Origin of the sequence: Rahnella sp. BCC 1045 (assembly GCF_019049615.1) — a bacterium.
Classification (GTDB): Bacteria; Pseudomonadota; Gammaproteobacteria; order Enterobacterales; family Enterobacteriaceae; genus Rahnella; species Rahnella contaminans.
The window spans coordinates 1-45,927 of sequence record NZ_JAFMOZ010000106.1 but is presented as its reverse complement, the minus strand read 5'-3'; the positions used below and the strand labels follow the sequence as shown (position 1 = coordinate 45,927).

At 54.4% G+C, this 45,927-nt stretch carries 48 protein-coding genes and 2 tRNA genes; 40 read left to right on the top strand and 10 right to left on the bottom strand.

All coding sequences use genetic code 11. The annotated features are described in order from the left end of the window. Positions 1-50 precede the first annotated feature (50 nt). The 19 genes from J1782_RS05725 (at position 51) to dkgB (ending at position 15,773) form a co-directional block, all read left to right on the top strand. Positions 51-127, top strand: a tRNA-Asp gene (locus tag J1782_RS05725). A 445-nt stretch (positions 128-572) separates the two neighbouring features. After that, positions 573-1,298, top strand: a complete 726-nt coding sequence (locus tag J1782_RS05720; protein ID WP_208950434.1) for a beta-ketoacyl synthase chain length factor — start codon at positions 573-575, stop codon at positions 1,296-1,298. 17 nt (positions 1,299-1,315) lie between these two features. Next, complete coding sequence (locus J1782_RS05715) at positions 1,316-2,110, top strand: 1-acyl-sn-glycerol-3-phosphate acyltransferase (RefSeq protein ID WP_235937328.1); 795 nt, start codon at positions 1,316-1,318, stop codon at positions 2,108-2,110. A gap of 3 nt (positions 2,111-2,113) precedes the next feature. Beyond that, a complete protein-coding gene (locus J1782_RS05710; RefSeq protein WP_152324700.1) occupies positions 2,114-2,371 on the top strand; it encodes a phosphopantetheine-binding protein in 258 nt (85 codons plus the stop codon). A gap of 10 nt (positions 2,372-2,381) precedes the next feature. Further along, positions 2,382-2,636 (top strand): acyl carrier protein, encoded by a 255-nt coding sequence (locus J1782_RS05705; RefSeq protein ID WP_152324699.1) that lies wholly within the window; start codon positions 2,382-2,384, stop codon positions 2,634-2,636. A gap of 62 nt (positions 2,637-2,698) precedes the next feature. Then, positions 2,699-3,232, top strand: a complete 534-nt coding sequence (locus tag J1782_RS05700) for a hypothetical protein (protein WP_244370375.1) — start codon at positions 2,699-2,701, stop codon at positions 3,230-3,232. Continuing rightward, on the top strand, positions 3,199-4,578 hold the full coding sequence (locus J1782_RS05695) for an AMP-binding protein (RefSeq protein WP_254302936.1): 1,380 nt from the start codon (positions 3,199-3,201) through the stop codon (positions 4,576-4,578). Before J1782_RS05700 ends, J1782_RS05695 begins: the two co-directional genes overlap by 34 nt. Then, positions 4,575-4,919, top strand: a complete 345-nt coding sequence (locus tag J1782_RS05690) for a 3-hydroxyacyl-ACP dehydratase FabZ family protein (RefSeq protein WP_152324697.1) — start codon at positions 4,575-4,577, stop codon at positions 4,917-4,919. The genes J1782_RS05695 and J1782_RS05690 overlap by 4 nt, the downstream gene beginning before the upstream one ends. After that, positions 4,910-6,637, top strand: a complete 1,728-nt coding sequence (locus tag J1782_RS05685) for a glycosyltransferase (protein ID WP_152324696.1) — start codon at positions 4,910-4,912, stop codon at positions 6,635-6,637. Before J1782_RS05690 ends, J1782_RS05685 begins: the two co-directional genes overlap by 10 nt. Before the next feature lies 1 nt (position 6,638). Then, positions 6,639-7,082 (top strand): thioesterase family protein, encoded by a 444-nt coding sequence (locus tag J1782_RS05680; protein WP_152324695.1) that lies wholly within the window; start codon positions 6,639-6,641, stop codon positions 7,080-7,082. Then, entirely contained in the window at positions 7,079-7,684 is a 606-nt protein-coding gene (locus J1782_RS05675; protein WP_152324694.1) for an outer membrane lipoprotein carrier protein LolA, read from the top strand. The genes J1782_RS05680 and J1782_RS05675 overlap by 4 nt, the downstream gene beginning before the upstream one ends. After that, the gene (locus tag J1782_RS05670; RefSeq protein ID WP_217152623.1) at positions 7,674-9,980 is read left to right on the top strand and encodes an MMPL family transporter; all 2,307 of its coding nucleotides are present in this window, start codon (positions 7,674-7,676) and stop codon (positions 9,978-9,980) included. The genes J1782_RS05675 and J1782_RS05670 overlap by 11 nt, the downstream gene beginning before the upstream one ends. After that, complete coding sequence (locus J1782_RS05665; protein WP_217152622.1) at positions 9,977-10,552, top strand: DUF3261 domain-containing protein; 576 nt, start codon at positions 9,977-9,979, stop codon at positions 10,550-10,552. Before J1782_RS05670 ends, J1782_RS05665 begins: the two co-directional genes overlap by 4 nt. 1 nt (position 10,553) lies before the next feature. Next, positions 10,554-11,726, top strand: a complete 1,173-nt coding sequence (locus J1782_RS05660) for a beta-ketoacyl-[acyl-carrier-protein] synthase family protein (RefSeq protein WP_217152621.1) — start codon at positions 10,554-10,556, stop codon at positions 11,724-11,726. After that, positions 11,723-12,202, top strand: a complete 480-nt coding sequence (locus J1782_RS05655) for a hotdog family protein (RefSeq protein WP_165058634.1) — start codon at positions 11,723-11,725, stop codon at positions 12,200-12,202. The genes J1782_RS05660 and J1782_RS05655 overlap by 4 nt, the downstream gene beginning before the upstream one ends. Then, positions 12,199-12,930, top strand: coding sequence for a 3-ketoacyl-ACP reductase FabG2 (locus J1782_RS05650; RefSeq protein WP_217152620.1), 732 nt, complete (start codon positions 12,199-12,201; stop codon positions 12,928-12,930). The genes J1782_RS05655 and J1782_RS05650 overlap by 4 nt, the downstream gene beginning before the upstream one ends. Next, on the top strand, positions 12,927-14,156 hold the full coding sequence (locus J1782_RS05645) for a beta-ketoacyl-ACP synthase (RefSeq protein ID WP_217152619.1): 1,230 nt from the start codon (positions 12,927-12,929) through the stop codon (positions 14,154-14,156). The genes J1782_RS05650 and J1782_RS05645 overlap by 4 nt, the downstream gene beginning before the upstream one ends. Then, complete coding sequence (locus J1782_RS05640; RefSeq protein ID WP_208950426.1) at positions 14,157-14,858, top strand: 4'-phosphopantetheinyl transferase superfamily protein; 702 nt, start codon at positions 14,157-14,159, stop codon at positions 14,856-14,858. 111 nt (positions 14,859-14,969) lie between these two features. Next, positions 14,970-15,773, top strand: a complete 804-nt coding sequence (dkgB, locus tag J1782_RS05635) for a 2,5-didehydrogluconate reductase DkgB (RefSeq protein WP_152324740.1) — start codon at positions 14,970-14,972, stop codon at positions 15,771-15,773. Between the two features lie 431 nt (positions 15,774-16,204). Here dkgB and yafC read toward each other — a convergent pair whose 3' ends face one another. Next, the gene (yafC, locus tag J1782_RS05630; protein WP_152324686.1) at positions 16,205-17,101 is read right to left on the bottom strand and encodes a DNA-binding transcriptional regulator YafC; all 897 of its coding nucleotides are present in this window, start codon (positions 17,099-17,101) and stop codon (positions 16,205-16,207) included. Between the two features lie 107 nt (positions 17,102-17,208). Here yafC and J1782_RS05625 point away from each other — a divergent pair, with 107 nt between their 5' ends. Further along, complete coding sequence (locus J1782_RS05625; RefSeq protein ID WP_208950424.1) at positions 17,209-18,384, top strand: MFS transporter; 1,176 nt, start codon at positions 17,209-17,211, stop codon at positions 18,382-18,384. 193 nt (positions 18,385-18,577) lie between these two features. Continuing rightward, on the top strand, positions 18,578-19,378 hold the full coding sequence (locus J1782_RS05620) for an endonuclease/exonuclease/phosphatase family protein (RefSeq protein WP_152324684.1): 801 nt from the start codon (positions 18,578-18,580) through the stop codon (positions 19,376-19,378). A gap of 102 nt (positions 19,379-19,480) precedes the next feature. Here the strand turns inward: J1782_RS05620 and mltD are convergent, their stop codons facing one another. Both mltD and gloB read right to left on the bottom strand, forming a co-directional pair. Next, a complete protein-coding gene (gene mltD, locus J1782_RS05615; RefSeq protein ID WP_152324683.1) occupies positions 19,481-20,866 on the bottom strand; it encodes a murein transglycosylase D in 1,386 nt (461 codons plus the stop codon). Between the two features lie 69 nt (positions 20,867-20,935). Beyond that, on the bottom strand, positions 20,936-21,691 hold the full coding sequence (gene gloB, locus J1782_RS05610; protein ID WP_152324682.1) for a hydroxyacylglutathione hydrolase: 756 nt from the start codon (positions 21,689-21,691) through the stop codon (positions 20,936-20,938). A gap of 43 nt (positions 21,692-21,734) precedes the next feature. Between gloB and J1782_RS05605 the strand changes: the two genes are divergently transcribed. Further along, positions 21,735-22,460 (top strand): methyltransferase domain-containing protein, encoded by a 726-nt coding sequence (locus J1782_RS05605; protein WP_152324681.1) that lies wholly within the window; start codon positions 21,735-21,737, stop codon positions 22,458-22,460. Positions 22,461-22,481: 21 nt separating this feature from the next. On the opposite strand, the gene rnhA is transcribed toward J1782_RS05605, so the two are convergent. Next, positions 22,482-22,949 (bottom strand): ribonuclease HI, encoded by a 468-nt coding sequence (gene rnhA / locus J1782_RS05600; RefSeq protein ID WP_101079833.1) that lies wholly within the window; start codon positions 22,947-22,949, stop codon positions 22,482-22,484. Between the two features lie 271 nt (positions 22,950-23,220). Here rnhA and aguB point away from each other — a divergent pair, with 271 nt between their 5' ends. The 4 genes from aguB to J1782_RS05580 all read left to right on the top strand — a co-directional run bounded on the left by aguB (position 23,221) and on the right by J1782_RS05580 (position 26,300). Beyond that, positions 23,221-24,105 (top strand): N-carbamoylputrescine amidase, encoded by an 885-nt coding sequence (gene aguB, locus J1782_RS05595; protein WP_152324680.1) that lies wholly within the window; start codon positions 23,221-23,223, stop codon positions 24,103-24,105. Between the two features lie 3 nt (positions 24,106-24,108). Then, positions 24,109-25,194 carry an agmatine deiminase gene (gene aguA, locus J1782_RS05590; RefSeq protein WP_217152618.1) on the top strand — a complete coding sequence of 362 codons (1,086 nt, stop codon included), beginning with the start codon at positions 24,109-24,111 and terminating at the stop codon, positions 25,192-25,194. 152 nt (positions 25,195-25,346) lie between these two features. Next, on the top strand, positions 25,347-26,084 hold the full coding sequence (gene dnaQ / locus J1782_RS05585) for a DNA polymerase III subunit epsilon (RefSeq protein ID WP_152324678.1): 738 nt from the start codon (positions 25,347-25,349) through the stop codon (positions 26,082-26,084). Between the two features lie 139 nt (positions 26,085-26,223). Further along, a tRNA-Asp gene (locus tag J1782_RS05580) sits at positions 26,224-26,300 on the top strand. An 80-nt stretch (positions 26,301-26,380) separates the two neighbouring features. On the opposite strand, the gene J1782_RS05575 is transcribed toward J1782_RS05580, so the two are convergent. Continuing rightward, the gene (locus J1782_RS05575) at positions 26,381-27,883 is read right to left on the bottom strand and encodes an NCS1 family nucleobase:cation symporter-1 (RefSeq protein ID WP_152324677.1); all 1,503 of its coding nucleotides are present in this window, start codon (positions 27,881-27,883) and stop codon (positions 26,381-26,383) included. Positions 27,884-28,059: 176 nt separating this feature from the next. Between J1782_RS05575 and J1782_RS05570 the strand changes: the two genes are divergently transcribed. The 3 genes from J1782_RS05570 to puuE are packed head-to-tail and all read left to right on the top strand — an operon-like array spanning position 28,060 to position 30,483. Further along, complete coding sequence (locus tag J1782_RS05570; protein ID WP_165058620.1) at positions 28,060-28,794, top strand: GntR family transcriptional regulator; 735 nt, start codon at positions 28,060-28,062, stop codon at positions 28,792-28,794. Continuing rightward, on the top strand, positions 28,794-29,552 hold the full coding sequence (locus J1782_RS05565; RefSeq protein WP_152324675.1) for an aspartate/glutamate racemase family protein: 759 nt from the start codon (positions 28,794-28,796) through the stop codon (positions 29,550-29,552). Before J1782_RS05570 ends, J1782_RS05565 begins: the two co-directional genes overlap by 1 nt. Next, the gene (puuE, locus tag J1782_RS05560) at positions 29,545-30,483 is read left to right on the top strand and encodes an allantoinase PuuE (RefSeq protein WP_152324674.1); all 939 of its coding nucleotides are present in this window, start codon (positions 29,545-29,547) and stop codon (positions 30,481-30,483) included. Before J1782_RS05565 ends, puuE begins: the two co-directional genes overlap by 8 nt. 661 nt (positions 30,484-31,144) lie before the next feature. Here puuE and hpxZ read toward each other — a convergent pair. The 4 genes from hpxZ to J1782_RS05540 are packed head-to-tail and all read right to left on the bottom strand — an operon-like array spanning position 31,145 to position 34,776. Further along, entirely contained in the window at positions 31,145-31,528 is a 384-nt protein-coding gene (hpxZ, locus tag J1782_RS05555; protein WP_152324673.1) for an oxalurate catabolism protein HpxZ, read from the bottom strand. Positions 31,529-31,579: 51 nt separating this feature from the next. Continuing rightward, positions 31,580-32,983, bottom strand: coding sequence for an AtzE family amidohydrolase (locus J1782_RS05550; RefSeq protein WP_217152617.1), 1,404 nt, complete (start codon positions 32,981-32,983; stop codon positions 31,580-31,582). Continuing rightward, on the bottom strand, positions 32,980-33,174 hold the full coding sequence (gene hpxX, locus J1782_RS05545) for an oxalurate catabolism protein HpxX (protein ID WP_165058612.1): 195 nt from the start codon (positions 33,172-33,174) through the stop codon (positions 32,980-32,982). Before hpxX ends, J1782_RS05550 begins: the two co-directional genes overlap by 4 nt. Positions 33,175-33,189: 15 nt before the next feature. Next, entirely contained in the window at positions 33,190-34,776 is a 1,587-nt protein-coding gene (locus J1782_RS05540; RefSeq protein ID WP_217152616.1) for a gamma-glutamyltransferase family protein, read from the bottom strand. Positions 34,777-34,967: 191 nt separating this feature from the next. Between J1782_RS05540 and J1782_RS05535 the strand changes: the two genes are divergently transcribed. The 9 genes from J1782_RS05535 to uraH all read left to right on the top strand — a co-directional run bounded on the left by J1782_RS05535 (position 34,968) and on the right by uraH (position 42,309). Further along, a complete protein-coding gene (locus J1782_RS05535) occupies positions 34,968-35,807 on the top strand; it encodes a MurR/RpiR family transcriptional regulator (protein ID WP_217152615.1) in 840 nt (279 codons plus the stop codon). 258 nt (positions 35,808-36,065) lie between these two features. Beyond that, entirely contained in the window at positions 36,066-36,857 is a 792-nt protein-coding gene (locus J1782_RS05530) for a transporter substrate-binding domain-containing protein (RefSeq protein ID WP_152324668.1), read from the top strand. Positions 36,858-36,881: 24 nt separating this feature from the next. Further along, positions 36,882-37,547 carry an amino acid ABC transporter permease gene (locus tag J1782_RS05525; RefSeq protein ID WP_165058604.1) on the top strand — a complete coding sequence of 222 codons (666 nt, stop codon included), beginning with the start codon at positions 36,882-36,884 and terminating at the stop codon, positions 37,545-37,547. Between the two features lie 2 nt (positions 37,548-37,549). Further along, positions 37,550-38,200, top strand: a complete 651-nt coding sequence (locus tag J1782_RS05520) for an amino acid ABC transporter permease (RefSeq protein WP_191996181.1) — start codon at positions 37,550-37,552, stop codon at positions 38,198-38,200. Further along, the gene (locus J1782_RS05515; protein ID WP_095923152.1) at positions 38,200-38,952 is read left to right on the top strand and encodes an amino acid ABC transporter ATP-binding protein; all 753 of its coding nucleotides are present in this window, start codon (positions 38,200-38,202) and stop codon (positions 38,950-38,952) included. The genes J1782_RS05520 and J1782_RS05515 overlap by 1 nt, the downstream gene beginning before the upstream one ends. 18 nt (positions 38,953-38,970) lie before the next feature. Beyond that, positions 38,971-40,209 carry an alanine--glyoxylate aminotransferase family protein gene (locus J1782_RS05510; protein ID WP_217152614.1) on the top strand — a complete coding sequence of 413 codons (1,239 nt, stop codon included), beginning with the start codon at positions 38,971-38,973 and terminating at the stop codon, positions 40,207-40,209. Then, positions 40,209-41,483, top strand: coding sequence for an allantoate amidohydrolase (hpxK, locus tag J1782_RS05505; protein ID WP_217152613.1), 1,275 nt, complete (start codon positions 40,209-40,211; stop codon positions 41,481-41,483). The genes J1782_RS05510 and hpxK overlap by 1 nt, the downstream gene beginning before the upstream one ends. Then, entirely contained in the window at positions 41,480-41,977 is a 498-nt protein-coding gene (gene uraD / locus J1782_RS05500) for a 2-oxo-4-hydroxy-4-carboxy-5-ureidoimidazoline decarboxylase (RefSeq protein WP_152324664.1), read from the top strand. The genes hpxK and uraD overlap by 4 nt, the downstream gene beginning before the upstream one ends. Next, positions 41,974-42,309, top strand: a complete 336-nt coding sequence (gene uraH, locus J1782_RS05495) for a hydroxyisourate hydrolase (RefSeq protein ID WP_165058596.1) — start codon at positions 41,974-41,976, stop codon at positions 42,307-42,309. The genes uraD and uraH overlap by 4 nt, the downstream gene beginning before the upstream one ends. A gap of 13 nt (positions 42,310-42,322) precedes the next feature. On the opposite strand, the gene J1782_RS05490 is transcribed toward uraH, so the two are convergent. Beyond that, a complete protein-coding gene (locus J1782_RS05490; protein WP_217152612.1) occupies positions 42,323-43,591 on the bottom strand; it encodes a gamma-glutamyl-gamma-aminobutyrate hydrolase family protein in 1,269 nt (422 codons plus the stop codon). A 212-nt stretch (positions 43,592-43,803) separates the two neighbouring features. On the opposite strand from J1782_RS05490, the gene J1782_RS05485 reads away from it, so the two are divergent. Both J1782_RS05485 and J1782_RS05480 read left to right on the top strand, forming a co-directional pair. Continuing rightward, positions 43,804-44,310, top strand: coding sequence for a DUF1993 family protein (locus J1782_RS05485; RefSeq protein WP_165058592.1), 507 nt, complete (start codon positions 43,804-43,806; stop codon positions 44,308-44,310). A 297-nt stretch (positions 44,311-44,607) separates the two neighbouring features. Then, the gene (locus tag J1782_RS05480; protein WP_165058590.1) at positions 44,608-45,882 is read left to right on the top strand and encodes a nucleoside deaminase; all 1,275 of its coding nucleotides are present in this window, start codon (positions 44,608-44,610) and stop codon (positions 45,880-45,882) included. Positions 45,883-45,927 lie beyond the last annotated feature (45 nt).

Below are 45,927 nucleotides of genomic sequence, written 5' to 3'. Positions count from 1 at the left end.
CAGGAACAAACTTGTATCAGACGATTGCTGATATGAGTGAAAGAACCGGTGGAGCGGTAGTTCAGTTGGTTAGAATACCTGCCTGTCACGCAGGGGGTCGCGGGTTCGAGCCCCGTCCGTTCCGCCACTAATTGCATAGACCCTGAATCGAAAGATTCAGGGTTTTTTGCATTTTTAAAATCTGTAAAAAATCGGGTGTTAAACGTACTGGATTTCTTATTTAAAGATTTTTTATCGGGTTGAAAACTCTGTGTGATATTTTAAATCAATCGATTAACTTTCTGTTGAAGATTAATCTATATAATCACTGTTCTTATTTTATGAGAATAATAATGTTTTCCCAATTTAACCCATTATAATTTCGCTGACTTTAATTTCATAAAAACCTCAGATGCTATTTCCCACTATAAAATTAAGATTTATCAGATATGTATTCTGGTCGGTAATATCTAAATTGTTGTAAAAATAACTAAAAGACATCATTCAGCGCAATAGCCTGTCAGATTACTGATGCAACTTTTAATAAAATATCATAAAGTCTTAATTCGGAAGATTCGCGAAGATTAATCATTATGAAATTCTCACTGGATATACTTGACTGGCAGGCGGTTGCTCCTGGTATCAATAATTGTGCCGATTGGATCCAATGGGCGCAATGGTCCGGTGTGGATGCATTTTCAGGTGAAATCCCAAAGAGCGCGCAGATCCCAATGATGGCTGCGCGTCGTATGAGTATCGGAAGTCGTTTTGCCGTCGATGCCGGTTTGTCCTTACTTACGAAACATCAGGTTGATGCCGCAATTTTTACCAGCCGCCACGGTGAACTTGAGAGAACGGGGCGTATTTTACATGCGCTTGCAGAAGACGACGCTATTTCCCCCACCGAATTTTCGATGTCTGTCCATAATACCGCCGCTGGCTGGTTAACCATTATCAGTAAAAATACACTGCCGGTGACCTCACTGGCCGCCGGTACGGACAGTTTTCAGCAAGGTCTGCTGGAAGCGCAATCTATGCTGGCAAGCGGTGCTTCGCGCGTCATGCTGGTCGATTTTGATGGCGAAATTCCCTCCCTTTATGCTGAATCGGTAAATTCCGAGTTTCTGCCTTACGCGATGGCAATAATATTGGCGGATGGCGATACTTTGCAGTGCCAGCGCATTTCAAAAAACGGCGAAATCGATCCGCTTGCTCTTTCGCAGGGTTTGCAATTCCTGCGGGGTTATCTGTCCTCATCACGTTCATTTATTGTCAGTGCTGATAGTCGCCATCACTGGCAATGGACGCGTGCATTGTGAGGAAAGAATCTGCCTTAATGGAAGACGTTTCCTCTTTGCCGGACCGGATGTGGCGATGGTCTGTTACAGGCATGTTTTTTGCGCTTTTCGGAATTGGCGGACTGCTGCTTTCTTTGTTCTGGTTTACTCTGTTGCGGTTAATCATACGTCAGCCGGAAAAATTGCATCGGATGACACTGAACAGCATTCGTAATAGCTTTCGACTTTTCCTCGGAGGATTACGACTTTTTGGTGTGATGGATTACAGGTTCGTCGGCGATGAAAAGTTTCAGGAGGATACCGGATGCCTGATTGTTGCGAACCATCCCAGCCTTCTTGATTATGTCATTCTGGCTTCACGAATGCCGCGCTGTGATTGCATCGTCAAACAGGCGTTGCTGAAGAACCCATTTTTGGCCGGCGTCATCAAAGCAGCCGGATATCTGGTGAACTCAGGGTCTGATGAGTTGCTTCAGGCTTGTGAGGCGCGCCTCAAGGCAGGTGGAACGTTGCTGGTCTTCCCTGAAGGGACGCGTTCTTTGCCTGAGAAACCGATAACGCTACAGCGTGGTGCAGCAAATATCGCGCTGAGAGCCGGTTGTGATGTACGGATTGTTCATATTTCCTGCCAGCCACCCATGCTGACCAAACAGGGGAAATGGTACGAAATTCCGCGGGTAAAACCTCAGTTTGTCATCACTGTTGCCGATAAGGTAAAGGCTGAGGATTTTTTTGATGAACAGGATCTTTCGCCTGCGTTGGCAGCAAGACGTCTGACACAGCATTTGCGCTCTGAACTGATGCACGGTAATACTCAAAATAACGAGAAATAAGTCATGGATTCATTAAGTAACGACATTAAAGAACTTATCATCGCGACGCTCAATCTGGAAGGAATGACGCCAGACGAGATAGATACGCAAGCGCCTCTTTTTGGCGACGGGTTGGGGCTGGATTCTATTGATGCCCTTGAATTAGGCCTGGCATTGAAAAAGCAATACGGCGTGATCCTTTCGGCTGAAAGTCAGGAAATGCGTGAGCATTTTTATTCCGTTGAAAGTCTTAGCCAGTTTATATCAGTTCAGCGTGGTTAAAGAGATTCCTATGCAGAAGCAAGAAATTTATCAGCAGATTAGCGCGTTATTAATCAAGCTATTTGAAATTGATGAAAGTGATATCAGCCCTGATGCCAAACTTTACGAAGATTTGGAATTAGACAGTATTGACGCTGTGGATTTGGTTGTTCATCTGCAGAAATCGACGGGCAGAAAAATTAAACCTGAAATGTTCAAATCAGTACGAACCGTTCAGGATGTTGTTGATGCCATCGATGAATTACTTAACACGCCAGCGCAATAGTTGCTGTGTCTGAAACCCGGCGCTTTTCCCTTCAGCTTGTCGCAGCGTTCGCTCGCTGGGCAATGCCCGTGGCGATTATTGCTTATCCGGTAGCGGTCTGGTGTGGCTTAAAAAATTGGGGAATGAGTATTCTTGCTCCCCTTCTGATTATTGCGTTTATTCTGCGATTGCTCACCTTTCGCGGAAAATTAAATCAGCTCACTTTTTTCGGTAAAGCGATGGCCGTCGCTGGCATTGTGCTGGTCATCACCAGCGTTTTACTGCGCGAAACGTCGATGCTGTTGTATTACCCGGTGGCGGTGAATTTCCTGCTTCTGAGCCTGTTTTTTAGTTCATTGTTCGCCCGGCAATCACTGGTTGAGCGCCTTGCCCGGCTGAACGAGCCCGACTTACCGCCCGAAGGGGTTGTCTATACGCGACGCGTGACACAAGTCTGGTGCCTGTTTTTTGTTTGTAATGGATCTTTTGCTTTATATACCTGCCTGAAAGGCGATGTGTCTTTGTGGGCGCTTTACAACGGCGGGATCAGTTATCTGCTGATTGGTTTATTAATGGGTATTGAATGGATAGTCAGAAAGCGTCTGCGCAAGCCGTGACGCTGCCAATGTGCCAATGGCTGGGCACGGAAAGAGCAGACGATCATCTGGTTGCCTGGAGTGAAACCCGTGAATACAGGCAGCGCGACTTCCGTCGGGATGTCGCGACGCTGTTTGCCAGTGTCAGTGTGACTCCCTGTTCGCGCTGGGCGCTGTGTCTGGAAGATAACTATTCGTTCGCTGTGGCTTTACTGGCCGTTCTTTACAGCGGGAAAACACCTGTTTTGCCCGGACATTTTCGTCAGGCTCAGCTCTCTGAGCAATGCGATGAATTCGATGCGCTGATTACCGATCTGCCGTTGCAGCTCAATTGTCCTGTTCTCCGCTTCCCGTTTGTTACCCTTGAACCGCTTTCCGTTTTACCTGCATTTCCGGAAAATGCATCGCTCGTCCTCTTCACGTCCGGATCAACCGGAAAACCGCAGAAGATTATCAAACCAGTCTCTTGTCTTGAACGTGAAAGCCAGTGGCTCAGTGCGCAATGGGGCGCAGAACTGGCCGGTTCCCGGTTCGTCGCCACGGTCGCGCCTCATCATATGTACGGCCTGAGCTTTGCGTTCATGTTGCCGCTGTCACTTGGCCTGCCGTTTGCGGCCACCAGCGTCCAGTATCATGAGCAGCTGCATTCACTCGCAGTAAAAACCCCGCTGGCGTTTGTCAGCAGCCCGGCCTTTCTCAAACGTCTGGACTCCACATTAGCGCCGGTCACGCTGCGTGCAGTTTTTTCCGCAGGCGGCCCTCTGGAAAGCGATGCGGCGCAATCAGTGAAAGCAACATGCAGTTGCCTGCCAACAGAGATTTATGGCACCACCGAAAGTGGCGTTATCGCATTTCGCCAGCAAACCCGGCCTGGCGAAGCCTGGGCGTTGTTCGACAACGTAGATTTACGCCCTCAGCCCGATGGCAACATTGCAGTGATTTCTCCGATTATTCCGCAGCCGGAAGGCATTGCTCTTAGTGATGAGATAAAACTGTCGTCTGACGGTTCACGTCATTTTGATCTTCTGGGCCGTAAAGATCGGATCGTTAAAATTGCTGAACAGCGGATCTCGCTGGATGAAATTGAGCAACGCTTGTGTGCGCTCGATCTTCTGGCTGACGCCTGCGTTCTGACGCTCGAAAAACAGGGCAGGGTTTCGGTTGCGGCATTGATTGTACTTACCCCGGCGGGCGATGCGCTGTTGCAGGTCGAAAACCGCAATGTCCTGTTTGGGCAGATCCGCCATGCTTTGCGGGAATGGGTATCTCCGGTGTCACTGCCGCGATACTGGCGTATTGTTCCGGCGATCCCTCTCAATCAGCAAGGTAAGCGCGCAGCCGCTGAATTACAGGAAATGTTTTTATGATGAAGCCTGAAGTCCTGAGCATGCATAAAAGCAGCGACACCAGCCTGATCCTCGAGTTGCGACTCTCAGCGGATTTATTCTGGTTTCGCGGACACTTTCCCACGTATCCGCTGCTTCCGGGTGTCACGCAGGTGAACTGGGTGATGGAGTATGCGGGGGAGATTTTACGGCTGGATAAGGCTTTTTCAGGGATGGAAGTGGTGAAGTTTCAACGGCCACTTTTGCCGGATGAAACTGTCAGTCTGCACATTGACTGGCTGAAAGAAAAACACCGGCTGGTTTTCCGCTATGCCCTGGGCGAAACCATTGCCAGCAGTGGAAAAATCACATTATGTCCGTAATATCCTCAGCGCTGTTTTCGCCCTGTCTGATTATCCCGTGTTACAACCACGGGCCGATGATGGCCGGTGTGCTGGATAAACTCCGGTCTCTCGGATTGCCGTGCATTGTGGTTGATGATGGCAGCGAGGCACAAACTGCGGATGAATTACAGCGTCTGGCGCAGATCACGCCGTGGATGAGCCTGACGCGCCAGTCGCCAAACCAGGGAAAAGGTGCCGCCGTCATGGCCGCCTTACGGCTGGCTGCGGAAAAAGGGTTTACCCACGCCATGCAGGTTGACGCAGACGGTCAGCACCAGCTTTCCGACGTTCCTCTCATGCTGGAGGAAGCGCGAAAACACCCGGATTGCCTGATCTCCGGTCAGCCGGTGTATGACGAAAGTGTGCCGAAATCGCGCCTTTATGGCCGTTATGTCACGCATTTTTGGGTCTGGGTCGAAACCCTGTCATTTTCCCTCAAAGACAGCATGTGCGGATTTCGCGTTTATCCTTTGCAGGCTTGCCTGAGTCTGATTGACAAACAGCCACTGGGTTTACGCATGGATTTCGATACCGAAATCATGGTGCGGCTTTACTGGCAGGGGACGCGCAGCCGATTCCTGCCGACGCGCGTCACATACCCGCAAGACGGCGTTTCGCATTTTGATGCGATGAAAGACAACATTAAAATCTCGTGGATGCATACCCGCCTGTTCTTCGGCATGTTGCCGCGCATTCCTTTTTTGCTGCGCCAGAGACAAACGCTGCAAAGCGATCCGCACTGGTCGGTAACGCGCGAACGTAAAGGGCTGTGGGGCATTCGTCTGATGCTGAAGATTTATCGCGTGCTGGGCTACCGCGCTTTCCAGTTACTGCTTTATCCGGTGATTGGTTACTTCTGGCTGACGGGTGGAAAACAGCGCAAGGCGTCGGCCGCGTGGCTTGAACGCGTCCGCGACGTTGCAGCTCAGCGCAAAATCGCGTTGCCTTATCCGTTAAGTACATTCCGGCATTTCATGCGGTTTGGCGAATCGATGCTGAGCAAACTGGCGAGCTGGCAGGGCGATAAAACTCTGAATGATGCGGTGCTGGTGAATCCCGACGTCTGCGAAGCGCATATTGCCTCCGGGCACGGCACGCTGATCCTCGCCTCGCATCTTGGCGACATCGAATCCTGCCGTGCTATTGGTGCGCTGAATCACCGGATCACCGTGAATGCGCTGGTTTTCACCGAACATGCCGAACGGTTTAATCAGGTGATGAAAGAAATTAACCCGCAGGCGCTTGTGAATCTGATTCAGGTGAGCCAGATGGGGCCGGACACCGCCATGTTATTGCAGGAAAAACTCGATGCCGGCGAATGGGTGGCAATTGTGGGCGACAGAACGTCCGCCAGCCGTCATCAGCGCGGTGAGCATTCCCGCGTCATCTGGAGTGATTTTCTCGGTAAACCGGCGGCTTTCCCACAGGGACCTTTTATTCTGGCTGCCGCCCTGAAAGCGCCGGTGATGCTGATGTTTGGCATCAGACAGGAACGGCGTCTGCATATTTACTGTGAATCTTTTGCCGATCCGCTGATTCTGCCCCGCGCAAATCGTCTGCCTGCACTGCAGGAAACCGTCGACCGTTACGCTGCGCGCCTTGAATACTACAGCCTGCTGGCGCCTCACGACTGGTTCAACTTTTATGATTTCTGGCAGCATCCCGCAGATGACGCCTCTGACAGGAAACCTGACTGATATGACTTCCAAACTTGATCCGCGCTTTAACGACCCGCGCTTTTCCACCGTGGTGGAAATCACCGTGCCTTTTCATGATGCTGATGCCATGGGCGTTGTCTGGCATGGCAATTATTTCCGTTATCTCGAAGTTGCGCGCGAGCAATTGCTGAAACAGTTCGATTATGGCTATCGTCAGATGGAAGCCTCCGGTTATGTGTGGCCGATCGTGGATACGCGCGTGAAATATATTGCGCCTGTCCTGTTCGAACAGCGCATTGCCGTTCACGCGCAGCTGGAAGAAATCGAAAATCGTCTGCGTATCGGCTATCAGATCTATGATATTGAAACCGGAAAACGGACAACGACGGGTTACACGTTACAGGTCGCCGTGGATGCTGAGACCAAAGAGATGTGTTTTGTCTCGCCGCAGGTTCTTTTCGATAAAACCGGAGTCAGCCTGTGAAATCACTTCTGTTTGTTTTACTCGCCGCGTTCAGCGTTGCTGCCCAGGCCGTGACGCTCGATGACTTGCAGCAGCGCTTCAGCCAGGTACCGGTACTGCGCGCTGAATTCGCCCAGCAGAGAACCATCAGCGGGATGGCGCAGCCGCTGAACTCCGGCGGAAATTTACTGATTGCGCAAAAACAGGGGCTTTGGTGGCAGCAGGAAAAACCGTTCCCTCTGACGTTACTTCTGACGGAAACCCGCATGGTGCAAATCATGGCGGGCCAGCAGCCGCAGGTGATTACGGCCAGCAATAATCCGCAGATGTTCCAGTTCAACTCCCTGCTGAGCGCGCTGTTTCATGCAGACCGCCGCGTGCTGGAAGAAAACTTCACGCTGGATTTCGCAGATAAAGGGCAGGGCGCCTGGACGCTGGTGCTGGTGCCAAAAGTCTCGCCGCTGAACCGCCTTTTCCGCCGCATTACACTCAACGGGGAAACCTTCCTGAACAAGATTGATATCGATGATATGCAGGGCGACGCGACGCATATCCGTTTCTTTAACCAGAAAACGACGCCCGCTGAACTGACTGACGCCGAGAAACGCCATTTTGCATCCTGATCTTCACCGCCGGCTGGCGCAAATCTGGCTGCTGATTATTGTGTTGCTCATCGCCGCGCTGGTCTGGTTACTCCCGCGCAGCCAGATTAACAGCAGCGTGCTGGCGCTTTTGCCGCAGCAACAGACGGCGGGTCTTCCTCCGGCGATTTCTGACGGCTTTACTCAGCGGCTTGACCGCCAGTTAATGTGGCTGGTCAGCCCGCCGGAGGGCGCGGGAACAAAACCTCTTGAAGACTGGCTGAAACAGCTGCGATCGCTTCCTGCGCTGAGTCAGGTGGAAGGGCCGATGGATGAGGCGCGTCAGCAGGAATGGGGCGCGTTCTTTTTCAGGCATCGTAATGCTTTGCTTGATGACGCCACCCGTCAGCGCCTGAACGCCGGTGCTGAACAGCAAAGCCAGTGGATCATGGGGCAGGTTTATTCCGCCTTTGCCGGTGTCAGCGGAAAAGAGCTGGCTAACGACCCTCTGTTGCTGGTGCGTGCCTCACAAATGGCGCAGCAGCAAAGCAGCGGCGGCATGAGCCTCGATCAGGGCTGGCTGATGACGCGAGATCCGCAAGGGCGCAGCTGGTATTTACTTCACGGCGAGCTGAATACGTCGTCCTATGACATCACCAGCGCGAAGCACACTGTCGGTGAGCTGAATGCGGCGAGGCACGCTTTTGAAGTGCGCTGGCCGGGCGCGAAAGTGCTTGATCGCGGCACGATTTTTTACAGCAATTATGCCAGCCAGCAGGCTGAACATGATTTATCTACCATTGGCGCGGCCTCGGTTATCGGCGTCTTTCTGCTGATTTTACTGATGTTCCGCTCCGCGCTGCCGTTACTGCTCAGCCTGCTTTCAATCGGTATTGGCGCGCTGTCGGGCACGGTATTTACCCTGTGGGTCTTCGGTGAAATACACGTGATGACGCTGGTACTGAGCGCCAGCATTGTCGGGATTTCTGCCGACTACACCCTCTACTTCCTCACTGAACGCCGCGTTCACGGTGAAACCAGCACGCCGCTCGAAAGCCTGAAAAAGCTGTTCCCGGCGTTGTCTGCTGCGCTGCTGACAACGGTCGCGGCTTACCTGATGCTGCTGATTGCGCCGTTCCCCGGTCTGCAACAGCTGGCGGTTTTTGCCGCCTCCGGGCTGAGCGCCGCCTGTATCACCGTCATATGCTGGTATCCGTATTTATCGGCGCATTTGCCGGTCGGTCCGACGCCCGGGCTGGCGCTGATATTGAAATGGTTGCTGGCATGGCGCAGCCGTAAACCGGTTCGAATCGGGCTGCCGGTTTTGATTTTCATGCTGGCGGCGGGCGGAATTTATCAGCTTAAAATCAATGACGATATTGCCGATTTACAAACGCTGCCGGCAGATTTACAGCAGCAGGAACAACAGATTGCCGCGCTGACCGGACAAACTAACGATCAGAAATGGTTGATCGTTTACGGCGGTACGGCGGAGCAGACGCTTCAGCGTCTTGAAGCTTTGCGTCCAAAACTGGAGCAGGCGAAAACGGATGGCGTGATTGCCGGTTACCGGGCGCTCAGCCTGCCGTCGCAATTACAGCAACAAAAAGATCTCTCGTTACTCCGCCAGCGTGCGCCGCAGATTATTGCGCAGTTGCAGCAGTCAGGGGTTTCAGTCGCCATGCCGGATCTCAACCCGCAAACGGTTGATGTCCCGCTCTGGTTAAACAGCGTGGTCAGTCAGGGCTGGCGCTTACTGTGGTTGTCTTTGCCGGACGGACGCAGCGCGACGTTAATCCCGGTCAATGGCGTTCACGACACCGCTGCCGTGGCGGCGCTGGCGGCGGCGTCTCCGGGAACTGGCTGGATTGACCGCAAGTCTGAATTCAGTGAGCTGTTTTCTCAGTACCGCGTTTACCTCACTTATCTGCTCGGGCTGGCGGTGGCGGTGATTGCCGCGATTTATTTCTGGCGTTTCCGTCTGCCGCACGGGCTGATTTGTCTGGTGCCGACGCTGCTTTCGCTGGGAATGGGCATCGCCGCGCTCGGTTACAGCGGTCACCATCTCAACCTGTTTTCATTGCTGGCGCTGATTCTGGTTCTGGGGATTGGCATCAACTACACCCTGTTTTTCACCAATCCGCGCGGCACGCCGACCACTTCGATGTTTGCCATTTTTATGGCTGTCGCGACCACGTTGCTGACGTTCGGTATGCTTGTATTCAGCTCCACGCAGGCGATCAGCAGCTTTGGCATTGTGCTGAGTTCCGGCATATTGACGGCGTTTTTACTTTCGCCGCTGACGTTGCCCGCTAAAAAAAGAGGACGTAAGAAATGATCCGCTTCACGCTGCCGGTTCTGGCACTGCTGATTTTGATGTCTGGCGGCTGCGCCTCGCGCCCTCCAGCCCAAACGCTGCCTCAGGCGTGGCTGAAACCGGGCGTACAGGTGAAATTACCCGCGCCGGTGCTGGCAGCACCGGTCAGTCAGCAGCAATTGCTAACGGCAACGGTCAACGGAAAACAGCAGTCTTTGCTTGTGCTGCTTAACGCCGACGGCAACTCTCTACAGCTGGCGGGGCTCTCGCCATTGGGGATCCGTCTCTTTAAAGTGGTCTACGATCAAACCGGCATCCATACTGAACAGGCAATACAGATTGAGGGTTTGCCTCCAGCAAATCAGGTTCTGGCCGATATTATGTTCAGCTACTGGCCGGTGGGAAGCTGGCAGCCGCTGTTGCCGCCGGGCTGGACGCTGAAAGACCAGCCTTTACGCCGTACGTTATCGGATGACAAAGGCAACGCGATCACCCGGATTGACTATCTGCCAGAAGGCAAATCGCGACGGCCTGTTTCGATTACGCAGATGGCGTTCCATTACCAGATCACTATCCAGAATGTCGGTGAATAACATGATTTACTTTTCGGCCGTGGGCATGGTTAACGCGCTGGGAAACAACAACGCGCAGATTGCTGCCAGCCTGACGGCGGGTGTTTCACCGGGCATGTTTGTGCAGGAAGGCTGGCTGACGGAAAATCGCCCGGTCTGGCTGGGCGCTGTCACGGGCTATTTACCGCCGGTCCCGGAATCGCTTTCCGTGCACCGCAGCCGCAATAACCAGCTGCTGCTGGCCGCGCTGGCGCAAATTGAAACGCCGGTCAGCGAGGTTATTGCCCGCTATGGTCACGAACGCGTTGCGGTGATTATGGGCACCAGCACCTCCGGCATTGCCGAAGGGGAAGACGCGGTGCGCCATCTGCATCAGCAGGGGGCTTTCCCGCAAGGCTATGACTATCAGCAGCAGGAACTCGGCGATCCTTCGCAATTTATGGCGGAACTGCTGGAGCTGACAGGACCGGCATACACGTTATCGACGGCGTGTTCATCCAGCGCGAAAGCCATTATCAGCGGGATGCGCCTGATTGAGTCCGGCCTGGCTGATGCGGCAATTGTCGGCGGGGCAGACAGCTTGTGCCGGATGCCGGTCAACGGTTTCAACAGCCTTGAGTCGTTCTCCCGTGGCCGCTGTACGCCCTTCGGACAGGATCGTGATGGCATTAATATTGGTGAAGCGGCGGCGCTGATTTTGCTGACGCGTGAACCGGCGGATGTCGCGCTGCTGGGCACCGGTGAGTCTTCCGATGCCTGGCATATGTCCGCGCCGCATCCGGAAGGGGCGGGCGCAGAGCGGGCAATCCGCATGGCGCTGCAACAGGCCGGACTTGAGCCAGAAAACGTCGGCTACATCAATGCGCACGGCACGGCAACACCGCTCAACGATCAGGTGGAATCGGCGGTGATCCACCGCGTATTCGGCAGCCAGATCCCGTGCAGCTCGACCAAACATCTTACCGGCCACACGCTGGGCGCGGCCGGTGCGACAGAAGCGGCGCTGAGCTGGCTTATTCTGACGCAAAATCTCAATCTGCCACCTCAGGATTTCAGTATTACGCCACGTGATGCCAGTCTGCCGGATATCCGGCTGGTTGATGCACCACAAAGGCTGGAACGTCCGGTCATCTTGTCCAACTCATTTGCCTTTGGTGGCAACAACGCCAGCATTGTGATCGGGAGGCCGTCATGAGCATTCTGACCGCCGCCGGTTATTTACCGCACGACACGCCGATGGTGTTGCTGGAAAACGTCGTCAGCGTAACGGAAGAAACCGCGATCTGTGACGTTGTCGTCTCACCTGACGGCGTGCTGGCGCCTTTTCTGAATGCACGCGGCGCATTGCCCGCCTGGTACGCCCTTGAACTTATTGCACAGACCATCGGCGTCTGGAGCGGCTGGCACGGTGCGCAATCCGGACAGCCCCCGCAGGTTGGCATGTTGCTGGGCGGCCGTGCGATAAAATGCAACGTGCCTGAATTTGTGGCAGGCAGTGAATTACTTATCAGCGTTTCAATGGTATTACGCGATGAAAAACTCGCGAGCTTTGAAGGTGTTATCAGTATTAAACAGGAAAAAGACAACCTTCAGGTTGCTCAGGGAAGGCTGAACACGTATCAGCCAGCAAAGGACGAACTTATTACGCTCACACAGGGGAAAAAGGAATGACGCGTTCGGTATTAGTGACCGGAGCCAGCAAAGGGATCGGTCAAGCGATCGCCTGCCAGCTGGCGACGGACGGCTTTGAGATTGTCGTTCACTATCACAGCGATAAAAGCGGGGCAGAGCACACGCTGCAACAAGTGCGGGCATCTGGCGGCAGAGGTCGCCTGATTCAGTTCGATATCAGCAACCGCCCGCAGTGCCGCGAAGTGATTGAGGCCGATATTGAAGCGCATGGCGCTTACTACGGCGTCGTCAATAATGCCGGTATTACCCGCGACGCCGCGTTTCCGGCGCTGACGGATGAAGACTGGGACGGTGTGATCCACACCAATCTCGACAGCTTCTACAACGTATTGCAGCCCTGCATCATGCCGATGATCGGTCTGCGCGCGGGCGGACGCATTATCGCGTTGTCTTCGGTTTCCGGCTTGACGGGCAACCGCGGGCAGGTGAATTACAGCGCGGCTAAAGCCGGAATTATTGGCGCATGTAAAGCGCTGTCCCTGGAGCTGGCGAAACGCAAAATTACCGTCAACTGCATCGCGCCGGGGCTGATTGATACCGGCATGCTTGATATGGAAAAACCGGCGCTGGACGCTGCGATGAGCATGATCCCGCTGAAACGTATGGGCAGTGCGGAAGAAGTGGCCGGGCTGGCGAGCTATCTGATGTCCGACATCGCGGGGTATGTCACCCGTCAGGTGATCTCCATTAACGGAGGCATGGTATGACTCAGCGTGTTGTTATTACGGGTATGAAAGGCATCACGGCGTTCGGCAACCACTGGGATGACGTGAGTGCGCGTCTGCAACAGGGCAAAAATGCCGTCCGCCACATGGATGAATGGCTGATTTATCAGGGGCTCAATACCCATCTCGGCGCGCCCGTTGATGATTTCGAATTGCCTGCGCATTACACCCGAAAACGCATCCGCTCGATGGGGCGCGTTTCCCTGCTTTCGACCCGCGCCACCGAACTGGCGCTGGAACAGGCCGGTTTGCTGGATGATCCGATCCTGACCAACGGCGAAACGGGCATTGCTTTCGGTTCCTCCACCGGCAGCACCGGACCGGTCAGTGAATTCGCCACCATGCTGACGGAAAAACACACCAACAACATTACCGGCACGACGTATGTGCAGATGATGCCGCACACGACAGCGGTGAACGCCGGACTGTTTTTTGGCCTGAAAGGGCGGGTGATCCCGACGTCGAGCGCCTGTACGTCTGGCAGTCAGGCCATCGGCTATGCGTACGAAGCCATTAAGCACGGCTACCAGACCGTAATGGTGGCAGGCGGCGCAGAAGAACTTTGCCCGTCGGAAGCGGCGGTATTCGACACGCTGTTTGCCACCAGCCAGCAAAACGATCACCCGGAATTATCGCCGCGTCCGTTTGATTCGCAGCGCGATGGTCTGGTGATTGGCGAAGGTGCCGGGGCGTTAATTCTCGAATCGCTCGAACATGCGCAGGCGCGTGGCGCAAAGATTTACGCTGAAATCACAGGCTTCGCGACCAACTGCGACGCGGCGCATATCACCCAGCCTCAGCAATCCACCATGCAGATTTGCATTGAAAAAGCGCTGAAAAATGCCGGGATCCCGGCGGCTGAAATCGGGTATATCAGCGCGCACGGCACGGCAACTGACCGTGGCGATATTGCTGAAAGCCATGCAACGGCTGCCGTGTTTGGCAATCAGACGCCGATTTCGTCGCTGAAAAGTTATTTCGGTCATACGCTGGGTGCCTGCGGCGCGCTCGAAGCCTGGATGTCGCTGGAAATGATGCGTGAAGACCGCTTTGTGCCGACCATTAACCTGACTCAGCCAGATCCGCTTTGCGGCGATCTGGACTACATCATGGGAGAATCGCGTCATATTCAGACCGAATTTATCCAGTCGAACAACTTTGCGTTTGGCGGCATTAACACGTCGCTGGTTTTCCGCCGCTGGCCGTAAATGACCAATTCTGCGCGCATTATCACCGCGTCGCTGGACGACACTTTTCCGCTGTCACGCCTGCCCGCTGAACTGCTGGCGGAAAGTGAAAACCTGCATCCTGCCCGCCGCCAGCAATGGCGTGCGGGCAGGGCGCTGCTGGCCGAAGCGTTGTTTGCTTTCAGCGGACAGGAAATGCTGCCAGAAATGCAAATTTCCGCGCGGGGTAAACCGTCTTTTACCGATCCCTCATTGCCCCATTTTTCCCTCAGTCACAGCGTTAACAGCCTGCAACTGGTGCTGTGTGCCGCGGGAGAAACGGGCGGTGACGTCGAACAGATCCGGCCACGGGCGCGGTATCTGGACGTGGCGAGGCAGGCATTCAGCGAAACCGAATTTTGCTGGCTGACGGAACAGGAAAACCCGCTAAATGCGTTCTGGCAATTATGGTGTCTGCGCGAAGCCTGGCTGAAACAGCAGGCCGGAAGCGTGTGGCAGATGGAACGGATCCGGCTGGATCCCGCTGCCGGGCAATTTTCCCCCGAATCCGCAACGGACAGCAAACTGTGGTGGGCCGCAGGAGAAACCGTAATGTCGGCAATGGCATTGCCTGCCTGCGTGACGACATGTGAAGAGTATACTTTCGATGCCCGCAACGGGTCGATTATCCCGCAGCTTATTCCGCGAAACCCCCGCCGCTGGTCTTGTTATTCGCTGGCCTGATTATTGTTTTTAAAGCAAAAGTCTTGTAGCAAACCTGTCGTTTTTATCCATGAAAAGCCGGTCCATACTCTCCCGCATTGCTGACCTTTTAAAAAACAAAGAGAGAATATGATGAGCATTCCTGCATTCGGTTTGGGTACGTTCCGTCTGAAAGATGACGTGGTAAAAGCATCGGTGAAAACCGCAGTGGAACTGGGCTATCGCGCGATTGATACGGCGCAAATCTATGATAATGAAGCAGCGGTTGGCGACGCGCTGGCGGAAAGCGGGGTCCCGCGTGAAGAACTCTATATCACGACCAAAATCTGGATTGAAAACCTGGCGGCAGACAAGCTAATCGACAGCCTGAAAGAGAGCCTGTGCAAACTGAAAATGGATTATGTTGATCTGACGCTGATCCACTGGCCGTCTCCGGGACAGGCCGTCAGCGTGGCAGAAACGATGCAAGCGCTGGTTGAAGCGAAGAAAATGGGTCTGACCCGCGAAATAGGTATTTCCAATTTTACCGTCGCACTCATGCAGGAAGCGATCGACGCCGTCGGCGCTGATCAGATTGCGACCAACCAGATCGAACTTTCTCCGTTCCTGCAAAACCAGACCGTCGTCGATTTTGCCCGTGAAAACGGCATCGCGGTGACTTCCTACATGACGCTGGCTTACGGCGAAGCGTTGAAAGACGCGACGATTATCGCGATCGCCGAACGTCACAACGCCACGCCAGCGCAGATCGTTCTGGCCTGGGCGCTGCAACTGGGTTACGCGGTGATCCCGTCATCGACGAAACGTGAAAACCTGGCGAGCAACCTGCTGGCGCAGAAACTGGTATTGTCCGATGCCGACATGCAGGAGATTGCTGCGCTTGAGAAAAATGGACGATTAGTCAGCCCTGAGGGCCTGGCGCCAGCATGGGATTGAGCACCTTCCGGTAAGCTGGCGGTGCTGGACGGAGTTGATTTCGGTTTCTCACTTGCCGTGAGGGCTGGACCGTGAATATTTCGGTTTCTCAAGAACAGTGATCACCCGGCTTTTCAACACGCGCTGTCGCTCGAACGATGGACATGTTCTTGAGAAAGCCTCTGGCCGCTTTCAGAAAGTTTGCTGAGTGAGTGTTTCGAGACCCCAGGCTCGAAGACCGAAACGAAGGAACCGCGCAGCGGCAAGCTTTCGCGGCAATAGCATGAGTTTCTGAAACATAGCCAGCGAGCGACAGCGCGCAGTTAAACAAACGCAGGATTCCAAAGGGTTTCGTTTAAAACCCTTTGGGCCAGTTTGGGCGGCGAGCCCAAGGTCTTGACCTGATTGAAGCGATCACTGCACGTGAGAAACCGAAAATCTCCCGATCAGGATTAACTCTGGGCTTGCCCTAATTTTTCGCTCAGAAAATCAATAAAACACCGAATCCTCGTACTCACCGTCTGATCACTGTAGTAAACCGCATGCAACGGCATCGCAATCCGCATGACATCCGGTACCAGCAACTTCACCAGTTCGCCGCGATGTACATCCTCGTCAGTCATGAAATCAGACAAACAGGCGATACCGTTTCCCTGCAAACACAGTCTGCGCAGGGTTTCGCCGCTGCCTGAGCTGATAAACGGTGTGACCGTCAGTTGCTGGCCGTCAGCACACAGCAGCGGCCATTTGTTCAGTGCGACCACTTCGTTAAAGCCCAGGCAACGGTGTTTCAGCAGCTCATCGGCGGTTTTGGGCGTGCCCCATTTTTTAAGATATTCCGGCGACGCCAGTACGTTCCGGTGGCTCAGCATCAGTTTTCGTGCCCGCAGGCTGGAATCTTCCAGTTCCCCTACCCGGATTGCCACGTCCACTTTATGGTCGATCAGGTTGATGTTGCTCTCGGACGAAAACAACGCCAGCGACATCTTCGGGAAACGTTCGGTAAATTCAGCCACCAGCGGAGAAATGACGTGCAGGATCACCGGCGTTGCGGCGTCGACGCGCAACAGACCCTGCGGATCGTCACGATTCTCCAGCAGATCGTCTTCGGCTGCCGCCATTTCATGCAGGATTTTTTGCACACGGACGAAATAGCGCTCGCCTTCGTGCGTCAGGTTGATCTGACGCGTGGTGCGGTTGAGCAGGGTGATGCCCAGTTTTTGCTCCAGACGTTTCAGCGTCCTGCTGACCACAGAATTATCCTGCCCCAGCTGTTCTGCCGCGCGGCTGAAACTGCCACTTTCCACTACCGTGACAAAAGTGATCAACTCTTCAGAACTGGCTCGCATTGTTGTTACTCCAGCATAAATGATTTGATACTTTGGTTATTTCTGTCATTTAAGCACAAGCCGATAATAGCCGCCATCAAATCGAAATTCATTGTGGAGTAAAGATTATGCCGCTTGCACTATTAGCACTGACCATCAGTGCGTTTGCTATAGGAACGACAGAGTTCGTCATCGTGGGCCTGGTGCCGACAATCGCCGAACAGCTGGGCGTCAGCGTCCCGTCAGCGGGTTTACTGGTATCTATTTACGCACTCGGCGTGGCGATTGGCGCACCGGTGCTGACGGCGCTGACAGGGCGTGTACCGCGTAAAGCGCTGCTCATCGGCCTGATGGTGCTGTTCACGCTGGGCAATCTGCTGGCGTGGCAGTCACCGAATTACAACACGCTGGTCATCGCGCGTTTGCTGACCGGGCTGGCGCATGGCGTGTTCTTCTCGATTGGCTCGACGATTGCCACCAGTCTGGTGTCAAAAGAAAAAGCCGCTTCGGCCATTGCGCTGATGTTCGGCGGGCTGACCGTGGCACTGGTCACCGGCGTGCCGTTGGGGACATTTATCGGGCAGCATTTTGGCTGGCGTGAGACGTTCCTCGCGGTATCAATGATTGGCGTGATTGCCATTATTGCCAGCGCGATCCTGGTGCCAAACAACATCAAAAACAAACCGTCGGCGCGTATTTCCGATCAGGTTAAAGTGCTGATGAACCCGCGCCTGATGCTGATTTACGCCATCACCGCACTGGGCTACGGTGGCGTGTTCACTACATTTACGTTTCTTGCCCCGATGATGCAGGAGCAGGCCGGTTTCTCCGCCAGCATGGTGAGCTGGATCCTGCTTGCCTACGGCGTTTCAGTGGCCATCGGTAATATCTGGGGGGGAAAACTGGCTGACCGTCATGGTGCAGTCAAAGCGCTGACCATTATTTTCGCCGCCCTGGCCGCGCTGTTACTGATTTTCCAGTTCACTTCAGGTTTCGGTATTCCGGCGTTAATCACGCTGCTGGTGATGGGGATTTTCGCCTTCGGCAATGTACCGGGATTGCAGGTTTATGTGGTGCAGAAAGCCGAAGAAGTGACGCCTAATGCCGTCGATGTGGCGTCTGGTCTGAACATTGCGGCGTTTAACGTCGGTATCGCCTTAGGTTCTGTGATTGGCGGGCAGGTGGTTTCCACGATAGGGCTGGCGCAAACACCGTGGATTGGCGCAGTGATTGTCCTCGGCGCGCTGCTGCTGATCCGCCTCAGTGGTCATCTGGACAGAAAGTTAAAACCTGCTGTTGCCTGAACTTAGCAACATTTACTCTCTGCACGGCTCGCCTCTGGCGGGCCGTTTTTGTTTTTATGCTAGCCTGTAGATGTGACCGGGTTGTATACCAATGTAAACAGATTTGGCCTCAGCGCCTGCGGGCGTATACTGAACTTTCGCTGTGAGAAACTCTCTCATATAGCATCGATACAACGGGTAACAGGCGATTAGCGTGCGGAAAAAAACATATGCAATGAGGTATGTCGCAGGTCAGCCCGCAGAGCAAATCTTCCCTGGGGTCCTCGCACATTTAGGGCCGGATTTGCCGCCGGGTGCTGCGCTACCCAATTCGAATACTTTGCGCGTCATGGTGTGGAATATCTTCAAACAGCAGCGGGCTGACTGGTTGTCAGTTCTGCGTGATTACGGTAAAGACGCGCAACTGGTGTTACTTCAGGAAGCGCAGACTACGCCAGAACTGATACGTTTTGCCACATCCAACTTTCTGGCGGCCGATCAGGTGCCGGCGTTTATGCTGCCTCAGCACCCCTCTGGCGTGATGACGCTGTCTGCGGCGCATCCGGTTTATTGCTGCCCGCTGCGTGAGCGTGAGCCGCTTCTGAGGCTGTCTAAATCGGCATTAGTGACAGTCTATCCGCTTCTGGACGGTCGTTTACTGATGGTGGTGAACATTCATGCGGTGAATTTCAGTATCGGTATCGACGTTTACAGTAAGCAGCTTGACCCGATTGGTGAGCAGATTGCCAACCACAAAGGGCCGGTGATTATGGCGGGGGATTTCAACGCCTGGAGCAAGCAACGCATCAATGCGCTGTTCGGCTTTGCGGGGAATATTCAACTGGAGGAAGTGCGTTTCCCCTCCGATTACCGCAAACGGGCATTCGGCAGGCCGCTGGACTTTATCTTCTACCGCGACCTGAGCGTGACCAACGCATCGGTGATGGAAACACGCGCCTCAGATCATAACCCGTTGCGGGTGGAATTTATGGCCAGCAAACCGCTGACGTTGTAGCGCTTAATTTTTTCATCAAAAGAACCTACGCCATAAAACGCAGATATAAAAAAAGCACCCAGAATTATCAGGGTGCTTTTTTATTGCCGGTACCGGTCAGAATCAGGTATCAGGACTCATCTTATTGCTGACGAACAACGTTAACTTGTTGCCCGGTTGCAGGTTGTCCGCATTCGTGTTCCAGCGCATCACATCTTTGATGTTGACGCCGTGACGTTTGGCAATGCTCGACAATGAATCGCCTTTACGCACCTGATAAGTGATGCTGCCACCGCTGACACTGGTATCGCTGACGCTGTTATCCGCCACTTGCAGGGTTTGCCCAACTTTTAACGCGCCTGCTGAGCGCAAATTGTTCCAACGCTGTAAATCACGGGTTTTCACATTCAGCCGGGCTGCAATGCTGGACAAGCTGTCGCCGGAGCGAACCTTGTACGCCTTTGCACCTGACGGAGTGTTGCTGGCCAGTTTCGTTTCCTGCACTGCGGCAATATCGCCATCAGCCAGAGAATCTTTCAACTGGTCGGCATGCGCCTTCGGCAGAACAATGTAATGCGGGCCATTCGGCGCGGTCACATTCTTCTTGTAGCCAGTGTTAAACGATTTCAGCTTCGTCAGGGACATCCCGGCCATTTCAGCGGCCTGGGTCAACTGCATCTGCTGACCGACTTCAACACGCGCCAGGGCTCGGTCTTCACTCGGTTGCGGCAGGCTGATACCGTATTTCTTGCTGTGCTTTAAAATGTCGCTCAGCGCTAACATCTTAGGCACGTAAATTGACGTTTCACGAGGAAGCGCCAGCGCCCAGAAGTCAGTCGATCGACCTTTCGCTTTATTAGCTTTCACCGCTTGCATCACGCGGCCTTCACCACTGTTGTACGCGGCAATGGTCAGTAACCAGTCACCACCAAACATTTTGTTCAGGCGTTGCATCATATCAAGCGCAGCGGTCGTCGACGCCACAACATCACGGCGTCCGTCATACCACTGGTTTTGTTTCAAACCATAGTTGCGACCCGTCTGTGGCACGATCTGCCACAACCCGGCAGCGTTAGCTGATGAGGTTGCTTTTGGGTCAAAAGCGCTCTCCACTATGGGTAGCAGTACCAGTTCCATCGGCATATTACGTTTCTTAATCTGCTCGGTGATCCAGTACATGTACGGCTCTGCCCGTAATGTTACATCGTGGAGATAGCTCTTATTTTTTAAATATTTAACTCTTTGTTCGCGGATCCGGGGGTTATCCGGAACCTTCATCTTCAGCTCGTCGCCTATGAAGTTCCACAGATTTTGTTGGGAGACGGCGTCGTTTCCATCCAACCATCCCCCAGAGGCCGCTCGGCCATCATCTGTGTACTGTCCTGCTTCACTTTGACTTGCCGAAGACAAACTCTGTGCATGTTGCTCGGGTACCTTCACGCCCTGCCTGGACGCCTGGCAACCTGTGAGCAACATGGAGGCGATTATTAGGATCGCGTTTGCCTTCATGTGTGTGTCATAGTTGCTTAAAAGACGAGCGATAATACTTTGCTTCGAAAAAAAACACAACCTTTGGGTCTAAAAGCTGTCCTTGAGTGCCCTTAAATGGGCGAAAACCTGTGAGCCTGTCTTTAAGGGATCGTTAAGGTTTAATTTGTTTTGTAAATCAACATCATCGCAGCGTAAAAAGACGTTAATTTTACGCTCAAGACCCAGGGTTGAAGGCAGGGAAGATTGTCCCTTTTCCCGCATTTGTTGCACTTTGTGCTCATGAGAATGAATATCATGATCCTCAGGTAAAATAGAGCGTGCAAACTTAAGATTTGAGAGAGTGTACTCGTGCGCCGCACAGACTAATGTTTCGTCAGGGAGCGCCGCTAACCGTTGAAACGACTGGTACATTTGCTCCGGCGTTCCTTCGAACAGACGGCCACAACCGGCGGAAAACATCGTGTCTCCGCAGAAAAGATAAGGTGCGCTATAGTATGAAATGTGACCAAGCGTGTGGCCGGGCGTAGCAAAGATCTGCCATTCCAGACCGCCAATTACCAATTTATCGCCGTTTTTAAGACTAATCTGACTAAATTTGTTCTCAGTTTCGTGAGGTCCGTACACTTTCAGACCCGGAAAATGGCCGGAAATTTCATTTACGCCGCCCACATGGTCGTGATGATGATGCGTCAGAAGGATGGCTGTAGGCGTTAAATTCGCCATTTTCAGTGCGGCTAAAACAGGCGCCGCTTCGCCGGGATCCACAATCAGACAATGGCCTTTCTGGTCATCGAGCATCCAAATGTAATTGTCCTGCAGGGCAGGAATACTGATAAGATTCATGGCAACCTCTCTTTGGCAACTGCTTGAAAGAAGATAATAAAATATGCGACCAGCCCGCGCCCGTAAGACCATTGTTGCACCGGCATCCTGGGAAGATATTCCCTGCGGCGACTATTACCGTGCCGCGCTTGAGCAACAACTGCAACCCTGGTGGGGAAAACTCTATGGTTTTCACCTGCTGAAAATCGGCGCATTAAGTGCCGAAATCAACGCGGAAGCGTGTCCTATCTCGCATCAGGTCAATTTCGCACCGGAAGGCGAAGGGCTGCATGTCAGGGGCGAACCCTACTATTTACCGTTCTCCGCGAAATCGGTCGATGCCTGTCTGCTGAGCCATACGCTGGCGTATGCTGATGACCCGCACCGCATACTGCGTGAAGTTGACCGCGTGCTGATTGATGACGGCTGGATGGTGCTGAGCAGCTTTAATCCGCTGAGTCTGTTAGGTATCGGGAAACTGATGCCGTTCTTTCGCAAACGTCAGCCCTACAGCAGCCGTCTGTTTACACAGATGCGGCTGCTCGACTGGCTGTCGTTGCTCAATTACGAAGTGATGGTTCACCGGCGTTTTCATGTGCTGCCGTGGAAAAAGAATGGCGGCAAATTGCTGAGCACGCATCTGCCTGCGCTGGGCTGCATGACGTTAATTATCGCCCGCAAACGCACGTTCCCGCTGACGCCTACGGCGAAAAAAGTTCACGCGCAGAAACAGAAAATACAGCAGGCCGTCGGGGCGACAAAAAGCTATCGGGAAGAGCATCGGGATTGAGTGTGCCCGATGCGCGTCTGTTTAACTCTCTGCCTGATAACCCACATCTTCCAGCGTCGGATTGCCCGCCGCTTCTTTTGCCAGCACGTCGCAGCGTTCGTTCTCAGGATGACCTGCATGGCCTTTTACCCACATCCAGTTCAGCTGGTGAGTCTGAATTGCGGCATCAAGACGCTTCCATAAATCGACGTTTTTCACCGGTTTTTTATCCGCAGTTTTCCAGCCACGTTTTTTCCAGTTATGGATCCAGGTGGTAATGCCCTGGCGCACATACTGACTGTCGGTGCTTAACGTGACTTCGCACGGTGTGGAAAGGGCTTCGAGCGCAACAATGGCCGCCATCATTTCCATGCGGTTATTCGTGGTCAGGCGGAAACCCGCGCTGAACTCTTTTTCGTGTTGCTTATAGCGTAAAATTGCACCGAAACCGCCGGGGCCGGGGTTGCCGAGGCAGGAGCCGTCGGTGAAAATTTCTACCTGTTTGGTCATCTCTGGCAGGCTCTTTCATCAAATATAAAAACCAAGTCTGACATAAACCATCCTGCCGGGCACAGTAATATCTTGGGGTGCAACTGTCTGAAAGCGGGGTACTGAGGTACCTTTGTAACAGGTTTGACCGTCACTAATGACTCTTTTGGCTGGAGAGCGCTGTCTTTTGCAATATAATAGGAAAAGGCAGAGTGGCAGTTCAAAACTCTGAGTGAGTTCCGTCTTTCATGGTTTTTTCACTGCAAATTTTTCAATGCTTTAAGGATGTCTGATGAGAAATGTAACGGTTTCTGCAACACAAATGAGCTGCAGCTGGGATTTGGAAAAGAATATTGTTAATGCCGAAAAACTGGTTCGCGAGGCACATTCCAAGGGCGCGCAAGTCATTCTGATTCAGGAACTTTTTGCCGCACCGTACTTCTGTATCGATCAGAGCCCGGAACACTACGGCCTGGCGCAGGAACTGACTAACAGTCCGCTCATCCGTCATTTCTCAGCACTCGCCAAAGAACTGGAAGTGGTGCTGCCGCTGAGCTTCTTCGAGAAGTGCAACAACGCTTATTACAACTCGCTGGTCATGATTGATGCTGACGGCAGCGTGCTGGATGTTTACCGTAAAACACACATTCCGAACGGCCCTGCCTATCAGGAAAAACAATTCTTCATTCCCGGCGATACCGGTTTCAAAGTCTGGAATACGCGTTACGCGAAAATCGGCGTAGGGATCTGCTGGGATCAATGGTTCCCGGAAACCGCACGTTGCCTGGCCTTGCAGGGCGCGGAAATCATCTTCTATCCGACGGCGATTGGTTCAGAGCCAGCGTATCCGGAAATCGACAGCCAGCCACACTGGACCCGCGTTCAGCAAGGCCACGCAGCGGCAAACCTGGTGCCGGTGATTGCGTCGAACCGCATCGGTACGGAAAAGAGTAAATTCATTCCTGATTACGAAATGACCTTCTACGGTTCTTCATTCATTGCGGATCAGACCGGCGAACTGGTAGCTCAGGCCGGTAAAACAGAAGAAACCGTGCTGGTTCATACTTTTGATCTGGATGCGATTGCCGCGCAGCGCGCGTCATGGGGCCTGTTCCGCGACCGTCGTCCTGAAATGTATGGCGCTATCGCCACATCCGACGGTTCAACAAGGAAATAACTGATGTCTTCAATTGATATCAATCCTCAGGCTGAAGGTTTTGCGATGCCCGCTGAATGGGCACCGCAGCAGGCTGTCTGGATGATCTGGCCTTACCGTCAGGACAACTGGCGTTCAAACGGACGCCCTGCGCAACAGGCTTTTTCTGCCGTTGCGGCGGCTATTTCCAGCACCACGCCGGTCATTATGGCTGTCCCTGCTGCGGAAATGGAGAAGGCCCGTGGCCTGATGCCTTCGCAAATTACGCTGGTGGAAATGGAAAGTGACGACGCCTGGATGCGCGACACCGGCCCGACCATTGTGGCCAATGCAAAAGGTGAGCGTCTGGCGATCGACTGGACGTTTAATGCGTGGGGCGGTCTTAATGGCGGCCTGTATTCCAGCTGGGATCGTGACCAGCTCGTTGCCCGTCAGGTGGCGAACTATCATCACATACCTTACCTTTCCACAAGTCTGGTACTTGAGGGAGGTTCAATCCATGTCGATGGCGAAGGTACGCTGCTGACCACGGCGGAATGCCTGCTTAATCCCAACCGCAATCCGGATCTTTCGAAGTCAGAAATTGAAGCGAAATTGCAGGAATATCTGGGCGTTAAGAAAATCATCTGGCTTGAAGAAGGCGTGTTCAACGATGAAACCGACGGTCACATTGATAACATGTGCTGCTTTGTTCGTCCGGGTGAAGTAGCGCTCCACTGGACTGACGATCAGAACGACCCGCAGTACGCGCGTTCTGTTGCCGCTCTGAAAGTGCTGGAATCGACGAAAGATGCGCAGGGGCGCAGCCTGAAAGTCTGGAAAATGCCGTCGCCGCCGATGCTGTTTGCCAGCGCGGAAGAGACCATTGACGTGTTGCCGGGAACGGCGATTGAACGCCACGAAGGTAACCGCCTGGCGGCGTCTTACGTCAACTATCTCATCAGCAACCGGCACATTATCTTCCCGCTGCTGGATCCGCAAACGGATAAACAAGCCGAAGCGGTATTCGCTGAAATGTACCCTGATTTCAAAGTGACCGGCGTTCCGGCCCGCGAAATCCTGCTGGGCGGTGGCAACATTCACTGCATCACTCAGCAAATCCCCGCGTAAGATAAAATGCCCGTAGCGCGATGCTGCGGGCTCATCAACTTCTCCGGCGAAATGACTTGAGCCTCCACCTGATGGTATTCTGTGACGCATTCACGATATCTCTATCGTCCGGGTTTCGTTTCAAAATGATCGGCAGGGTTGGGTAAATAACCATGGATTTACAAAACACATCTAACAGGATCGTCGTTCTCGATACCGAAACCACCGGTATGAACAAACTCGGCGTCCATTACGAAGGGCACCGGATTATCGAAATCGGTGCTGTTGAAGTAATTAACCGCCGTCTGACAGGGCGCAATTTCCACGTTTATCTCAAACCCGATCGTCTGGTCGACCCTGAAGCTTTCGGCGTTCATGGGATCAGTGACGAATTCCTGGCCGACAAACCGGTGTTTGCCGACATCGCCGACGATTTTATCGAATACATTCGCGGTGCAGAATTAGTCATTCATAACGCAACGTTCGACATCGGCTTTATGGATTACGAGTTCGGCATGCTTGGCCGTAATCTGCCGAAAACCGAAACCTTCTGCAAAATCACCGACAGTCTGGCGATGGCGCGAAAGCTGTTTCCCGGCAAGCGTAACAACCTCGATGCGCTGAGCGATCGCTACCTGATCGACAACAGCAAACGAACGCTGCACGGCGCATTGCTCGACTCCGAAATTCTTTCAGAAGTTTATCTGATGATGACCGGCGGGCAGACCAGTATCAAATTCACTCACGAAGGTGAGCAGAATACCGGGGCAGACGGGTTGGGGATCCAGCGCGTGGCGCGTCCGGTGTCCGGGTTGAAAGTCATTACGGCTTCAGAGCAGGAGCTGGCGTGGCATGAAGAACGGTTAGATTTAGTGGTGAAAAAGGGCGGCAGCTGTTTATGGCGTTCGTGATGCGTATTTTCTGCAATTTGTATTGAAAATATCCGGTGTGTGGAAAAACTGTGCAGTCGGTAGAAAATATCAGGAAAAGCATTGACGTAATGGCGGGTATTCCTTAATATCCGCCTCGTTCTTAACCAGAACAAAACGCGGAGCGGTAGTTCAGTTGGTTAGAATACCTGCCTGTCACGCAGGGGGTCGCGGGTTCGAGCCCCGTCCGTTCCGCCACTATTCAGAAGCCCTGAGTGAGAAATCACTCAGGGCTTCGTCGTTTCAGCCTTCCTGGCTTTTTTCCCTGTTACAACGATTTATTCCACTTCTGTTTTCATATAGCCCATTGCGTTACCTGTCGCGCGGTCATGACGGGCGATATAGCGATAAAAACCGCCCGCCAGAAATGCTCCGATGAACCAGCTGAAATTCGCCACCTGATGCAGGCTCGGCGTAAAGCTGATGACCAGACCAATCAGCACCGCAGGCACCAGCGCGCCGATGGCTTTCGGGTTGAACCCGTTGCGGTACCAGTAACGGCCGGAAGGGGAGGCGTTAAAAAGCGCATCGACATCCATATGACCGCGTTTGATCAGGTAATAATCCGCCAGCAGAATGCCAAACAGCGGCCCGATGAATGCCCCGAGAACATCGAGCGTGTAGTGGATCAGCTCCGGTGACTGGAACAGGTTCCACGGTGTCAGTAAAACAGAGCCGACGGCGGCAATCATCCCACCGGTACGGAAACTGATTTTCTGCGGCGAACAGTTAGAGAAATCGAACGCCGGTGATACGAAGTTCGCCACAATATTGATACCAATCGTCGCGATGATCATGGTCAGTAGCCCGAGTGCCACGGCTACGCTGTTACCCACGCGGCTGACCGTTTCAATCGGGTCAGTAATCATCTGGCCAAACAGGGATTGTGTACCGGAAACAATCACCACGGTCACAATCGAGAACAGCAGGAAGTTAAACGGCAGGCCCCAGCGGTTACCGCGACGGATTTCGCTCATGCTTTTGCCGTAACGTGAAAAGTCACCGAAGTTGAGCAGCGGGCCGGAGAAATACGAGACGACCAGCGCCGTGGCGGTCAGCATTTCCCAGCCCTGCTGGCCGACCGTCAGCGTTTTTGTCGACAGTGTGAAAGAGATATTGCTCAGCCCGGTTTTATACAAAATCCATCCGGCCAGCATCAGCATCACGACGTACACCGCCGGGCCCGCCACGTCGATAAAGCGCTTAATTGCGCTCATGCCGTGCCAGAACACCATCGCCTGCAATACCCACATAATGCCGAAGCAAATCCATCCCAGCGCAGATAAGCCCAGCCAGTGCGGCACGGTCAGCGGCGTCAGGGACGGGAAGAATTTCAGCAGCACCAGCATTAACGCGCTGGCCGCCAGATAGGTCTGAATGCCATACCACGCAAACGCGATCAGCCCGCGGATCACTGCCGGAATATTCGCCCCGAACACGCCAAATGCCTGACGGCAAATCACCGCGTATGGCACGCCAGCCTGCTGGCTCGGCTTCGCCACCAGGTTGGCACAAATCTGCACGATACAAATCCCGCACAATAAACACAGCAGCACCTGCCAGCTGGTCAGCCCGAGCGTGAAGAAACTCGCTGCGACCACATAGCCGCCCATACTGTGTACGTCGGACATCCAGAAAGAAAAAATGTTGTACCAGCTCCAGTTTTGGTCACGAGTGGGAGCTAAATCATCATTACACAGCCGCGGGCTGTAATAAGGTTTGATGATCCCGGCGCCTTGTTCGGATGACGCCGTGGCGGAGGTGATTTCCTGATTTGGCATAAATCGTGCTCCTGTCATTAACAACATGTAAAAGTCGGAAGCCGGTGACCGGCTGCCCAAAGGTGAAAAGCAGTCACAGGAGCACTGCACGAATCAGGCCATATTTCATTTTTGTATACAAAAAATAATTTTCATGTATACGATTAATCTATCGAACGGTATACGGAGTAACGGCAATGACCAGTTGGAGCGGGCTGAATACGGCCTATTTTACCGAGGATAAGGACGACCACATTTACAACGCGCTGGTGAAATCGATTGTTGAACACCAGCTTTTGCCGGGCAGTAAATTGCCGGAAGAAGCGCTGGCTGAAGTTTTTTCTGTCAGCCGGACGGGCATCCGGCGCGTGTTGCAGCGCCTTGCCGCAGTGCAACTGGTCACGCTATTGCCCAAGCGTGGTGCGCATGTCACCACGCCGGACGCAGAGGAATCCCGCGACGTTTTCACCACCCGAAAAATTCTTGAATGCGCCAACCTGCCGCTGGTGATCGCGCATTGCCAGTCCACGCATCTGGTGGCGCTGAAAAAACTCGTACAGGAAGAAAAGCGCGCCCACGACGAACGTAATGGCCCGGCCGCAATCCGGCTTTCTGCTGCTTTCCACGTCCAGCTTCAGGCGATTTCCGGCAACAAAGTGCTGACCGAATCGGTTTCTCAGCTCACGCTGCGTTCTTCACTGGCGATTGCCGCCTGGGGCGCGCCGTGGCAACAGGGCTGCCGGTGTCATGATCACGATGATTTACTGGAACTGATGAAAAAGCGGGACGTTGCCGGGCTGACGCAAAGCATGTCGCATCACTTCGACAGCATCGTTTCCAGCCTGCGTTTTGAGCAAAATAAAGGGCAGGTACCTGATTTCGCGAATATCTTTTCCTCTCATCTTCTGGTCGCCGGAAAGGAGCCAGAGTGATGACAAAACCGCTTTGTATACAACTGATCAACCCGAACACCAGTCTGGCGATGACAGAAGTCATGGCGCAAACCGCGCGCTCTGTTGCCGCCGTGGATACACAAATTGTGGCGGTTTGTCCGCAGGAAGGCGCGCCGTCGATTGAAGGGCATTTTGATGAGGCGATTGCCACGCTCGGTGTTTTGCAGCAGGTGAAAGCCGGGCGCGAAGCCGGCGTGGACGGCCATATCATTGCCTGTTTTGGCGATCCCGGCTTACTGGCCGCGCGTGAGCTGGCGCGTGCGCCGGTCATCGGCATTGCCGAAGCGGCCATGCATCTGGCCACGATGCTGGCGACGCGTTTTTCCATCGTCACCACTTTGCCAAGAACCCTCACTATTGCCCGCCATTTACTGCATCAGTACGGTTTCGAGCGTCATTGCGCGGCGCTGCATGCGATCGATCTTCCTGTGCTTTCGCTCGAAGACGGCAGCGGGCTGGCTCAGCAGAAAGTGCGTGAACAATGCATCGCCGCGAAAAAATCGGATGGCAGCGGGGCGATTGTACTGGGCTGCGGCGGTATGGCCGATCTGGCGCAGGAACTGACGCTGGAGCTGAATATTCCGGTGATCGACGGCGTCAGTGCGGCGGTCAAAATGGTCGAGTCGCTGGCCGCACTTCGCCTGACCACCAGTAAGCACGGTGATCTGGATTATCCGCTGGAAAAACCCTTGTCTGGCCGCTTTGCCGGACTGAATCTGAGAGATAACCATGCCTGAATTCGATAACGGTTTTACTGAAAATTATCCGCGCGACCTGATTGGCTATGCCGGTCGTCCGCCACACGCAAACTGGCCGGGTAATGCCCGGATTGCGGTGCAGTTCGTCCTCAACTATGAGGAGGGCGCGGAAAATAACGTCCTGCACGGCGACGCCGGTTCGGAACAATTTCTCTCGGATATTATCGGCGCAGCCAGTTTTCCCGACCGTCATATGTCGATGGATTCACTGTATGAATACGGCTCACGCGCCGGTTTCTGGCGGATCCACAATGAATTCCAGAAGCGCGGCCTGCCGCTGACCGTTTTCGGTGTCGCGATGGCGCTCGCGCGTAACCCGGAAATCGTCAGCGCCATCAAAGCCGCGGATTACGACGTCGTGAGCCACGGCTGGCGCTGGATCCATTATCAGAACATGAGCAAAGCCGAAGAGGCGGAGCACATGCAAAAAGCCATCACCGTACTTCGCGACCTGTTCGGCAAAGCGCCATCCGGCTGGTACACCGGCCGCGACAGCCCGAACACCCGTCAGCTGGTCGCCGAATCAGGCGGATTCCAGTACGACAGCGATTACTACGGCGATGATCTGCCGTTCTGGACGCCGGTAAAACTGGAAAATGGCGAAACGAAACAGCATCTGGTGATCCCGTACACGCTGGAAACCAACGACATGCGGTTTGCCTCCCCGCAGGGTTTCAATACCGGCGAGCAGTTCTTTACCTATCTCAAAGATACGTTTGACGTGTTGTACGAAGAAGGCGAAACGTCACCCAAAATGATGTCGGTCGGGATGCATTGCCGGATCCTCGGTCGCCCCGGGAGATTTCGCGCTTTACAGCGGTTTCTCGATTACATCGGGTCACACGAGAAGGTATGGGTGTGTAAGCGGCAGGACATTGCCGACCATTGGGTTAAACATTTCGGTGTTTAATCTCGAAATTCAAATTCAAATTCAAATTTAAAATCAAATTCAAAACCTTGGGCTCGCCGCCCAAACTGGCCCAGAGGACGCGTAAGCGCGCGCCCTCTGGACTCCCGCGCTTTTTCACTGCGCGCTTCGCTCGCTGGCCATGTTTCAGTTACCTCTGTGACAGGCTGGAAATCTTGCCGCTGCGCGGTGCCTTCATTTCGGGATTGCAGCCTCAGGTCTGCAACCTCTCATTCAGCAAGATTTCTGAATCGCCCGCACGATCTTAAATTCAAATTCAAATTCAAATTCAAATTCAAATTCAAATTCAAATTCAAGTTGGAGTTTAAGTCGCTCTGTTTTTAAAGAGTTAATTGGCGCGATTAAAAATTTTGCTGAACGGAGCGGCTTCGAGACCAGAGGCTCGAAGACCGAGAGAAGGAACCGCGAAGCGGCAATATTTTGCGCCACTCACTGATCTACCGGAACATGGCCGTCGTACCCGCTGAGCGCGCAGTTAAAAGACGGGGGAGATCCAAGAGGGGCCCGTCCTGGCCCCTTTTGGGCGGTTTCGGCGCAGCGCGAAAAGTGATCGCTATTATTGAGAAACCGAAATTGTCACCGGTCAGTTTCCCCTTCGCAGGGGAGGAGAAAATTTCCAAAGCTGAACCGCCCAATGGTTCGGTCAAACCATCAGACTCACATGGGCGGCCACAATCTTCCATCCGCTCGCCATTTTCACCCATGTCTGCTGCTGACGCCCGATTTTGTCCGTGCCTTCACGGCGAAACTCCGTGCTGGCGACGGCCATGTCATCACCAAATGTGGTGATGGTCGTATTGACCAGTTCCCTGTCTAACCCTTGCGCCGATCGCGCTGAGCGAAATGCCCGGATGGCTTCGATGCCGTAAAGATTTTCTCCCGCGCCAAAGCGCACGGTGCGCGGGTCGTGCCAGAACAGTTCGTCGAGGACGGCGGTATCGTTGGTGATCAGCGCCTGTTCATAGCGATAAAAGGCCGCATTCATTTCGGCAAGGATCGCCGGGCGGTCGATATGTTCAGTTTTCATGATTTCGTCTCTTACTCTTTTGCTTCACCCTGGAAAACGGGATGCAGGTTGTTACGCGGGCATCACCGGAGAACTGCTGACTTTCACTATGCCCTGAAGTTCGAGCGCCCGTGCTGCACGCAGACACAGGTCTTCGCGCCACGGCGGCGCAATCAGTTGTAATCCTATTGGCAGGCCGGTCGATGTCGTGACCGGCACCGTCACTACCGGTAAACCGAGGAACGAAATTGGCTGCGTCAGCATACCCATATTGGCACGTGTCGGCAGATCCTGACCGTTAATTCTGATGGTGTCCTGACCAATCAGCGTTGCCGGGCATGGCGTGGCAGGGGCAATCAGAATGTCCCAGTGATCAAACAGGGGCAAGATTTGTTCCTGAAAATGCTGACGAAAACGCTGTGCCTGCACGTACCATGCCGCCGGGATCATCGCGCCGGCCAGTAAACGCTCGCGCGATAACGGTTCAAACTGTTGCGGGATACTGCGCAGTTTTGGCAAATACTGATTGCCGCCTTCAGAAGCACTGATGATAAATGCCGCTGAACGCGCCAGTTCGGCCTGCGGCATTTCAACTTCTTCCTGCGCTTCAAGAGCCTGAGCAATCTGGCGCACGGCAGCTTTAGCGTGGTCGTCGCACCAGGTAGCAAAATAGCCGCCCAGCACCGCAGTGCGCAAACCCTGCTGGCCGCGTCCGAGCTGAGAAAAAGTGGCAGTCACGGGTTTATCTGCCTGGAAGTGATCTTGAGAGTCTGTGCCCTGAATCGCGTCATAGACCTGCGACAGATCCTCGCTGCACCTCGCCATCGGACCGATGTGATCAAGACTGGCGACAAACTGCTGGCTGCCGCGGCGGGAGATCCGTCCGAAGGTCGGTTTCAGGCCGAGAATACCGCTCAATGATGCAGGCACGCGAATGGATCCGTTGGTGTCGCTGCCGAGTGTGAAATGCACCAGACCGGCAGCGACGGCAGCGGCAGAACCGCCGGACGATCCTCCGGCGACGCGTGCCAGATCACGCGGGTTACGGGTGGCACCATAATGGCTGTTTTCGGTGGTGAAACCGTAGGCGTAAGCATCCATGTTCAGCATGCCGGAAAGTATTGCGCCCTGTGCGGCGAGGCGTGAAACGGTCCAGGCATCATGACGTGCGGCGGCGTTGCTGCTGTTGAGGCTCGCGCCCGCCAGCGTGACTTCACCGGCGACGTCCAGCAGGTTTTTCACCGCATAAGGAATGCCTGCCAGCGGTGCCAGTGCGGTTCCGCTGGCGCGGGTTTTATCCACTTTAGCGGCCTCACTCAGCATGCGTTCGCGGGTGATATGCGTATACGCGTTGATGACCGGATTGGCCTGTTCAACGGCGTCCAGCGTGGCGCTGGCAATTTCTGTGGCTGAGATTTCACCCTGCGTAATGGCCTGATGAAGCTGATTAATCGTGAAATTATCAAACGATTTCATGCTCTGTACACCCCGGCGATTTCCAGTCGCGAATCGAGCGGTAAATCCATCAGCGGTTGCGCCATTTGCGCGATACGGCTGAACTGCACCAGCAGTTCCTGACGGCGTACATCGTCGAGTTCCAGCGCCAGTACGGACTCCATCTGGCGGATGTAAGCGGCCCAGTCTGTGGCCGCAGGAGTATTTTTCATGATCAGTTCCTCAGTTTAAAAACCGGCCGCGCTGCCGTTGCTGCGCGGGTCGGAAGCGCCTTCAAACATGCCGTTGGTGTGGCGGACAATGGCTCCGGCATGGCCGACGGCTTCACTGAAATCCGGCAACAGTTCGACATCGTGACCGCGCTGTCTCAGTCCGGCCTGCGTCGGATAGGCGAAACGGCCTTCCAGTTTCAGGGAGTCCGAGCTTTCCCCCCATGTACGACCCAGCAGCCAGCGCGGCCCGCTGATCGCCTGCTGCAAGGATTGTCCCTGCACCACATGGCGGATAAACACCGCAGCCTGCGTTTGCGGCTGACCGTCGCCGCCCATCGAACCGTAAACCATGGTGCGCCCGTCGTATAAACGTGCGGCGGCAGGGTTAAGGGTATGAAACGGTTGTTTACCCGGCGCCAGTGCCAGTAAATGGCTGGCATCGAGGCTGAATGAGGCGCCACGGTTTTGCCACAGCACGCCACTCTGGGGCAGAACGACGCCACTGCCGAACTCATGATAGATGCTCTGAATAAACGATACCGCCAGCCCGCTGCTGTCCATCACGCCCATCCAGACGGTATCGCCCGGACCTTTACCTTTGCCCCAGCCGGCGGCGCTGTGCGGTTTGATGCGGGTGGCGAGGGCGTCGAGATACTGCGGATCCAGCAGGCTTTGCGCGTCCTGCGTCATCATGCGCGGATCGGTGATATAGCGGTCGCGCAGGCCGAACGCCAGCTTGGTGGCTTCGACAATGCTGTGTATCGTCGCGCTTTCATCCATGGTTTCGAGCGGCAGACGGTCAGTCAGACCGAGGATCGCGAGTGAAACTAACCCCTGCGTCGGCGGTGTCAGGTTGTATATTTCGCCTTTGCTGTGTTTGAGACGCAGCGGCACGCAGCGCCGGGGCTTGTAAGCGGCCAGATCGGCACGGGTGACCGGCATGCCGAGCCTTTCCATGTCGGCGGCCATATTGTCGGCCAGTTCACCGCGATAGAAACTGTTCAGCCCGTCTTCGCACAGCATGGATAACGTCTGTGCCAGCTGCGGCTGGGTGAAGCGGTTACCGGCGCGCGGCACTTCGCCGTTCGGCATAAAAACGTCGGCAAACGCGGGGAAGTCTTTCAGCTCATGTTGCTTGGCACGGGTGGCAGCTTCCTGAGAAGCCGTTACCGGAATGCCATCAGCGGCGTAACGGATGGCATCGCGCAGCAGGCGTGAAAGGGGTTTTTGATCGCCACCAAATTCAGCCGACACATTCAGCGCTTCCTGCCAGCCGCCGACCGTGCCTGCGACCGTCAGTGCCGCTTTCGGCCCACGGTGCGGAATATGCGATTCCCCGGTGTAGAAATCGAGAGAGGCCAGCGAGCCGGCGGCACCGCTGGCGTCTATCGCCACCGGATTGCCCTGCGGCGGCACAATCAGCCAGAAACCGTCGCCGCCCAGTCCGTTCATGTGCGGATAGACCACCGCAATTGTTGCGGCTGCGGCCACCATCGCCTCGATGGCATTACCGCCTTCCCTCAGTACCGCAAGCGCACTCTGGCTTGCCAGATGATGAGGTGTGACCGCCATGCCCAGCGGCGCGCTGTTACTGTTAATCATGCGATGTCCTTTTTTGAGACGCTTTTTTTATGCTGCCCGCGCTTGCAGGGTTGTGGGCGCGTAGGGATAGAATTAAGCAAGAGGTGTTCCACATCGGCAGAGTCTTGCGTTTTTCACGCTAATTTCTATTGCACTGGCAAGCATAGTGCATGGTATGTTCCGATGAAACATTGGTTACAAAAGGGCCAGAGATGAAACAGATTGATGAGCGTCTGCGTGACCATTACGCAGAACTGACACCGCAGGAACAGCGGGTGGCCGACTTTATTTTTGCCAGCATCGACGACCTGATGAGTTACAACAGCGCAGAGCTGGCGCGGCTCAGCGGCGTGTCGAAAGCCACGGTCAGCCGCCTGTTCAAACGTCTCGGTTACCCGAGCTATCGTGATATGCGCGATGAAATGCGCACCCTGCGCCAGAGCGGAATGCCGCTGACTGACAGCCGTGACGCGGTGCAAGGTAACACCTTGTTATCACGGCACTATAAGCAGGAAATGGCGAATCTTACGCAGTGGATTAACCAGATTGATAGCGCTCAGTTTGGTGCGCTGATTTCAGCGCTGAGTCAGGCGCGACAGGTGCGCCTGCTGGGCTTTCGCAACAGTTATCCGGTGGCATTGCATCTGCGCCAGCAACTGATTCAGGTGCGGGCAGGTGTAATGATGATGCCGCAACCGGGGCAGACGCTGGCGGAAGAACTGGTGGATCTCACCGCGCAGGACGTGGTGATTTTCGTGGCCTTCCGCCGCAGGCCGCGCATGGCGAAGGAAATACTGACGCAGTTACAGTCAGCTGGCGTACCGGTGCTGCTGATTTGCGAGCCTCAGGCGCAGACGCTGACCCCGCTCGCCACCTGGCATCTGGCCGCGCCGCTCGACAGCGTTTCGGCGTTTGACAGCTACTCTTCTGCCATGAGTCTGGCGAATTTACTCAGCAATGCGTTGTTGCACGATATGCTCGCGTCAGGCCGTCAGCGTATTCATCAGATAAGCGATATGTATAACGCGCTGGATGAGCTGGAGCAGCGCTGATTCCCGTTTACAGAACAAACTGAGCGCTTTTCTGGTGCTTTCGCACAATTTTAGTGCGTATGTGTTTTCATAGACTCCCATTTTTTGCCCTGATTCAGGGCAAAAAAACCACTTCTGATCCCGCCAGCATTTTTATAATCCCTTGTCATACCGTGACTTTGCGCACATTTTTTCTGCGGCGTTGCTTTTGGCACATTCGTTGCAAAGTTTTAAATATAAGAATCTATCGTTCCAAAAACTTTTCACCGGAGATAATCTATGAACATGAATAAACGGCTGTTGGCTTGGGCAGGTGCGGCAATGCTGGTGCTTCAGGCATCCGGCGTGATGGCCGATCAGTTGCAGGATATTCAGAAGCGCGGCGTGCTGCGCGTGGCCGTACCGCAGGATTTCCCGCCGTTTGGTTCGGTGAGCAAGGATTTGCAGCCGGAAGGTTATGACATCGACATGGCGCAGTATCTGGCCGATAAGATGAAACTTAAGTTGCAACTTGTTCCGGTCACCAGCGCCAACCGCGTGCCTTATCTGCAAACGGATAAAGTCGATCTGGTCATTTCCAGCCTCGGCAAAAATGCTGAGCGCGAAAAAGTGATCGACTTCAGCAACGCTTACGCACCGTTTTTCCTCGGCGTGTTTGGCGCGCAGGGGGACAAACTGGCGGATCTGAAAGAACTGTCCGGTAAAACCATCGGCGTGACCCGCGGGGCGGTGGAAGATCTGGCGCTGACCGATGTGGCACCAAAAGACGCCAAAATACAGCGTTACGAAGACAACAACACTACGCTGTCGGCCTACCTTTCAGGTCAGGTGGAATACATCGCCACCGGTAATCTGGTGGTGGCGGCCGTAGCCCGCATGAACCCGGCCAAAGCCCCGGTTTCGAAAGTGATGCTGAAAGACTCGCCGTGTTACGTCGGTCTGCGTAAAGATGAACCGGCGCTGAAAGACAAAGTGAATGAACTGATCGCCGAAGGCATTAAAGATAAGACGCTGAACACGCTGTCTGAAAAATGGATGAAGGCACCGCTGCCGGCTTCCATCGGCGCGTGATCAGGGCTTTGACGGAGATCTTTCATGACCTATCAGCTTAACTTTAGCGCGCTGTGGCCTTACATGCCGGAACTGCTGGCCGGATTATGGACCACCATTGAGCTGACGGTACTGGCGACGGTTGGCGGTGTCGCAATAGGAATTTGCGGCGCAGCCATCCGCTGCGGCAACCATAAAATTCTGCGGACCGTCTGGGGCATGTATGTCGAAGCCATCCGTAATACGCCGTTTGTTGTGCAGTTATTTTTCATCGTCTTTGGCCTGCCTGCCATCGGCCTGAAGATGACCGCCGGTGAAGCGGCGTTGCTGGCGATGCTGATTAACCTCGGGGCTTACAGCACCGAAATTATCCGCGCCGGTATTCAGGTGACGCCGAAAGGCCAGTGGGAAGCCGGACGCGTGCTGGGATTAACCCGCAGCCAGACATTCCTGCGCATCGTGCTGCCACCGTCGCTGAAACGTATTTATCCGTCGCTGGTCAGCCAGTGCATTATCGTGATGCTCGGATCTTCCGTGGTATCGCAGGTGTCCTATGAAGAATTGACGTTTGCGGCGAACTTAATTCAGTCGCGCACTTTCCTCAGTTTTGAAGTGTATCTGGTCACCACGTTATTTTATTTGTTGTTATCGGTTGCGATGCGTCAGCTGTTGCTGCTGGCCGGACGCCGGGTCTTTGGGAGTGAAAACTGATGATGACTTTCACCGACTGGGACATTGTGCGCAATCTCCTGCTGGCGGCCCGCTGGACCTTGCTGCTGTCGCTGACCGCATTTATTGGCGGTACGCTGGTGACCTTGCCGCTGCTGTTGCTGCGCCTGACTAAACGCCGCTGGCCGACGCGTTTTGTGCGTCTTTATTCCGAATTATTTCAGGGTACCCCGCTGCTGATGCAGCTGTTCCTGGCGTTTTTCGGGCTTGGCCTGTTTGGTATCAACGTCAGTCCGTGGACGGCTGCCGCGCTGGCGCTCACGCTCTACACCAGCGCCTATCTGGTGGATATCTGGAGTGGCAGTATTGCCGCGTTACCGAAGGGCCAGTGGGAAGCGTCGCGCTGTCTGGGTCTGAATTTCGGCCAAACGTTATGGCGTGTTATCACCCCGCAGGCGCTGCGGATTGCCATCGCGCCAACCGTCGGGTTTTCCGTGCAGGTGGTGAAAGGCACCGCGCTGGCCTCAATTATCGGTTTTGTCGAGCTGACCAAAGCCGGAACCATGCTCAACAACGTGACGTATGAGCCGTTCAAAGTGTTCGGATTAGTGGCGCTGGGCTACTTCCTGATGTGCTATCCGCTGTCGCGTTACAGCCAGCATTTAGAAAAATCATTGCGTGGAGAGAAACAGTAATGCCACTGATCACCATCAATCAGGTTCAGAAGTTTTACGGTCAGAACCACGTGCTGAAAGGCGTGGATCTGGATATCGACAGCGGCGAAGTGATTTCGATTATCGGCCGCAGCGGTTCAGGGAAAAGCACGCTGTTGCGCTGCATGAACGGGCTGGAAGGCTATCAGGAAGGCAGTATCAAACTGGGCGGAATGACCATCACCGACCGCGATTCTCAGGCGCGCGATATCAGCCGTTCCGTCGGCATGGTGTTCCAGAGCTTTAATCTGTTCCCGCATATGACTGCGCTGGAAAACGTCATGCTGGCGCCGCGCCGCGTGCTGAAAAAGTCCGCCGCCGAATGCCGGGAACTGGCCGCGCAGATGCTGGCGAAAGTCGGACTGGCAGATCGCATGGATTATTACCCGTCGAATCTTTCCGGCGGCCAGCAGCAACGTGTGGCCATTGCACGCGCGCTGGCGATGAACCCGAAAGTGCTGCTGTGTGATGAAATTACCTCGGCACTGGATCCGGAATTAGTCGGCGAAGTATTGAAAGTGCTCGAGCAACTGGCGAAAGAAGGCATGACGCTGGTGCTGGTGACGCATGAAATGAATTTTGCCCGTGAAGTGGGCGACCGCGTGGTGTTTATGCATCAGGGCACCGTGTGGGAACAGGGCGAAAGCCGCGCGCTGTTTGCTAATCCGCAAACTCCCGAGTTAAGACAGTTTATCGCATCCGTACGCGGCCTGAATGAGGCTGCTGCAAGCTAACATTGTAAAGGATTAACTATGTCAGATTTCATCTCTCCCGGACAAATCAACCCGCCAACCCGTCTGCTGATGGGGCCGGGGCCAATCAACGCCGATCCGCGCGTGCTGCGGGCGATGGCGAGCCAGCTGGTCGGGCAATATGACCCGGTGATGACCGGCTACATGAACGAAGTGATGGCGCTGTACCGCGCGCTGTATAAAACCGAAAACCCGTGGACCTTACTGATCGACGGCACTTCACGCGCCGGTATCGAAGCCGTGCTGCTTTCCGGTATTCGTCCGGGCGACAAAGTGCTGGTGCCGGTGTTTGGCCGTTTCGGACATCTGCTGTGTGAAATCGCCCGCCGGTGCCGCGCCGAAGTGCATACGATTGAAGCGCCGTGGGGTGAAGTGTTTGACCCGCAGCAAATCGAAGATGCGATTAAATCAGTAAAACCGCGCTGGCTGCTGACCGTGCAGGGCGACACGTCCACCACCATGCTCCAGCCGCTGGAACAACTGGGTGAAATCTGCCGCCGTCACGGCGTACTGTTCTACTCCGATGCGACGGCGTCGTTTGGCGGTAACCCGCTGGAAACCGACGCGTGGGGGTTAGACGCGGTGTCTGCCGGTTTGCAGAAATGCCTCGGCGGCCCGTCCGGCAGCTCGCCGGTCACCATCAGTCCGCGCTTTGAAGAACAAATCCGCCGCCGTAAATGTGTCGAAGAAGGGATCCGCACCGCCGATCACGCCGACGGCGATGAAGAGATGATCTACTCCAACTATTTCGATCTGGGCATGATCATGGATTACTGGGGCCCGGAGCGTCTGAATCACCATACCGAAGCCACCAGCATGCTGTTTGCCGCCCGCGAGTGCGCGCGCATCATTCTGGAAGAAGGGCTTGATAACGGCATCGCCCGCCACAAACTGCACGGCGGCGCGCTGCTGGCGGGGATTCAGGGGATGGGGCTGGAAGTGTTCGGTGACCTTAACAACCGCATGAACAACGTGCTCGGCGTGGTTATTCCGCAGGGCATCCACGGCGAACAGGTGCGCCAGATGATGCTTAACGATTTCAGCATTGAAATCGGCACGTCATTTGGTCCGCTGGCCGGGAAAATCTGGCGTATCGGCACCATGGGTTATAACGCGCGTAAAGACTGTGTGTTGCAAACGCTGGTGGCGCTGGAAGCGGTGCTTCATCGTCTGGGATTTGCGTCGAAATACGGCGCAGGGGCGCAGGCTGCCTGGGATCATTACGCAGGAGGTCAGTAATGGCAGAAGCCTTTACGCTGGCTGCGGTTTCCGAAAGCGCCAAACTGGCTGCTGAGCGGGTGATGGCGCGCTGCGACGCACTCGCCGCCATCAGCGAAACACCGGGACAGCTGACCCGCGTCTATCTTTCCGCCGAACATTTACAGGCCAACCGTCTGGTGGGCGAGTGGATGGAAGCGGCCGGTATGCGCGTCTGGCAGGACAGCGTGGGTAATATTTGCGGACGTTATGAAGGGCGTGATCCGTCGGAGCCCGCCATCCTGCTCGGTTCGCATCTCGACAGCGTGCGTAACGCGGGAAAATATGACGGTCCGCTCGGCGTGCTGACGGCGCTGGAAGTTGTGGCACATTTGCATCAGAACGCCATCCGTTTGCCGATGGCGGTGGAAGTTGTCGGCTTCTGCGACGAAGAAGGCACGCGCTTTGGCATCACGCTGCTGGGCAGTCGCGGGCTGACCGGCACATGGCCCGCTGACTGGCTGGAACGTGAGGACGCGCAGGGTATTTCGGTGGCGCAGGCCATGCAGAATGCCGGGCTGGACCCGCTGAAAATCGGCGCGTCACAGCGTGCGGTCAGCGATTTCTGCGCGTATCTGGAATTGCACATTGAGCAGGGGCCGTGCCTGCAATCGGCAAATGTACCGCTGGGTGTGGTGACGGCGATTAACGGTGCGCGACGTCTTAATTGCGAATTTACCGGTCACGCCGGTCATGCCGGAACTGTGCCGATGGGGCAACGTCAGGACGCCCTGACCGCCGCCGCGGAATGGACGCTGGCGATTGAAAACATCACCACGGCCACAGGCCGCAATCTGGTGGCGACAGTAGGCACACTGGAATGCCTGCCGGGCGCGGTGAACGTCATTCCGGGGCAGGTGAAACTGTCTTTGGATGTGCGCGGTCCGCGCGATGATGATCTCTCTGCGCTGCTGGAAACGCTGCTGACGAAAGGCCGGGATATCGCCACACGGCGCGGGCTGACGTTTGCCGCCGAACAGTTTTACGGCATCAGCGCGACAGAGTGCGACGAAAGTTTGCAGCACCGCCTGAGCCAGAGCGTTTTGCATTTACAGGGGCAGGTGATGTCGCTGCCAAGCGGCGCCGGGCATGACGCGATTGCTATCGCCGGATGCTGGCCGGTCGGCATGTTGTTTGTGCGCTGCAAGGACGGCATCAGCCATCATCCTGATGAATCTGTTACTACCGGCGATGTGGCGTATGCGGTGCAGGCGTATATCAATACGGTGCTGAGTTTCGACGGAGGCCATCTGTGACGCCTGAGGAATTTAATGCGCTGTCTGAATTTGAAGCCGTGGCGCTGTTACGCCCGCTGGTGAATATTCCTGCCTGGGCGAAAACGGTCAGCGACGGGCGGCCTTATTCATCTGTTGAAGACGTGCTGCAAGCTGCCGGATCCGCCTGCGAAAACTGGCGGCCTGAAGATATTGCTCAGGCACTGTCAGCGCATCCGCGTATCGGCGAACGGGCGAACGGCAACGGTAAAGAAGCGCAGCTTTCCCGTGGCGAACAGGCGACGCTCGATATCAGCCAGCAGTCTGTTATTGATGCGCTGTATGACGGCAATCAGCGTTACGAACAGCGCTTCGGGCGGGTATTTCTGATCCGTGCCAGAGGGCGCAGTTCAGAAGAAATTCTTGATAACTTGCAAAGACGTCTGAAGAATTCGCCGGATGCAGAAGATCACGAAACGGCGCAACAACTCAAAGAAATTACCCTGCTGCGTTTAAAGGAGATATTCCAGCCATGACACGCATTACCACACATATTCTTGATACGTCTCTGGGCCAGCCCGCGGCTGACGTGCGCGTCTGGCTGGAAAGCCTCGACGGGCAGAAAATCACGCGTATCAGCGAAACCCAAACCGACGCCGACGGGCGCGCCGCGAAATTAACGCCGGAACCGGTGGCGTCCGGGCATTACCGTTTGTGTGCCGACATAGGCGCCTATTTCAAAGCAACCGGTCGCGAGACGCTTTACCACACGGCGATCGTTGATGTGATGATCGACGGTGAGCAGGATCATTACCATCTGCCGCTGCTGATCAGTCCGTATTCTTATTCAACGTATCGCGGCAGTTAGATCTTAGTGTTATTCAGCCCATCAGCAGGTGCGGATGCTTTAACCGCACGCTTTGGGTCAGCGCCGCGTGGCTGACATCCCGGTCACGATTGCCCTGGCGCACCTGTTGCAGGAACGCCATCAGCAACGGATTCGGGCGCTCGCGGCGCGACATCAGTTCCGGTTGTCCCTGAACACCCATAAAGAACGGATGATTATTGAGTTCCACCGCCTGCGCCTGTAGCCCGCTTTCGTCATAACCTGAAATCAGTAATCCCGAACTTTCCAGTTCCGCCAGTAACTGCGGATTCAGATAGCGGCGCTGGTTGTAACGCAGCGTAAATTCCTCACCCATTTTATTCGCCAGCAGACTGCCGCTGCGGGTGACGACCGGATGATTTCCCAGACGCGGCTGCGCGTGCTCGGCGAGCGGCAGCCCGGTTTGCAAACTGCCCAGCATGGACGGGCCGTGCATCACCACGCTGTCCTGCCCGAGTATTTTCTGACCCAGCGCCGTCACCATCTGATGCATACCCTGATTGATGCCCAGCACCGGCGTTGCGTTATCCAGTGCCCAGCGGGCGGTCGCCAGCGGGCTGGCCTGGTGATCGCCCGGCGTTAATGTTGCCCCCGGTAAAATAATGCCATCGACGTCGAAAAGCGTGCAGTCGAGCTGGCTGCCCATTAACCCCGCTGTCACATACACTACGTCAATGTTCATTGCCAGTGCATCGGCGGCGTCTCCCAGTGCAGCGAGCATCGCCGGATAGCTGTCGCGCTGCTCACAAAAATCGCCAACTATCGCCACGCGCAGGGTCTTTCCGGCGCGCATTACCGGCTGTGAAACCGAGCCGAGCGCCCAGCGGCCAAACGCATCGCGTCCCCAGCCGTTACTGCGAATTTTACCGGTATCGCAGTCTTCGAGTTGAAATTTATCCTGATTGCGGACCACGTTTAATGACTCAACGCCGATGCCGTGTCCGGCGATTTCGGCAGCCACCGCCGGGGATAACGGTTCGCGCAGCGGCACCACGACATCCTCCTTAAGTGCCCGATAAATCAGTGATTCCAGACCAGACTCTTCACCCGCACCGCGCCCGGTCAGGCGCTCCAGCCAGACCAGCCCGCTGGTCAGTGCGTGTCCCTGCGCCGTGACGTGCTGACGGGCATTCGGATAACGTTGTGCATCATGACTGACGGGAAAGTGACACAGCGGCAAAGCGCGTAATTCAGCAAGTATCGCTGCCATCGCGCCGTACAACGCAGGTTCGGGCGTGGAGTGTGCAATAAAGGTGATGGTCATCAGGTATCCTCTGTCAGATGTTTTTTGCGGGAGTATTGAATGCAAGAAGCGATCCACCCCGGCCTGCGTTTACATGCTTTGACAAAAAGGGCGCGGTAAGTCGCAAATGCGAATTTAAGCCGCCACGGACTACTACAAAACGCCACGCTGTTTAGACCATAACGCGCTAATGTATCGCCGGTTGTTCTAACCCCATTCATTAAGGAAGCATCATGTCAGCATCTCTGTATGGCAGTACGGCGGCACAGTTTGTTCGTGGTTTAAAGAATCTTTCAGCATTGCTGGAGAAGGGCGCGGCATGGGCAAAGGAAAACGGAAAATCGGAAGAAGAAGTGCTGAATACCCGTCTTGCCGATGATATGTATCCGCTGGCGCGTCAGGTGCAAATCACCAGCGATATGTCAAAAGGCGCGATCGCCCGTCTGTCCGGTGTGGCAGCACCGGCGATGGAAGACAATGAAGTGACGTTTGCCCAGTTGCAGGAACGTATTGCCAAAACCCTGCGTTTTATCGAAAGCGTGGATGTCGCGAAACTGGAAGGCGATGAATCCCGTGAGATCGTGGTGAAAGGTAAAAATCATGAACTGAAATTCACCGCGCACAGCTACGTCACCACATTTGCGGTACCGAACTTCTACTTCCACGTCACCACCGCCTACAACATTCTGCGCCATCTGGGCGTGAATATCGGCAAGTTTGATTTTATCGGGCAGGTTTAAGTCCGGTTTTATTTAATTACCTGAATCGCTAATTAAATATCCGCCCTGAAATATATAATTCAGGGCGGTATTGTGAAATGTATATTCATCAAAATTATAACAAAATTAATTCCTCTCTGAATATATTCAGATTTATAAAATAAACCCGGTGCCATCGCTGGCACAACACCTTCCGTTTCTTTAATACAGATGAATTTGTCACGATGCAGTCTCTTTAATTCCGGCGTGTTTATAAAATCACGTTTCGCGAATTACTGAATCTTAATCAATACACTTAATCTAACGGAAGGAATTAATATGTGTAATTGCAACTGTGATTCATTAAAAGCCACAGCGGTTAAAGCGGGCGAAACGTATGTGACCGTCGAAGCGGCGGCCACTGCTGCGGCAGAACAGGCGCTGGTGGCCTATTGCCAGAATACATTCAGCGTCGGCGGTGTCATGCTCGATGCCAGCGGTAATGTGCTGAATGCGATTAATAATAACGTGGTTAAAAATAATATGACCAGTGATCCGACGGCTCATGGTGAACGTCAGTTAATTGACTGGTATTACGCGCAAATTGAAGCAGGCGAGGAAATGCCGCCACCGTCTGATATTACCATCGTGACGTCGCTGGATCCGTGCTGCATGTGTACCGGTTCGATTATTACCGGCGGGTTTAACGTTATTTCTGCCGCTTTCGATACTTATTCAGGTATTAACTGGGATACGCAGGCGGATTTCCCGACGCTTTCGCCTGAGCTGGCTCAGGTGGCAAAAAATACTTTCAGCTATCCGGCAGTTAACGGGAATAACTGTTTCACCCGCGACGCCAGTTCAGCGCCGGTGCCGGCTTTCTTCGCCGACGCCGTTATGGATGTTCAGACGGTAGCACTGTGCGAAACGGCTTTTGACGCCACGCTGACACAGGTTAAAGCCAGCATCAACACGGATTTAACGCCGGATCAGCTGAAAGATATCAAAGATTTGCCTGCCGGTGATCCGGTTGTGGTGGCATTAAAAGCCCTTTACCCGGATGCGCTCAGCTACACCGCGCCATCCCGCGGTCAGCCGGATGAAGGGCTGGCACCTTATCTGATTGCAGCGGCAAATCAGGATATTGCACAGGGCGGCACAGGAAATGCCGTGGCGTTTCTCGATTATTACGGCAACCTGCTGATGTGTTTGTCGGGTAACGAAAAAGCCTCGCTGATTCAGACGGCGTTTTTACTGGTCACCCGTAATTATGCGCAGCTGCGTTATAACCTGCGAAGCAGCCTGAGTGACGATGAAGTGTTGCCTTATCTCGCTCACCCTAAATACGGCACATTTGTATTTGCGCATGGTCCGGATGAGTCTTCGCACAGCCTGATTGAACTCGGTGCCTACGGTTCCACCATGGAAGGGGCCTTGCCGCCGGATAATATGAATTCATTCCAGTATGGTGTGCCGACGATTGCACAGGCCGATCTGGATGCCTATTGCCAGAAATTGCCACCGTTATACAGTTCGGAGATCCAGGTTCATCCGCAGCAGGTGACGAACTCTGATCTGATCAACGCACTGATCGCCGGTTTGCCGAAACCGTAATTTTTTTAATCATCATCAATAATTAAAAGCCCACCCGCTGTAAAT

What these genes read in the sequence shown, in the direction of transcription:
- J1782_RS05720 (WP_208950434.1), top strand. Translation starts at nt 573, where the DNA reads ATGAAATTCTCACTGGATATACTTGACTGGCAGGCGGTTGCTCCTGGT.
- J1782_RS05715 (WP_235937328.1), top strand. Translation starts at nt 1,316, where the DNA reads ATGGAAGACGTTTCCTCTTTGCCGGACCGGATGTGGCGATGGTCTGTT.
- J1782_RS05710 (WP_152324700.1), top strand. Translation starts at nt 2,114, where the DNA reads ATGGATTCATTAAGTAACGACATTAAAGAACTTATCATCGCGACGCTC.
- J1782_RS05705 (WP_152324699.1), top strand. Translation starts at nt 2,382, where the DNA reads ATGCAGAAGCAAGAAATTTATCAGCAGATTAGCGCGTTATTAATCAAG.
- J1782_RS05700 (WP_244370375.1), top strand. Translation starts at nt 2,699, where the DNA reads ATGCCCGTGGCGATTATTGCTTATCCGGTAGCGGTCTGGTGTGGCTTA.
- J1782_RS05695 (WP_254302936.1), top strand. Translation starts at nt 3,199, where the DNA reads ATGGATAGTCAGAAAGCGTCTGCGCAAGCCGTGACGCTGCCAATGTGC.
- J1782_RS05690 (WP_152324697.1), top strand. Translation starts at nt 4,575, where the DNA reads ATGATGAAGCCTGAAGTCCTGAGCATGCATAAAAGCAGCGACACCAGC.
- J1782_RS05685 (WP_152324696.1), top strand. Translation starts at nt 4,910, where the DNA reads ATGTCCGTAATATCCTCAGCGCTGTTTTCGCCCTGTCTGATTATCCCG.
- J1782_RS05680 (WP_152324695.1), top strand. Translation starts at nt 6,639, where the DNA reads ATGACTTCCAAACTTGATCCGCGCTTTAACGACCCGCGCTTTTCCACC.
- J1782_RS05665 (WP_217152622.1), top strand. Translation starts at nt 9,977, where the DNA reads ATGATCCGCTTCACGCTGCCGGTTCTGGCACTGCTGATTTTGATGTCT.
- J1782_RS05660 (WP_217152621.1), top strand. Translation starts at nt 10,554, where the DNA reads ATGATTTACTTTTCGGCCGTGGGCATGGTTAACGCGCTGGGAAACAAC.
- J1782_RS05655 (WP_165058634.1), top strand. Translation starts at nt 11,723, where the DNA reads ATGAGCATTCTGACCGCCGCCGGTTATTTACCGCACGACACGCCGATG.
- J1782_RS05650 (WP_217152620.1), top strand. Translation starts at nt 12,199, where the DNA reads ATGACGCGTTCGGTATTAGTGACCGGAGCCAGCAAAGGGATCGGTCAA.
- J1782_RS05645 (WP_217152619.1), top strand. Translation starts at nt 12,927, where the DNA reads ATGACTCAGCGTGTTGTTATTACGGGTATGAAAGGCATCACGGCGTTC.
- J1782_RS05640 (WP_208950426.1), top strand. Translation starts at nt 14,157, where the DNA reads ATGACCAATTCTGCGCGCATTATCACCGCGTCGCTGGACGACACTTTT.
- dkgB (WP_152324740.1), top strand. Translation starts at nt 14,970, where the DNA reads ATGAGCATTCCTGCATTCGGTTTGGGTACGTTCCGTCTGAAAGATGAC.
- yafC (WP_152324686.1), bottom strand. Translation starts at nt 17,101, where the DNA reads ATGCGAGCCAGTTCTGAAGAGTTGATCACTTTTGTCACGGTAGTGGAA.
- J1782_RS05625 (WP_208950424.1), top strand. Translation starts at nt 17,209, where the DNA reads ATGCCGCTTGCACTATTAGCACTGACCATCAGTGCGTTTGCTATAGGA.
- mltD (WP_152324683.1), bottom strand. Translation starts at nt 20,866, where the DNA reads ATGAAGGCAAACGCGATCCTAATAATCGCCTCCATGTTGCTCACAGGT.
- gloB (WP_152324682.1), bottom strand. Translation starts at nt 21,691, where the DNA reads ATGAATCTTATCAGTATTCCTGCCCTGCAGGACAATTACATTTGGATG.
- J1782_RS05605 (WP_152324681.1), top strand. Translation starts at nt 21,735, where the DNA reads ATGCGACCAGCCCGCGCCCGTAAGACCATTGTTGCACCGGCATCCTGG.
- rnhA (WP_101079833.1), bottom strand. Translation starts at nt 22,949, where the DNA reads ATGACCAAACAGGTAGAAATTTTCACCGACGGCTCCTGCCTCGGCAAC.
- aguB (WP_152324680.1), top strand. Translation starts at nt 23,221, where the DNA reads ATGAGAAATGTAACGGTTTCTGCAACACAAATGAGCTGCAGCTGGGAT.
- aguA (WP_217152618.1), top strand. Translation starts at nt 24,109, where the DNA reads ATGTCTTCAATTGATATCAATCCTCAGGCTGAAGGTTTTGCGATGCCC.
- dnaQ (WP_152324678.1), top strand. Translation starts at nt 25,347, where the DNA reads ATGGATTTACAAAACACATCTAACAGGATCGTCGTTCTCGATACCGAA.
- J1782_RS05575 (WP_152324677.1), bottom strand. Translation starts at nt 27,883, where the DNA reads ATGCCAAATCAGGAAATCACCTCCGCCACGGCGTCATCCGAACAAGGC.
- J1782_RS05570 (WP_165058620.1), top strand. Translation starts at nt 28,060, where the DNA reads ATGACCAGTTGGAGCGGGCTGAATACGGCCTATTTTACCGAGGATAAG.
- J1782_RS05565 (WP_152324675.1), top strand. Translation starts at nt 28,794, where the DNA reads ATGACAAAACCGCTTTGTATACAACTGATCAACCCGAACACCAGTCTG.
- puuE (WP_152324674.1), top strand. Translation starts at nt 29,545, where the DNA reads ATGCCTGAATTCGATAACGGTTTTACTGAAAATTATCCGCGCGACCTG.
- hpxZ (WP_152324673.1), bottom strand. Translation starts at nt 31,528, where the DNA reads ATGAAAACTGAACATATCGACCGCCCGGCGATCCTTGCCGAAATGAAT.
- J1782_RS05550 (WP_217152617.1), bottom strand. Translation starts at nt 32,983, where the DNA reads ATGAAATCGTTTGATAATTTCACGATTAATCAGCTTCATCAGGCCATT.
- hpxX (WP_165058612.1), bottom strand. Translation starts at nt 33,174, where the DNA reads ATGAAAAATACTCCTGCGGCCACAGACTGGGCCGCTTACATCCGCCAG.
- J1782_RS05540 (WP_217152616.1), bottom strand. Translation starts at nt 34,776, where the DNA reads ATGATTAACAGTAACAGCGCGCCGCTGGGCATGGCGGTCACACCTCAT.
- J1782_RS05535 (WP_217152615.1), top strand. Translation starts at nt 34,968, where the DNA reads ATGAAACAGATTGATGAGCGTCTGCGTGACCATTACGCAGAACTGACA.
- J1782_RS05530 (WP_152324668.1), top strand. Translation starts at nt 36,066, where the DNA reads ATGAACATGAATAAACGGCTGTTGGCTTGGGCAGGTGCGGCAATGCTG.
- J1782_RS05525 (WP_165058604.1), top strand. Translation starts at nt 36,882, where the DNA reads ATGACCTATCAGCTTAACTTTAGCGCGCTGTGGCCTTACATGCCGGAA.
- J1782_RS05520 (WP_191996181.1), top strand. Translation starts at nt 37,550, where the DNA reads ATGACTTTCACCGACTGGGACATTGTGCGCAATCTCCTGCTGGCGGCC.
- J1782_RS05515 (WP_095923152.1), top strand. Translation starts at nt 38,200, where the DNA reads ATGCCACTGATCACCATCAATCAGGTTCAGAAGTTTTACGGTCAGAAC.
- J1782_RS05510 (WP_217152614.1), top strand. Translation starts at nt 38,971, where the DNA reads ATGTCAGATTTCATCTCTCCCGGACAAATCAACCCGCCAACCCGTCTG.
- hpxK (WP_217152613.1), top strand. Translation starts at nt 40,209, where the DNA reads ATGGCAGAAGCCTTTACGCTGGCTGCGGTTTCCGAAAGCGCCAAACTG.
- uraH (WP_165058596.1), top strand. Translation starts at nt 41,974, where the DNA reads ATGACACGCATTACCACACATATTCTTGATACGTCTCTGGGCCAGCCC.
- J1782_RS05490 (WP_217152612.1), bottom strand. Translation starts at nt 43,591, where the DNA reads ATGACCATCACCTTTATTGCACACTCCACGCCCGAACCTGCGTTGTAC.
- J1782_RS05485 (WP_165058592.1), top strand. Translation starts at nt 43,804, where the DNA reads ATGTCAGCATCTCTGTATGGCAGTACGGCGGCACAGTTTGTTCGTGGT.
- J1782_RS05480 (WP_165058590.1), top strand. Translation starts at nt 44,608, where the DNA reads ATGTGTAATTGCAACTGTGATTCATTAAAAGCCACAGCGGTTAAAGCG.